3 protein-coding genes and 3 pseudogenes (1 of these 6 cut by a window edge) are annotated in these 57,671 nt (G+C 75.6%); all 6 read right to left on the bottom strand.

What is annotated here, in order from left to right:
• Positions 1–159: 159 nt before the first annotated feature.
• Positions 160–10,590, bottom strand: a pseudogene (locus tag NYF13_RS15625) (type I polyketide synthase); the annotation flags it as partial.
• A gap of 18 nt (positions 10,591–10,608) precedes the next feature.
• Entirely contained in the window at positions 10,609–23,754 is a 13,146-nt protein-coding gene (locus NYF13_RS15620; RefSeq protein ID WP_315657534.1) for a type I polyketide synthase, read from the bottom strand.
• Positions 23,755–23,870: 116 nt separating this feature from the next.
• Entirely contained in the window at positions 23,871–25,079 is a 1,209-nt protein-coding gene (locus NYF13_RS15615) for a cytochrome P450 (RefSeq protein WP_315657532.1), read from the bottom strand.
• A gap of 29 nt (positions 25,080–25,108) precedes the next feature.
• Positions 25,109–36,364: pseudogene (locus tag NYF13_RS15610) on the bottom strand (SDR family NAD(P)-dependent oxidoreductase); the annotation flags it as partial.
• Between the two features lie 78 nt (positions 36,365–36,442).
• Positions 36,443–48,748 (bottom strand): annotated as a pseudogene (locus tag NYF13_RS15605) (SDR family NAD(P)-dependent oxidoreductase); the annotation flags it as partial.
• Positions 48,741–57,671 carry the 3' portion of an SDR family NAD(P)-dependent oxidoreductase gene (locus NYF13_RS15600; RefSeq protein WP_315657526.1) on the bottom strand. 8,985 nt of this gene lie beyond the right edge of the window, so 8,931 of the gene's 17,916 nt are visible here — the last part of the coding sequence; its start codon lies beyond the right edge, outside the window — the gene reads right to left on this strand; its stop codon occupies positions 48,741–48,743. The gene NYF13_RS15600 and the pseudogene NYF13_RS15605, both read right to left, overlap by 8 nt.

Here is a 57,671-nt window from a genome sequence, read left to right as displayed (position 1 = left end):
GTGACCAGCGCCAGAACCGGTGGCACACCGTCTTCCACCGCCCATACCGTCTCGGCCAGTCCCTCCACGCGACACCGGTCGAGGACACGCCCTAGGGCCCTTCGTCCTGTGTAGCGGGAAATCGGTGTGGTCCCTCGCGAGGGACCACACCGATTTCGTTCACTGCCGCAGCAGCCACTCGTGGATCGCTGTCGCCGTGACGTCCGCGTGCTGCTCGATCATGCTGTAGTGGTGGCCGGGGACGTCCACCACGTCGAGCGGGATCGGCCACTGCGTCTGCCACTCCGCCGCCGGTGGCTCCTCCCCCGCCTCGCGCCCGAAGCACTCGCTCGCCCGGACCAGCAGCGTCGGCGCCTTCAGCGGTTCCGGCTGCCACGTCTCGAACATCGAGAAGTACGCCGCCATCGCCGTGAGCCGGACGCCGCTCATGCGGCCGAAGTCCTGTTCCAGCTCCAGGGACCGCTGCTCCATCACCGGCATGATGTACGCCGTCTGCGGGGCGCCGCTCAAGTACGTGTCCAGCAGGACCACCGCCGCCGGTCCGTGGCCGTCCGCCTCCAGGCGGCGCGCCACCGCGTGGGCCACCGAACCACCCGAGGACCGGCCCGCCAGCACGAACGGCCCGCCGCCCGCGTGCTCGGCGATCCGGGCCGCCAGGTAGCCGGTGAGCGCGTCGACGTCCGCGGCCACCCGCTCGCCGCCGACGAAGCCCGGGACCATCAGCGACCACACGTCGCGCTGCCCGCGCAGCGCGCCGACCAGGCTGACGAACTCCTGGTCGGTCGACCACACCGACGTCGACGGGATGCCGATGATCGGCGGGTGTCCCGACCCGGACACCAGCCGCACCGGGACCGGGCCCGGGACGTCCGCCTCGTCCGCGGTGAACACCGGGCGCAACGCCGCCGACATCGTGAGCAGCTTCGCCGCGACGTCGAACCGGCCCGTCTCGCACGCTTCGCGGTAGAGCACCTCGACGCTGTCGGCCACGGCGGTGTCGGGCACCGGTTGCGGGGTCTCGGGTTTCGCCTCACCGAGGTCCGCCTCCAGCGCCGCCACCAGGGCCGCGACGGTCGGGTGGTCGAACACCACCGTCGGCGCCGGCCGCAGGCCGGTGGCCTCGGCGAGCCGGTTGCGCAGCTCGACCGACGTCAGCGAGTCGAAGCCGAGCTCGGGGAACGTCCGGGCACCGATCCCCTCGGCGTCGTCGTGGCCGAGCACCCGCGCGACCTCCGTGCGCACCAGCACCGTCAGCGCGTCGTGGCGCTCCTCGGCCGGCAGGTCGCGCAGACCCGTGTGCGCCTTGGCGGGACGGGGTTTCGGCCGCGCCAGCGCCCGCAGCACCGGCGGCACCCGGTCGCCCGCCCCGGTAAGGTCCAGCCGGATCGGGACGGGTGCCGGCTCGGCGCCCGCGCACGCGCTGTCGAACGCCGCCAGGCCGCGCGCCGCGTCGAAGGGCAGCAGGCCGCCTTGGCGCATCCGGTCGCGGTCCTGCTCGCCGAGCCCGGCGGCCAGCCCGGTGTCCAGGTCCCACCAGCCCCACGCCAGGGACAGCGCCCGCCGTCCTTCGGCCCGCCGCCGGAACGCCAGCGCGTCCAGGAACGCGTTCGCGGCCGCGTAGTTGCCCTGCCCGGCGCTGCCGAGCACGCCCGCCGCCGAAGAGAACAGCACGAACGCCGAGAGGTCGAGGTCCGCGGTCAGCTCGTGCAGCGCCCACGCCGCGTCGACCTTCGGCCGCAGCACCTCGGCGAGCCGCTCGTCGGTCATCGTCGCGACCAGGCCGTCGCGCACCACGCCCGCGGTGTGCACGACCGCGCCCAGCGGCGCCGCCGGGTCGACCGAAGCGAGGAGGTCCGTCAGCGCCGCCCGGTCGGCGACGTCACAGGCCGCGACCCGCACCTGCGCGCCGAGGGCGGTCAACTCGGCGACGAGGTCTGCGGCGCCGGGGGCGGCCGGGCCGCGCCGGCCGGCCAGCAGCAGGTGCCGGACGCCGTGTCCGACGACCAGGTGCCGCGCGAGCAGGCCGGCCAGCGCGCCACCCGCACCGGTCACCAGGACCGTGCGGGCCGCGTCGAATTCCGCGGCCGGGCCGCCGGGGTCTTCGACGAGCCGGGTCAGCCGCGGCGCCTGGGCGACGCCGTCCCGTAGGGCGAGCTGCGCTTCGGCCGAGCCGAGCGCCGCGGGCAGCGCCGCGTACGACGCCTCGCTGCCGTCGACGTCCACAATGGATACCAGGTCGGGGTGCTCGTTCTGGGCCGACCGGACGAGCCCCCACACCGGCGCGGCCGCCAGGTCGGCGACGTCGCCGTCACCGGCCGCGACCGCCCCGGAGGTGACCACCACCAGCCGCTCGGTCCGGCCGGCGCCGAGGTGGTCCCGAAGGACGTCCAGCACGCGCCGGGTGGCCGCGTGCGCCGCCTCCGGACCGGCCCCGCCGAGGCAGCCGGCCACCACGACCTCCGCGGCGCCGGAGACCTCCACGCCACCGTCCCGCAGCCGGGCGGCCAGCTCGCCGAAGCCGTCACCGGTGATCGCCACCCGCGACGGTGCCGGACCGGCGATCCCGGCCACCGGCCAGTCCAGCCGGTACAGCGGCGGCGCGGCCTGGGTCGGGGCCGGCGCGCGCAGCACCAGCGAATCGACGGACAGGACGAGGTCGCCGTCGGCGTCGGTCAGCACGACCGACGCGCCGTCGTCACCGAACGGGCTGATCCGCGCACGCAGGTACGTCGCGCCGGTGCGGTGGAGGCGGACGCCGGTCCACACGAACGGCAGCCCGGCGGGCACCGCTTCGCGGCCGGGCTCGCCCGCGCCGAGCAGGCCGAGCCCGAGCGGCTGCAGCGCCGCGTCGAAAACGGCCGGGTGGAGGCCGAAGCCGTCGCCGCCGAGCCGGTCGCCGAGGTCGACCTCGGCGAAGAGGACCCCCTTGTGCCGCCACAGCCGGCGCAGGCCCCGGAAGCTGGGGCCGTAGTCGACGCCGTTCGCGGCGATGTCTTCGTAGAGCGTGCCGAGCGAAATCTCCTCGGCGTCGCGCGGCGGCCAGGCTTCGGCTCCCGCGCTTGGCGCGCCGTCCCGGTCGATGCCCAGGGTGGCGGACGCGTGGAGCGTCCACGGTTCCCCGGCCGACCGGCCGCGGACGGCGACCGCCCGCTGCCCGCGTTCGTCCGGCGCGTCCACGCTGACCTGCACGTCGACCGCCGACGCGAGCACCAGCGGGGTGGGCAGGGTCAGGTCGAGGACGGTGTCGCACCCGGTGTGCAGCGCGGCTTGCAGGGCCAGTTCGACGAAGGCGGTCCCGGGCAGCAGCGGGGTCTCCGCCAGCACGTGTTCGGCGAGCCACGGCTGGGCGGCCGGGTCGAGCCGGCCGGTGAGCACGACCGCGCCGGAGTCCGCGAGCGCCAGCGACGCCGAGAGCAGCGGGTGCGCCACGGCGGCCATGCCCGGCGGCGTGGCCGAAGCCATCGGGGCGTCGAGCCAGTAGTGCCGGTGCTGGAAGGCGTAGGTGGGCAGGTCCACCCGGCGACGTCCGGGCAGCACCGCCGCCCAGTCCACGTCGTGGCCGCGCAGCCACACCCGCCCAAGGGTCTCCGTCAGGTCGGCGACTTCGGACTGCGGGCCCTTGACCGCGGAGAGCCCGTCGACCATCGTGCTCAGCACCGGCGCCGGCCCGATCTCCAGCCACGTCCCCAGCTCGGGCACGGCGAACCGGACGGTGCCGGTCACCTGCGCCACCCAGTACTCCGGGTTCGTCACCTCCGCCCGGCCACCACCGGTGGCGATCAGCGGAACGGCCGGTTCCCGGAACTCCACCGACTCGACCACCGCCCGGAACTCGTCCAGCATCGGCGCCATCAACGGCGAGTGGAACGCATGCGACACCCGCAACTGCCGCACCCACACACCCCGCTGCTGCACCACTTCCACGGCCCGGCCGACCGATTCCGCGTCTCCGGACAACACGACCGAAGCGGGCCCGTTCACCGCCGCCAGCGACACACCATCACCGAGCACATCGGCCACCTCGGACTCGCCGGTGCCGACCGTCCACATGACACCACCGGACGGCAGCGCCTGCATCAGCCCGGCCCGAGCGACCACGACCCGGCAGGCGTCGGCGACCGACCAGATTCCCGCGACACACGCCGCCGCCAGCTCCCCGATCGAATGCCCGACCACGACCCCGGGCCGCACGCCCCACGACTCCAGCAACCGCGCGAGGGAGACCTCGAACGCGAACAACAGCAGCTGCGCCAACCCGGTCTGGTCGGTGTCCCCGGCGAGCGACGCCGGACCGCCTTCGATCCCCTGGGCGACTTCGGCCAGGCCCCAGGCGCCGAGCACCGGTGGGGGCCACTGCGCCACGACCTCGTCCCAGGCCTCGGCGAAGACGGGGAACTCGTCGTACAGCTCGGCGCCCATGCCGGGGCGCTGGGCGCCTTGGCCGGTGAACATCCAGCCCAGGTCGCCTTCGACCGCGCTCTCCACCGCGTACGGGCCATCGCCCGGGCGCAGGACGGCCCCGCACTCGAGCCGGGCCCGGGACGACACCAGCGACCAGGCGACGTCGGCCGGTGCCAGGCCGGGGTGGGCGTCGAGGAAGGCCGTGAGCCGCTCGGCCTGGGCCGCCACCGCCTCCGGGCCGCGGCCGGAGACCACCAGCGGCACCGGAGCCGCCATCCCGGCGGGTTCGAAGACCGGAGGCTCATCCGGGGCTTCGAGGATCACGTGCGCGTTGGTGCCGCTCATCCCGAACGACGACACGCCCGCACGGCGCACGCGTCCGGTCTCGGGCCAGGCCCGTTGCTCCGCGACGACTTCGAGGGCTCCGGCGGACCAGTCCACCTGCGAGGTCGGCTGCCCGGCGTGCAGCGTCGCCGGGACGACGCCCTCCCGCATCGCCAGCACCATCTTGATCACCCCGGCCACACCCGCGGCGTACTGCGTGTGGCCGATGTTCGACTTCACCGAGCCGAGGTACGCCGGGGTCTCGCGGTCCTGGCCGTAGGTAGCGAGCAGCGCCTGCGCCTCGATCGGGTCGCCCAGGGCGGTCCCGGTGCCGTGCCCTTCGACGACGTCCACATCGGACGGCGCCAGCCCGGCCGCGGCCAGCGCGGACCGGATGACCCGTTGCTGCGACGGTCCGTTGGGCGCGGTGAGGCCGTTGGACGCGCCGTCGGAGTTGATCGCCGAGCCCCGCACGACGGCGAGTACGTCGTGGCCGTGGCGGCGGGCGTCGGAAAGCCGCTCCACGACGACGATCCCGACGCCCTCACCCCAGCCGGTGCCGTCGGCGCCGTCGGCGTAGGACTTGCACCGGCCGTCCCCGGCGAGCCCGCCTTGGCGGGAGAACTCGGCGAAGACGCCGGGCGTCGACATGACCGTGACCCCGCCGGCCAGCGCGAGATCGCATTCGCCGGAGCGCAGCGACTGCACGGCCAGGTGCAGGGTCACCAGCGACGACGAGCACGCCGTGTCCACGGTGACCGCGGGCCCCTCCAGGCCGAGGACGTAGGAGACGCGGCCCGAGAGCACGCTGCCGGAGGTGCCGGTGAGCGCGTACCCGGCGCCGAGCGCGGCCGCCGAGTTCATCGTGAGCGCGCTGTACTCCTGGGTCGTGCCGCCGACGAAGACGCCGGTCCGGCTGCCGCGCAAGGACGTCGGGTCCACGCCGGCCCGTTCCAGCGCCTCCCACGACGACTCCAGCAGGACGCGCTGCTGCGGGTCCATCGCCATCGCCTCGCGGGGCGACAGCCCGAAGAAGCCCGCATCGAACAGCCCGGCGTCGTAGAGGAACGCGCCGCGTTCGGTGTAGGTGATCCCGGGCTGCGCGGTCATCGCCGCCCAGCCGCGGTCGGTCGGGAAGCCGGCCATCTCGTCGCGGCCTTCGGCGACCAGCCGCCACAGGTCGTCGGGCTCGGTGACCCCGCCGGGGAACCGGCAGGCCAGGCCGACGATGACGATCGGGTCGGTGGCGGTGGTATCGCTGGCGTCGGTGGCCGGCCCGGTGACCACGGCCGCTTCGGCGCGGGCGCCGCCGAGGCGCGTGTCCAGCTCGGCGGCCAGTTCCCGCACGGTCGGGTGATCGAAGAGCAGCGTCGCGGGCAAGCGCAGTCCGGAGGAGGTCTGGAGCCGGTTGCGCAGCTCCATCGCGGTCAGCGAGTCGACGCCCATCTCCTGGAACGCCTTGGTGAGCCCGACGTCCTGGGGTGAGCCGATCCGCAGCACGGCGGCGGCTTCGGCCCGGATGAGACCGATCAGGTGCTCGCGGCGCTTGGCCGCGTCGAGCCCGGCGAGCGCGTCCCGCAGCGACGTCTCCGTCTCGGCTTCCGCGCCGCCTTCCAGCGCCCGCACGGCTTCGGGGATGGCGTCGAGCAGCGGGCGGCGGCGGGACATCGCGTAGCTCGGCGCGAACCGCTCCCAGTCCAGCTCGGCGACGGCGAGCACGGTCTCGTCGCGCTCGACGGCCCGGCGCAGCACGGTGATCGCCGGTTCCGGCGCCATCATGCCGAAGCCGATGCGTCCCAGCACCTCCGCGGTGTCGCCGGTGGACATGCCGCCGCCTTGCCAGGCGCCCCAGGCGATCGCGGTCGCGGGCAGGCCCCGCGCGCGGCGGTCGGCGGCGAGCCCGTGCAGGAACCCGTTCGCCGCCGCGTAGGCCGCGCTCCCGGCGCTGCCCCACATCGCCGCACCGGAGGAGAACAGCACGAACGCGTCCAGCTCGAGCCCGGCGGTCAGCTCGTCGAGGTGCCGGGCGCCCTCGACCTTGCCCGCGGCGACCTCGGCGAGGTCGGCGACGGTGGTGTCGGCCAGCTCGCGGTAGCCCAGGGTGGCCCCGGCGGTGTGCAGGACGGCGGTGAGCGGCCGGTCGGCGGGGATACGGGCCAGCACGGCGGCGAGCGCGTCCCGGTCGGCGACGTCGCAGGCTTCGACGGTGACCGGCACGCCCAGCTCCGCCACCAGTTCGGCGGCGCCGGGGGCCTGCCCGCCGCGGCGGCTGGTGAGCACCAGGTGCTCGGCGCCTTCGGCGGCGGCCCAGCGGGCGAGGTGCGCGCCGATGCCGCCGGTCCCGCCGGTGATGAGCACCGTGCCGCGCGGCCGCCAGGTGCGGGCCGGCGGGGTGAGCGACAGCGGCGCGTGCACCAGCCGCCGGGCCGAGATCCCGCCGGGACGCAGCGCGAGCTGGTCCTCGTCCGAGGTGAGCGCCTCGACGAGCCCGCGGCCGTCCCAGTCGGCGGGCAGGTCGACGATGCCACCCCAGGCAGCCGCCCGTTCCAGGCCCGCGACCTGCGCGAGCGCCCAGGCCTGAGCCGGTTCGCCCGCTTCGGTGGCGCCGCGGGTGAGGAACCAGAGCGGGGCGTCGAGGCCCGCGTCGGCGAGGGCCTGCGCGGTCAGCAGGACACCGGTGGCCGAGCGCGGCACGTCGTGCTCACGGCCTTCGCGCAGCGCGAGCAGGGAGAGCACGCCGGCGACGTCCTCGAAGCGAGACAGCTCCTCCGCGAGCGACTCGCGGTCGGCGGCACCGGACACGCTCAGGGTCGTGACGTCCGCGTCGGCCAGCGCGTCGAGCACGGCTGTGCCGTCAACGTCTTCAGGGTCTTCGGGGTCTTGGGGGTCTTCGGGCAGCAGCACCAGCCAGTGGCCGTCGAGCACCGCGCCGGGCGCGACCGGGACCGGCCGCCATTCGGCGCGGTAGCTCCACCCGTCGATCTCCGCCAGGTCGCGGCCGCGCCGCCGCCACGCGGCCAGCGCCGGCACCAGTTCGTCGAGCGCGCCCTCGGCGGGCAGGCTCAGCTCGGCGGCGAGCCCGGTCACGTCGGCGTTCTCGACCTTCTCCCAGAACTCGCGGGAAAGCGGGTCCTCGGCGACCTGCAGCGGCTCGGGGGTCAGCCAGAAGTTCCGGTGGTCGAAGGCGTAGGTGGGCAACGGGACGCGGCGGGCGCCGGGGAACGCGCCGGCCCACCGCACGGGCACCCCGGCGGTGAACGCTTCGGCCAGCGAGCGGAAGTAGCGGTCGAGGCCGCCCTCGTCGCGTCGCAGCGAGCCGACCGCGACGACCGGGCGGTCGGCGGCGTCGCCGACGTCCCGCAACGGCATGGCCAGCACGGGGTGCGGGCTGACCTCGATGAACACGGAGAAGCCGCGCGTCATCATCAGCTCGGTGGTGGCCGCGAACTCGACCGGCTCGCGCAGGTTGCGGAACCAGTACCCGGCGTCCGCCCCGGCGGTGTCGAACCGGTCGGCGGTGACGGTGGAGTAGAACGCGATGTCCGAAGTGGACGGTTTGAGCTCGCGCAGTCCCTCGATCACGGGTTCGCGCATGACGTCGGCCTGCGCGCAGTGCGACGCGAAAGTGGCGGGGATCGTGCGGGCCCGGATGCCGTCGGCGACGCAGGCGGCCACGAACTCTTCGGCCGCCGCGGCCTCGCCGGCCACCACTGTCGCGGCCGGGCCATTGCTCGCGCCGACCGACAGGCGCCCGGCCCACGGCGACGCCCGGCGCTCGGCCTCTTCGCGGCCCACCGCCACCGCGGCCAGGGAACCGCGGCCGACCATGGTCTCGACGGCGATCGCGCTGCGCAGCGTCACGACGCGCGCGCCGTCCTCGAGAGACAGTGCCCCGGCGACGACGGCGGCGGCGATCTCGCCCTGCGAGTGCCCGACGACCGCGCCCGGCTCGACGCCGTAGGAGCGCCACAGCTGCGCGAGCGACACGACGATCGCCCACGACACCGGCTGCAGGACGTCGACGCCGTCGAATTCGCCGCGCTCGACGACCTCGCGCAGCGACCAGTCGACGTACGGCGCCAGCGCTTCTTCGCAACGGCCCATCCAGTCGGCGAAGACCGGCGAGCTGTCCCACAGCTCCCGGCCCATGCCGGCCCACTGCGCCCCTTGCCCGGGGAAGACGAAGGCGACCTTCGGCTTGCCCGCCGCGGCCGCGACGACGCGCGGGTCCGGCCGTCCGGCGGCCACCGCGTCGAGCCCGGCGAGCAGGTCGTCGCGACCGGAACCGACCACGACGGCGCGGTGTTCCAGCTCGGCCCGCGAAGTGGCCAGCGAAAACCCGACGTCGGCGAGGCCCGCGGCCGGCTCGGCGGCGAGGTGCGCGGCCAGCCGCCGCGCCTGCCCCGACAGCGCCTGCTCCGACGCGCCCGACAGCACGAACGGCACGACCGCGGGCTCCGGCCGCGCTTCCGGCGCCGGCTCGGCTTCGACCGGGGCCTGCTCGATGATCACGTGCGCGTTGGTGCCGCTGATGCCGAACGACGAGACGCCGGCCCGGCGCGGACGGCCGTGGCCGGGCCACGGCCGGGATTCGGTGAGCAGCCGCACGTTGCCCGCCGACCAGTCGACCTCCGGGGTCGGCTCGCTGACGTTCAGCGTCCGGGGCAACACGGCTTCGCGGATCGCGTGCACGACCTTGATCACCCCGGCGACCCCGGAGACGACCTGGGTGTGGCCGATGTTGGTCTTGAGCGAGCCCAGCCAGGCCGGCTCGGCACGGTCCTGGCCGTAGGTGGCCAGGACGGCCTGCGCCTCGATCGGGTCGCCGAGCGAGGTACCGGTGCCGTGCGCCTCGATCAGGTCCACATCGGACGGTCGCAGGCCCGCGTTGGCCAGCGCGGCGCGGATCACGGCTTCCTGGGCCGGGCCGTGCGGGGCGGACAGGCCGTTGGACGCGCCGTCCTGGTTGATCGCGCTGCCCCGCAGCACGGCCAGCACCGGGTGCCCGAGCCGCTGGGCGTCGGAAAGCCGTTCGACGAGCAGGACGCCGACGCCTTCGCCCCAGCCGGTGCCGTCCGCGTCGGCGGAGAACGCCTTGCAACGCCCGTCGGCGGCGAGGCCGTGCTGGCGGGAGACGGTGATGAACGCCGACGGCGTGGCGAGGATGCCGGTACCGGCGGCCAGGGCGAGGGTGCAGTCACCGTTGCGCAGGGTCTGGGCCGCCAGGTGCAGGGCCACCAGCGACGACGAGCACGCGGTGTCCACGGTGACCGCGGGCCCGGCCAGCCCGAGCGTGTAGGAGACCCGGCCGGACAGCACGCTGCTCGAACCGCCGGTGAGCGCGTAGCCCTGGTCGCGCGGGGAGTTCATCAGCAGGGTGGTGTGCTCGATGGCGTTGCCGCCGACGAACACGCCGGTGCCGGTGCCGCGCAGCGACAGCGGGTCGATACCGGCGTTTTCCACCGCCTCCCACGAGGTTTCGAGCAGCAGCCGTTGCTGCGGGTCCATCGATTCGGCTTCGCGCGGCGAAATGCCGAACGGCGCGGGGTCGAAGGCGCCGGCCTCGGGCAGGAACGCGCCCTGGTTCGTGTAGGTCTTGCCGGGCGCGTCCGGGTCGGGGTCGTAGATCGAGGCGAGGTCCCAGCCGCGGTCGAGGGGGAACCCGCCGACCGCGTCGACGCCGTCGGCGACCAGCTGCCACAGCTTCTCCGGGGTGTCCGCGCCGCCGGGGAACCGCGCGCCCATCCCGATGATCGCCAGCGGCTCGGTCGCGCGGGCCTTCTCCTCCTGCAACCGGGTGCGCGTCTGCTGGAGCTCCGCGGTGACCCGGCGCAGGTACGTGCGGATCTTGTCGTCCTCGGTCATGGTGTGGTCACTCCCGCCTCACGAGACGCCGAGGTCCCGGTCGATGATGTCGAAGAGCTCGTCGTCGGTGGTCGAGTCGAAGTCGGCCGCCGTTGTGCCGCGCGCCCGGTTGACCACGGCGAGCAGCTCGCGCAGCCGGTCGCCGATCGGGCCGCCGTCGGCCGCGGCGAGCAGCGGCAGCGCGCGTTCGATCCGGTCCAGCTCGCGGGCGACGTCCGCCGCATCGGTCAATTCCCCCTGATCGGCAACGGGTTCGGGCGCCAGCGCCGTCTCGATGTGGGTGGCCAGCTCGGCCAGGGTCGGGAAGTCGAACACGAGCGTCGCCCGCAGCCGCAGGCCCGTCGCCGCGGTGAGCCGGTTGCGCAGCTCCATCGCGGTCAGCGAGTCGAAGCCGAGCTCCCGGAACGGCCGGTCGTCGGTGACCGGGTCGGCGTTGCCGTGGCCGAGCACCGCCGCGACCTCGCCGCGCACGAGGTCGAGCACGGCCGCCGCGCGTTCGAACCCGGTGAGCCCGGACAGCTTTTCGCCCAAGTCGGAGGCGGGCTCGTCCTCCGTCTCGCCCTCCAGCGCCGCCCGCGCTTCGGGGATGTCCTCGATCAGCGGCCGGCGCCGCGCCATCGCGTAGCCGGGCGCGAAGCGGGCCCAGTCGATGTCGGCGACGGTGAGGGTCGTCTCCTCGCGTTCGACGGCCTGCCGCAGCACGGTCAGGGCCGGGCCGGGGTCCATCGGCCGCACGCCGAGCCGGGCCAGCCGCTCCCCCATCTCCGCGTGGTCGGCGAGCATCCCGCCCGAGCCCCAGGCCCCCCACGACACCGAGACCGCGGGCAGGCCACGCTCCCGGCGGTCGGCGGCGAGCGTGTCCAGCGCGGCGTTCGCGGCCGCGTAGGCGGCGTTGCCCGCGCTGCCCCAGACCGCGGCACCGGAGGAGAACAGGACGAACGCGTCCAGCTCCAGCCCGGCGGTCAGTGCGTCGAGGTGGCGGGCGCCGAGCACCTTGCCGCGGGCGGCGTGGGCGAGCTCGGCGACGTCCAGCTCCCGCACCTCGCGGTAGTCGCCGACGCCGGCGGCGTGCAGGACGGCCGTCAGCGGGTGCTCGGCGGGGATGCCGGCCAGCACGGCGGCGAGAGCGCCGCGGTCGGCGACGTCACAAGCGGCGAAGCCGACTTCGATCCCGGAGGCCGTCAGCTCGTCGCGCAAGGCTCCCGCGCCCGGGGCTTCCGCGCCGCGGCGGCTGAGCAACAGCACGTGGGACGCGCCCTGTTCGGCGGCCCAGCGGGCGAGGTGCCCGCCGATGCCGCCGGTCCCGCCGGTGATCAGGACCGTGCCGCGCGGCCGCCACGGCCGCGTGACCGGCCCGGCGGGTGCGCGGACCAGGCGGCGAGTGAGCAGTCCGGCTGGGGTGAGCCGCAGCTGGTCTTCACCGGAGGTCAGCGCGGCGACCAGGGCGTCGCCGGTCCAGCCGGGCGTGAGGTCGACCAGGCCGCCCCAGCTCGCGGGTTCTTCGAGCCCGGCGATCTGCGCCACCGCCCGGACCTGGGCCTGATCCGCGCGGACGTCGACCTCGGTGGTCAGCAGCCAGCGCGGCGCCGTCACGCCCGCTTCGGTCAAGGCCCGCAGCAGCCGCGCGGTACCGGCGAGTCCGGTGGTCAGCTCGGGGTGGTGCGGGTGCGGTGAACCGTCGAGGGCGAGCGAGGAGACGATGCCGTCGAGGTCGCCGACGGCGGCGAGTTCGTCGCGCAGCCACGCGGGATCGGCGTCGGCGGGCACGGTGAACGGCACCACCTCGGCCCCGGCTCCGGTGAGCGCGGCACGGATGTCATCGGCGCCGCTCGCCGGTTCGACGCTCAGCCAGCGGCCGGTGAGTGCGCCGGGTTCGGCGTCGAGCGGTTTCCACGCCAGCCGGTAGCGCCACGACCCGAGCCGGGACTCCTGGCGCCAGCGGGCGAGCGCGGGCACCACGTCGGTGAGCCGGGCGTCGGCGTCGATGTCCAGCAGGGCGGCCAAGCCGGCGTCCTCGACGGCCGACCAGAAGGCGTCGTCGCGAGGGTCGCCGCCGGTGCCGGGCGGGCGAGCCGGCAGCCAGTAACGCGTGTGCTGGAAGGCGTAGGTGGGCAACGGCGTGCGGCGGCCGGGAGGGAGGACTTCGGCCCAGTCGACCGGGACGCCGTGGACGTAGGCTTCAGCGAAGGACGTGAGGAGCCGGTCGAGGCCGCCGTCGTCGCGGCGCAGGGTGCCGATGGTGGCGACGTCCGCACCGGCCGCGTCGGCGGATTCCCGCACCGCCATCGCCAGCACGGGGTGGCTGCTCATCTCGGCGAACACGGTGAAGCCGTCGGCGAGCAGCCGCTCGGTCACGGCGGCGAAACGCACCGGCGAGCGGAGGTTGCGATACCAGTAGGCGGCGTCGAGTTCCGTGGTGTCGAGTGGTTCCCCGGTGAGGGTCGAGTGGAACGGCACGGTCGCGGCGGCGGGCCTGAGCCCGGCGAGCTGTTCGGCCAGGGGCTCGGCGAGCACTTCGACGTGGGCGGAGTGCGAGGCGTAGTCGACGGGGATGCGGCGCGCCCGGACTCCGTCGGCTTCACAGGCGCGCAGGAGCTGGTCGAGCTCGTCGGGCGGCCCGGCGACGACGCACAGCTCGGGGCTGTTCACCGCGGCGATCGAGAGGTTCGCGTTCAGGCGTGGTCCGAGGTCCGCTTCGCCGAGGGAGACCGAGGCGAGACCGCCGCGTCCGGAGAGGTGCGAGCCGATCAGCCGGCTGCGCAAGCTCACGACGCGAGCACCTTCGTCGAGCGAAAGGGCCCCGGCCACGACGGCGGCGGCGATCTCACCTTGCGAGTGCCCGACGACGGCATCGGGTTCGACCCCGGCGGCCCGCCAGAGCGCCGCGAGCGACACCATGACGGCCCACGAAACGGGCTGCACGACGTCGACCTCGGTCCAGTCGCCCCGGTCGACGACCTCTCTGAGCGACCAGTCCACGTGGGGAGCGAGGGCGGTTTCGCAGCGGTCCATCGACTCGGCGAAGACCGGCGAGCCGGCCCAGAGTTCGCGGCCCATGCCGGCCCACTGCGCGCCCTGGCCGGGGAAGACGAACGCCACCCGGCTCCGGCCGGCCTTTGCGCCGCGCACCACGCCGGTTCGCGGCTGCCCGCCGGCGAGCGCGCGCAGGCCGGTCTCCAGGGCGTGCCGATCGTGCGCGACGACGACGGCCCGGTGCGCGAGAGCGGCGCGGGTGGTGACGAGGGAGTGCGCGAGGCCGGCCAGGTCCGGGGCGGAGCCGAGGTGCTCGGCGAGCGCGGCGGCCTGCCCGGCCAATGCGGCCGGGGTGTGGCCGGAGAGGGTGAACGCCAAGGGTCCGAGGACCGTTTCGCCGTCCGTCGCAGTGACTGCGCCGGCCTCCGGCGCCTGCTCCAGGATCACGTGCGCATTGGTCCCGCTCATCCCGAACCCCGAGACCCCGGCCCGGCGCGGACGCCCGGTCTCCGGCCAGCGCCGGGTCGCGGTGAGCAGTTCCGCCGCGCCCGCCGACCAGTCCACTTCCGCGGTCGGCTCCTGCGCGTGCAGGGTCGCCGGGAGCTCGCCGTGGCGCAGGGCCTGGACCATCTTGATCACCGATGCCACGCCCGCCGCGTGCTGGGAGTGGCCGATGTTGGACTTGACCGAGCCCAGGTACACCGGCTCCGCGCGGTCCTGGCCGTAGGTCGCCAGCACCGCCTGCGCCTCGATCGGGTCGCCCAGGGCCGTGCCGGTGCCGTGCGCCTCCACCACGTCCACTTCGGACGGCCGCAGGCCCGCGTCGGCCAGGGCCGCGCCGATGACCCGCTGCTGGGCCGGGCCGCTGGGGGCGGTGAGGCCGTTGGACGCGCCGTCGGAGTTGATCGCCGAGCCGGTCAGCACCGCCAGCACCTCGTGGCCGTGGCGCCGCGCGTCGGACAGCCGTTCGACGACCAGCATGCCGACGCCCTCGGCCCAGCCGGTGCCGTCCGCGCCGGCCCCGAACGCCTTGCAGCGCCCGTCCGCCGCGACCGCGCCCTGGCGGCCGAACTCGGCGAACGTGCCCGGGGTGACCATCACCGTCACGCCGCCGGCCACCGCCAGATCGCACTCGCCGCCGCGCAGGGCCTTCGCCGCCAGGTGCAACGCCACCAGCGACGACGAACAGGCCGTGTCCACGGTGACCGTCGGACCCTCGACGCCCAGCACGTACGAGATGCGCCCGGACATCACGCTCGACGACGCGCCCGTCGCGGTGTACCCGCTCGCGGCCTCCGGCGAGTTCACCAGCAGCGTCGCGTACTCCTGCACCGAGCCGCCGACGAACACGCCGGTGCGGCTGCCCCGCAACGACGCCGGGTCGACGCCGGCGGACTCGAACGCCTCCCACGCCGACTCCAGCAGCAGCCGCTGCTGCGGGTCCATCGCCAGGGCCTCGCGCGGGGAGATGCCGAAGAACTCCGCGTCGAACCCGGCCGCGTCGGCGAGGAACCCGCCCACCGCGACGTCGGCGCCCGGCCATTCGTGCCAGCCGCGGTCGGCCGGCACCGGGCCGACCGCGTCGCGGCCTTCGCGCACGAGGTCCCACAGGTCGCCCGGCGAGGCGACCCCGCCGGGGTAGCGGCAGGCCATGCCGACGATCGCGATCGGGTCGGCCGCCGACGCCACCGCCGGCTCGGCGACCGACTCGGCGCGGCCGAAGAGCTCCGCGGCCAGATGGTCCGCGAGCGCCACCGGGGTCGGGTGGTCGAAGACGAGCGTGGCGGGCAGCGCGAGCCCGGTCCCACCGGCGAGCACGCCGCGCAGCTCGACGGCGGTGAGCGAGTCGAACCCGATGGACTGGAACGGCTTGTCCAGCGGGACCTCCCGCGCCGAGCCGAGCCGCAGCACCCCGGCGACGGCATCGAGCACCAGGTCGGTCAGCCGGTCCCGGCGCCGGGCCGGGGTCAGCGGGGCCAGTTCGCGGCGCAGCCCGTCCGCGGCACCGGCCTCCGCCGGGGCTTCGAGCGCGGCTTCGGGGATGTCCTCGATCAGCGGCCGCCGCCGCGCGACCGCGTAGTTGACGGCGAACTTCGCCCAGTCCAGGTCGGCGACGGTCAGGTTGGTCTCGTCGTCCGCGATCGCCTGGCGCATCGCCGAAAGCGCGAGCGCGGGGTCCATCAGGCGCAGTCCGCGACGGCCGAGCGCATCGACGTCGACGTCGGCGCTCATGCCCGCGTCCCAGCCGCCCCACGCGAGGGAGGTGGCGGGCAGGCCGCGCGTCCGGCGGTCCACCGCGAGGGCGTCGAGGAAGGTGTTGCCGACCGCGTACGCGCCCTGGGACGCCCCGCCCCAGGTGGCCGCGCCGGAGGAGAACAGCACGAACGCGTCGAGGTCCAGGCCGGCGGTCAGCTCGTCGAGCCAGCGGGCGCCCAGTTCCTTGGCCCGGACCACATCGGCGAGTTCGCCGGCGGTCAGCTCGGCGAGGGGCCGGTAGCTCGCGACCCCGGCCGCGTGCACCACGGCCCGCAGGTCGTCGCGGATCTCGGCGATGACTTCCGCCAGGGCGGCCCGATCGGCGACGTCGCACGCCACCACGGACACCGGCAGGTCCGCCAGCCCGTCGGCGGTCCCGCTGCGGCTGAGCAGCACCAGCCGCTCGGCGCCGTTCTCCACCAGCCACCGCGCGAGGTGTCGGCCGATCCCGCCGGTTCCGCCGGTGACCAGGACCGTGCCGCGCGGCGACCAGGTCCGGGCCGAAGGAGCGGACGCGCGCAGCAGCCGCCGGGTCAAGACGGCGCCATCGCGCAGCGCCAGCTGGTCGTCCCCGGAGTTCAAGGCGCCGAGGAAGGCCGCGACGTCCCAGCCGGGGCCGACGTCGATCAGCCCGCCCCAGCCCGCGGGCCACTCCAGGCCCGCGACCTGCCCGAGCCCCCACAGCCGGGCCTGATCGAGCGAGAGGCCCTCACCCGGGGTGGCGGCCACTGCTCCGGCGGTGACCACCCACAGCGGCGACCCGTCCGCCGCCATCGCCGCCTGCAGGGCGGTGAGCGTGTCCGGCGCGTCGGTCAGCAGGGACAGCACACCGGTGACGTCCGGCCGGCCGCGCAGGACCGCAGGATCCCCCGGCCACTCGACGACCTCGACCGAGCCGTGCTCGGCCAGCGCGTCGGCCAATCCGGGCACCGAGGGCGCGCCCTCGGCCGGGACGAGGCACAGCCAGGTGCCGTCGAGGGCCGCGCCGCGGCCGGTGCCGAGCGGTTTCCAGGACACGCGGTAGCGCCAGGAGTCCAGGCGACGGCGTTCCCCGCGCCCGCGCCACCAGCGGTGCAGGGCCGGGACCACGTCGGTGAGATCCCCGGCGTCGAGCGCCAGTTCGCCGGCGAGACCGTCCACATCGGACTGCTCGACCAGGGACCAGAACTCGTCGCCACCCGGGGCGTGCTCGACCGGGGTGAGCCAGTAGTCGTCGTGCTGGAAGGCGTAGGTCGGCAAGGCGACCCGGCGGCGTCCGGGCAGCACCGCGGCCCAGTCGACGTCGTGCCCGCGCAACCACAGCCGTCCGACGGCGTCCATCAGGTCGGCGGCCTCGGTCTGCGGGCCCTTCGCCGCCGGGATGCCGTCGGCCATCGTGGTCAGCACGGGGGCCGGGCCGATCTCCAGCCAGGATCCGAGGTCGGGCACGGTGAACCGGACGGTCGCGGTCACCTGCGCCACCCAGTAGTCCGGGTTCGTCACGTCGCTGCGCCCGCCGCCCGTGGCCACCAGCGGAATGGCCGGCTCGTGGAACTCGGCCGACTCCACCACGGCCCGGAACTCGTCCAGCATCGGCGCCATCGACGGCGAGTGGAAGGCGTGCGAGACCCGCAGCCGCCGCACCCAGACCCCGCGCCCGCGCAGCACTTCCACCGCACGACCGACCGGCTCCTCGCCGCCGGACAGCACCACCGAGGCCGGCCCGTTCACCGCGGCCAGCGACACCCCGTCACCGAGCAGATCGGCCACCCCGGCCTCACCGGTCCCGGCGGTCCACATGACCCCGCCGGACGGCAGCGCCTGCATCAAGGACGCCCGGGCCGCCACCACCCGGCAGGCGTCGGCAATCGACCAGACCCCGGCCACGCAGGCGGCGGCCAGCTCACCGATGGAGTGCCCGATCACCACCTCGGGCCGGATGCCCCACGACTGCAGCAGCCGCGCCAGGGAGACTTCGAACGCGAACAGCAGGAGCTGGGCGACACCGGTCTGATCGACCTCCCCGGCGGTGTCCGGGAAGTGCGCGGTGATCTCGTCCCACGCCCGCGCGAAAACCGGGTAGGTCTCACGAAGCTGCTCGCCCATCCCCGGACGCTGGGCCCCTTGGCCGGTGAACATCCAGCCCAGGCCACCCTCGACCAGGCTTTCGACCGCGAAGGATCCGTCCGGGGCGACCACGGCACCGTGCTCCAGGCGCGCACGGGTGGACACCAGCGACCAGGCCACGTCGGCCGGCGGCGGCTCCGCGGTCAGGAAGTCCGCGAGACGTTCCACCTGGGCTCGGACCGCGGCGGAGCTGCGACCGGAGACCACCAGCGGCACCGGCCCGGGGAAAGCGGCCGCGGGCACCTCGGGCTCATCGGGCCCCTCGGGGGCTTCGAGGATCACGTGCGCGTTGGTGCCGCTGATCCCGAACGACGACACCCCCGCCCGCCGCGCCCGGCCCGAAACCGGCCATTCCCGCTCTCCCGCCACGACTTCGACGGCACCGGCCGACCAGTCCACCTGCGTACTCGGCACCTCGGCGTGCAGCGAAGCGGGCACCACGCCCGCCCGCAACGCCAGCACCGTCTTGATCACCCCGGCCACGCCGGCCGCGGCCTGGGTGTGCCCGATGTTCGACTTCACCGACCCCAGCAGCAGCGGAACCTCGCGCTCCTGGCCGTAGGCGGCGAGCAAAGCCTGAGCCTCGATCGGATCACCCAGCGACGTCCCGGTGCCGTGACCTTCGACGGCGTCCACATCGGACGGCTTCAGTCCCGCGTCCGCCAGCGCGGCGCGGATGACGCGTTGCTGCGCCGGACCGTTCGGCGCGGTCAGCCCGTTGGACGCGCCGTCCTGGTTGACCGCCGATCCCCGCACCACCGCCAGGACGTCGTGGCCGTTCCGCCGCGCGTCGGACGACCGTTCCACGACCAGGACACCGACACCCTCACCCCAGCCCGTCCCGTCCGCGCCCTCGCCGTAGGACTTGCAGCGGCCGTCCCCGGCCAGACCGCCCTGGCGGGACATCTCGACGAACACCCCCGGCGTCGACATCACCGTCACGCCACCGGCCAGGGCCAGATCGCACTCGCCCGACCGCAAGGACTGCGCGGCCAGGTGCAGCGACACCAGCGACGACGAACACGCCGTGTCCACGGTGACCGCGGGACCTTCCAGCCCGAGCACATAGGACACCCGGCCCGAGAGCACGCTCCCGGACGCCCCGGTCAGGCCGTAGCCGCTGTCGCTTTCCCCGGAGCTGACCAGCAGGGTCGCGAACTCCTGCACCGATCCCCCGACGAACACCCCGGTCCGGCTGCCGCGCAGGGAAGCCGGGTCCACCCCGGCGCGTTCCAGGGCCTCCCAGGACGACTCCAGCAGCACCCGCTGCTGCGGGTCCATCGAGATGGCCTCGCGCGGCGACACCCCGAAGAACCCCGCGTCGAACCGCCCGGCTCCGGTGAGAAAACCGCCGTGGCCGGTGTGGGCCCAGCCGCGGTCGGCCGGAATCGGCGTGATCGCGTCCCGGCGCTCGGTGAGCAGCCGCCACAGATCGGCCGGCTGCTCGATGCCGCCCGGCAGGCGGCACGCCATGCCGACGATCACGATCGGGTCGTCCTCGGTACGGGCCACCGGAGCGAGGCCGGTGGGGGCCCGCTCACCGCCGAGGCGGGTGTCCAGCTCGGCGGCCAGGTCCCGGACCGTCGGGTGGTCGAACAGCAGCGACGCGGGCAGCGCGAGGCCGGTGTGCGCGGCGATCCGGTCCCGCAGCTCGACCGCGGTCAGCGAGTCGAACCCCTGCTCCTGGAACGGTTTCCCGACGGCGACCTGGCCGGGATCGGCGTGCCGCAGCACCGCGGCCGCCTCGGCCCGGACGAGCTGGACGAGGTGCGGGCGACGTCGGGCTTCGGGCAGCGACGCCAGCCGGGCGCGCAGCGCCGCGTCCCCGGCCCCCGCCGGGCGCACCGCGGCTTCCGGGATGCTTTCGATCAGCGGACGGCGCCGGGCGATCGTGTAGTTCGCGGCGAAGCGCGGCCAGTCGAGGTCGGCGACGGTCAGGGTGGGTTCAGCGCTGCCGACGGCCTCGGCGAGGGCGTCGATCGCGGCGGCCGGGTCCATCAGCCGCAGTCCGACGCGGGTGATCAGGCTCGCGGACTCCTCGTCGGCCATCCCGCTGTCCCGCCAGGCACCCCAGGCGACGGACGTCGCGGGCAGCCCTCGCTTCCGGCGGTCTACGGCGAGGGCGTCGAGGAACGCGTTGCCCGCCGCGTAGGCACCTTGGGACGCGCCGCCCCAGGTGGCCGCGCCGGAGGAGAACAGCACGAACGCGTCGAGGTCCAGATCCGCGGTCAGCTCGTCGAGCCACCGGGCGCCTTGGACCTTGCCGCGCACGACCTCGGCGAACTCGTCCGCCGTCAGCTCGGCGAGCGGCCGGTAGCCCGCGACTCCGGCCGCGTGCACCACGGCCCGCAGGTCGTCGCGCACCTCGGCGATGACCGCCGCCAGGGCGTCCCGATCCGAGACGTCGCACGCCACCACCGAGACCGGCAGGTCCGCCAGCCCGTCGACGGTCCCGCTCCGGCTCAGCAGCACCAGCCGCTCGGCGCCGTTGTCCACCAGCCACCGCGCAAGGTGGCGGCCGATGCCCCCGGTTCCGCCGGTGACCAGGACCGTGCCACGCGGCTGCCACGGCTCGGTCGGTTCCGCGGGCGCGCGCACCAGGCGCCGGGCCAGCACCCTGTCCCCGCGCAGCGCGAGCTGATCCTCGCCCGAGGCCAGCGCCGCGACGAGGGTCCGCGGGTCGAGGTCCGCGCCGAGGTCGATCAGGCCACCCCAGCCGCCGGGCCACTCCAGGCCGGCGACCTGGCCGAGTCCCCAGAGCTGGGCCAGCTCGGGCGAAGGTCCGTCGCCGGGCGTCGCGATCCACAACGGCGGACCGTCCACCGCCATCGCGGCTCGGATCAGCGCCAGGGTTTCCGGGACGCCGCCCAGCAGGGACAGCACCCCGGTCGCGTCGCGGTGGCGGGCCAGCAGCCCGGTGGGGTCGGCCGGGCTCTCGACCACCTCGAACGACTCGGGCAGCGCCACCGGGGAGCCGCCCGGCGGGACCAGGCACAGCCACGATCCGGGCTCGGTCTCGCGGTCGACGCCGACCGGCTGCCACGTCACCCGGTAGCGCCAGTCCTCGTGCGGCCGCCGCCCGCCGTGGCCGCGCCACCACCGGGTCAGGGCGGGCACGACCCCGGTGAGTTCCGCCGCGTCCACGGCGAGTTCCCGGGCGATTGCGTCCACATCGGACCGCTCGACCAGCGACCAGAACCCGTCGCCGGCCGGGGCGGGGGCGGACAGCCAGAACCGCTCCCGCTGGAACGCATACGTCGGCAGGTCCACCCGCCGGCGGCCGGGGAGCACGGCCGGCCAGTCGACGTCGTGCCCGCGCAGCCACAGGCGCCCGACGGCCTCGGGCACGTCGGCGGCTTCGGTCGCGGGTCCCCGCACGGCCGCGAGCCCGCCGTCGACCAGGGTGGTCAGGACACCGGCCGGGCCGAGCTCGAGCCACGTCCCGGCGGGACCGGCGGCGTCGGCGAACCGGACGGTACCGGCCACCTGGGCCACCCAGTAGTCCGGGTTCGTCACGTCCGTCCGGCCCCCGCCGGTGGCCACCAGCGGGATGGTGGGCTCGCGATACTCCACCGACGTCACGACCGACCGGAAGGCGTCCAGCATCGGGTTCGTCAACGGCGAGTGGAACGCATGCGACACGCGTAGCTGCCGCACGCGGATCCCGCGCTCTCGCAGAGCTTCAACCGCGCGTGAGACGGGTTCTTCCGCACCGGAGAGCACGGTGGACGTCGCCGAGTTGACCGCGGCGACCGCCACCCCGTCGCCGAGCAGATCCGCGACCTCGGCCTCGCCCGCCTCGACCGTCCACATGACACCGCCGGGCGGCAGCGCCTGCATCAGGCCCGCCCGGGCGACGACCACCCGGCACGCGTCGGCGACCGACCACAGCCCGGCCACGCACGCCGCGGCCAGCTCCCCGATCGAATGCCCGACCACCGCCTCGGGCCGCACACCCCACGACTCCAGCAGCCGCGCCAGCGACACCTCGAAGGCGAACAGCAGCAGTTGCGCGAGCCCGGTCTGCTCGACATCACCGGTCACCGAACCCGGCTTCGCCAGCCCGCGAGCGAGCCCGGCCAGCCGCCATTCGGCCAGGACGGCCTCCGGCCAGTGGGCCACGATCTCGTCCCACGCCGCGGCGAACGCCGGAAAGCTCTCGTACAGCCGCGCTCCCATGCCGGGCCGCTGCGCGCCCTGGCCGGTGAACATCCACTTCAGACCGCCGCCGGCCGCGCTCTCGGCCGTGGTGGACCGGTCGGCGCCGAGCACGGCACCGTGTGCGAGGCGCGCCCGCGCCGAAACCAGCGTCCACGCGACGTCGCCGCGCGGCACGTCCGGGTGCGCGTCGAGGAAGTCTTCGAGCCGCCCCAGCTGGGCACGCGTCGCGTCGGCGGCGCGTCCGGACACCACCAGCGGCACCGGCCACGCCGGGTCGGCGGCGGCGGGGACCACGGTCTCCTCGACGCCTTCGAGGATCACGTGGGCGTTCGTCCCGCTGATCCCGAACGACGACACGCCCGCCCGGCGCACCCGCCCAGTTTCCGGCCACGCCCGCCGTTCGGTCACCACCTCGACGGCGCCGGCCGACCACTCGACCTGCGAACTCGGCCGTCCGACGTGCAGGGACGCCGGGATCACACCGGCGCGCAGGGCGAGCACGGCCTTGATCACCCCGGCCACCCCCGCGGCGAACTGCGTGTGCCCGATGTTGGACTTGACCGAACCCAGGTACGCCGGGACCTCCCGGTCCTGGCCGTAGGTCGCGAGCAGCGCCTGCGCTTCGATCGGGTCGCCCAGCGCGGTGCCCGTGCCGTGCCCCTCGATGAGGTCCACATCGGACGGTTCCAGTCCCGCGTCGGCCAGCGCGGCCCGGATCACCCGCTGCTGCGACGGCCCGTTGGGCGCGGTCAGGCCGTTCGACGCGCCGTCTGAGTTGACCGCGGAACCCCGGACCACGGCGAGGACGTCGTGACCGTTGCGGCGCGCGTCCGAGAGCCGTTCCAGCACCAGGACGCCGACGCCTTCGCCCCAGCCGGTGCCGTCGGCGCCGTCGGCGTAGGACTTGCACCGGCCGTCCCCGGCCAGTCCGCCCTGGCGGGAGAACTCGGTGAAGATCGCCGGTGAGGTCATGACGAGCACGCCGCCGGCGAGGGCCAGGTCGCATTCGTCGTTGCGCAGCGACTGCACCGCCAGGTGCAGGGAGACCAGGGACGACGAGCAGGCCGTGTCGACCGTGACCGCCGGGCCTTCCAGGCCGAGGACGTAGGCGACCCGTCCGGACAGCACGCTGCCCGGCAGGCCGGTGAGGGCGTAGCCGTCGTCGGCTTCCGCGGAGTTCATCAGCAGCGCGCCGTACTCCTGCGGCGCCCCGCCGACGAAGACGCCGGTGCGGCTGCCCCGCAGCGACGTCGGAGCGATCCCGGCCCGTTCCAGGGCCTCCCACGACGACTCCAGCAGCACCCGCTGCTGCGGGTCCATCGACACCGCCTCACGCGGCGACACCCCGAAGAGCCCCGCGTCGAACAACGCGGCGTCGTCGCGGAACGCCCCGACGCTGCCCGCCGGCACCCGAGTGGTGTCCCAGCCGCGGTCGGCCGGCAGCGCGGACATCGGGTCGCGCTCGTCGACCAGGAGGTCCCACAGCTGTTCCGGCGTGTCCGCCCCGCCGGGCAGGCGGCACGCCATGCCGACGATCGCGACCGGTTCGCCGGCCGCGGCCAGCAGCGTGCTGTTCTGCTTGCGCAGCCGCTCGTTCTCCAGCAGCGACGACCGAAGCGCGTCGACCACGTCGGCGACGGAGACGTCCTGGTTTGCCGCGGAATCCATCACCAGCTCCTGAAGTTCGGTCACGCCGGGCAGCGGTCACGCTAGGTCGGCCGGGCCAGGCCGGTACCCCGGCTCGGCCCGGCCGGGCCCCTACTCTTCGCGGGCTCGCCCCCGCCTCAGGCGGGCTCGACGTCCAAGGGCAGCTTCTTGGCGCCCAGCACGACCTGGGGGTTGTGGAACTCGATCGGCTCGCCGGCCGGGACCGACATCCGGGCGTAGCGCTGCAGCATCAGCTCGAGCGCCACGCGGCCTTCCAGCCGGGCCAGGGGCGCGCCGAGGCAGAAGTGGATGCCGCTGCCGAAGGCGAGGTGGCGGTTGGGCTTGCGGTCGAGGTCGAACCGGTCGGGCTCGGCGAAGTGCTGCTCGTCGCGGTTGGCCGAGGCGGCCCAGACGCACAGCATCTGCCCGGCGGGCACCGTCCGGCCGCCGACCTCGACCTCCTCCTTGGTCAGCCGCATCTGGCGGACCAGGGTGGGGCGCAGCCGCAGCACCTCTTCGATCGCGGCCGGGATCAGGCTGGGGTCGGCGCGCAGGCGCTCGGCGACGCCGGGGTTCTCCTCCAGGCACATGATCGTGTTGCCCAGCAGCGCGGTGGTCGTCACGTGCCCGGCCATCAGCAGCAACGCGACGAACGAGACGATCTCCTCGTCCGACAGCCGCCGGCCGTCGTCCTCGGTCACCACCAGCCCGCTGATCAGGTCGTCACCGGGGTTCGCGCGGCACTTGGCCACGTGCTCCAGCAGGTAGGCGTTCATCGCCCGGCCGGTCGGCCGGAACGCCTCGATCTGCTCGGGCGTCGGCATCGCGCCCTCTTCGCCGTTGTTCTTGACGAACGCCTCGGCCCAGCCGCGGAACAGGTCCAGGTCGTCGCTCGGCACGCCGATCAGCTCGGCGATGATCACCACGGGCAGCGGATAGGCCAGGTCGGCGACGACGTCGATGCGGGACTGCCCGGCGACCTTCTCGAGCAGTCCGGCGGCGATCTCGCGGACCCGCGGCTCCAGCGAGGCCACGTACTTCGGGGTGAACGCCTTCGACACCAGCGACCGCAGCCGTCGGTGCACCGGCGGGTCCATCATCAGGAAGTTGCCGGTGGCGAACCAGTCCATGTCCGGGTTCGGCGGCAGCAGGGCGCTGAAGTCGCTGGAGAACTTCGAGTGGTCGCCGAAGATCTTCGCGATGTCGTCGTAGCCGAACACGTGCCACAGCCCCGGCAGCTCGCCCGGGATGATCCGGTCGGTCGAGCGGTGGGCCTCGAACCAGTCGTAGAGGCCGCTGATCGGCTCGGGCCAGGTCGGTGCGAGGGCGGCTTCACCAGTGGTCATCGGATTTCTTCGCCTTTCGGTGGTGGGGTTCAGCGGATGCCGAACTCGTCGTCGATCAGGGTGAGCAGCTCGGCGGTGCCCAGGTCGAGGTCGCCGTCTTCCGGGGCCTCCGGCTGGTCGATCCGGGTGAGCAGGACGCGCAGCCGCGACGCCAGGGCGCCGCGGTCGCCCGGGTGGTCCCGCACGGCGGTTTCGAGGACGTCGAGCGCGGTGAGCGCCGGGTCGGCGGCCGTGGCCTCCGGGGGCGCCAGCTCGCTCAGCAGGTGCGCGGCCAGCGCGTCCGGGGTCGGGTAGTCGAACACCAGCGTCGCGGGCAGCCGAACCCCGGTGACCGCGCCGAGCCGGTTGCGCAGGTCGACGGCCATCAGCGAGTCGAAGCCGACCGCGCTGAACGTCCTGGTGCGCGGGAAGGACCCGGCCGAGGGCAGCGCCGCGACCGTGGCGGCCTCGCTGCGGACCAGCTCGGCCAGCAGCGTGAGCCGCTCCTCCGGCGGCGTCGCGGCCAGCCGGTCCCGCACCGACGTCACGGGCGTGGTGACCGGACGCGGCCGGGCGGCCAGGGCCCGCAGCAGCGGGGGCACCGGCTCACCGAGCGCGCGCACGTCGACCCGCACGGGCACGACCACCGGCAGCCCGGTCCCGACCGCCCGGTCGAACGCCGCGCCGCCTTCGTCGAGGGTGTAGGCCAGCAGACCGGACCGGGCGAGGCGGCTGCGGTCGGTGTCCGACAGCGCCGCGGTCATGCCCGCGCCGTCCGCCCACGGTCCCCACGCCAGCGCCTGCGCGGGCCGCCCGGCCGCCCGCCGCCGCCGGCACAGCGCGTCGGCGTAGGCGTTGGCCGCGGCGTAGTTCGCCTGCCCGGCGCCGCCGAGCGTCCCGGCCAGCGAGGAGAACACCACGAACGCGCTCAGTTCGCGGCCGGCGGTCAGCTCGTGCAGGTGGTGGACGGCGTCGACCTTGACCCGCAGCACGCGCTCGACCTGCTCGGCGGTCAGGGTGGCGAGCACGCCGTCGTCGACGACCCCGGCGGTGTGCACCACGGCGGACACCGGGACGCCGTCGAGCACGCTTTCCAGGGCGGCCCGGTCGGTGACGTCGCACGCGGCGAACCGGAATCGGGCGCCGAGCGCGGTGAGGTCTTCGGCGAGGGCCGCGTCCGCGCCGCCGCGGCTGAGCAGCAGCAGGTCGCGGACGCCGTGCTCGGCGACCAGGTGCCGGGCGACGAGCCCGCCGAGCATGCCGGTGGCCCCGGTGACCAGCACGGTGCCCGACGTCGGCCAGGGCGCGTCGACCGGCTCGGCGGCGGGCACCCGCGTCAGGCGTGGCACGAAGGTCTGCCCGCCGCGCACCCGCGTCTGCGGTTCGCCGGTGAGCCGCGTTGCGTCCTTAATGGACTCAGTGGACTCGGTGTCCACCAGCATGATCCGGTCCGGGGCTTCGAGCTGGGCCGACCGCACCAGGCCCCAGACGGCGGCGTGCGCCGGGTCCGGTTCGTCGCCGGTCGCGGCGACGGTCCGCACGACCAGCGGCACCCCGGTGTCCGGGCCGTCGAGGAAGGCGCGGACCTCGGCCAGCACCCGCAGCACGAGGGCGTGGGTCGCCGCCGGCCCGTCGCCGACCGGGTCGAGCGCGAGCGTGACCGCGTCGGGCAGCGGCCCGGTCTCCGGCGCGGGCACCCACTCGACGTGCAGGAGGTCGTCGGCGCGGGGTCGGCCGGTCTCCCGCAACGCCAGGGCCCCGATCCGGGCGACCGGCCGGTTGTCTTCGTCCAGCAGGGAAACCGTCACCGAGTCGGGCCCGGTCTCGCGCAGGTGCACGCGGGCCGTCGCGCACCCCGGCCGGGTCACGCCGATGCCGCTCCAGCTGAACGGCAGCTTCGGCCGCGCGCTCGCCCGCGCACCCGGGCGGAACGCGAGGGCGTGCAACGCGGCGTCGAGCAACGCCGGGTGGACGGTGAAGGACCCGGCCGAGGCGGCGATGGAGTCGGGCAGCGCCACTTCCGCGAAGACCTCGTCCTCGCCTTGCCAAGCCGCGGTCAGGCCCTGGAAGGCGGGCCCGTACTCGAACCCGGCGGCCACGAGGTCGGCGTAGAGCGAGCCGACGTCGACCGCGCGGGCGTGCGCGGGCGGCCACTCGGCGAAGTCCGCCGGTGCCACGGGTTCCCCGGGAACGAGCCGGCCTTCGGCGTGCCGGGTCCAGTCCTGCCCCGGCGCGGCCGAGTACACGGCGACCGGCCGGCGGCCGTCCGGCCCGGCACCGACGACCACCTGGATGCGCACGCCCTCGGCCGTCAGCGGCAGCGGCTCGCTCAGGGTCAGGTCCTCCAGCACGGGCGTGCCGACGCGGGCACCGGCCCACAGGGCGAGTTCGACGAACCCGGCGCCGGGGAACAGGACCGTGCCGAGCACCGCGTGGTCGTTCAGCCACGGCTGCCGCACCGGCGACAGCCTCCCGGTGAACAGCACGTCCCCGGTGGCCGCCGACGTCTCTTCGACCCCCAGCAACGGGTGCCCGGACGCGGTCACCCCGGCCGGGACGGCGTCCGGCCAGTACCGGCGGCGCTGGAACGGGTAGGTCGGCAGGTCGACGCGCCGGGCGCCGGTGCCGGCGAACACCGCGGACCAGTCCGGACCGGCGCCGCGGACGTGCGCGGCCGCCACCGCGGCGAGCAGGGATCCGGTTTCGCGGTGGTCACGGCGAAGCGCGGCAACGCAGTCGACGTCCGTTTCGGCGTCGAGGCACTGCGCCGCCATCACGGTCAGCGCGCGGTCCGGGCCCAGTTCCAGGAACGTGCGGACGCCTTCCCCGGCGAGGAACGCGATCCCGTCGGCGAACCGGACGGCTTCGCGGGCGTGGCGCAGCCAGTACTCCGGCGTCGTGACTTCGTGCGCGGCCACCGGCTTGCCGCTCAGGTTGGAGACGATCGGCACGGTCGGCGGCGCGAAGCTCAGTTCGGCGAGGACGGCGGCGAACCCGTCGAGCGCCGGTTCCACCAGCGGCGAGTGGAAGGCGTGGCTGACCGGCAGGCGCCGGGTGCGCACCCCACCCGCCGACCCGTGCTCGGCGACTCGCTCGAGCGCCTCGACCGGGCCGGACAGCACGATCGAGGCGGGCGCGTTGACCGCGGCGATCCCGACCGTCCCGGCGGCTTCTCCCAGCGCCGCTTCGAGTTCGGCGCCGATCGACGTCTCCGGCAGCCCGACGGCCAGCATCCCGCCACCCGGCGGCAGGTCGCCCATCAGCGCGGCCCGGGCCGTCACCAGCCGGCTCGCGTCCGGCAGCGACAGCACCCCGGCGACGTGCGCCGCGCTGATCTCGCCGACGGAGTGTCCGATCAGGTAGTCCGGCCGCACGCCCCAGCTCTCCACCAGCCGGTGGAGCGCGACTTCGACGGCGAACAGCGCGGGCTGGGTGAACCGGGTGTCGTCGAGGCCCTCGCCGCCGAACACCACGTCCCGCAACGGAACCGGCAGGTGCGGGTCGCAGGCCGCGCACACGGCGTCGAACGCCGCCGCGTAGGCCGGGAAGGCGGCGTAGAGCTCGCGGCCCATGCCGGCGCGCTGGCTGCCCTGCCCGGAGAACAGCACGGCCAGGCCGCCGCCGGCCGCGGTTCCGTGCCGCAGCCCCGGTTCCGGCGTGCCGTCGCGCAGGGCGGCGAGCCCGGTGAGGGCCGACTCCGCCGGGATCGCGACCCGGTGCTCCAGCGCGGCGCGGCCGGTGGCCAGGGAGAACGCGACGTCGGCGAGGTCCGCCCCGCTGTCCAGCTGCGCGGACACCGCGGCGGCCTGCGCGCGCAGGGCCGGTTCGTTCGCCGCCGAGAGCACCAGCGGGACCGGCAACGCGGTGCCGCGCGGCGCTTCCGGCTCCGGCGCGGGCGCCTGTTCGAGGATCACGTGGGCGTTCGTGCCGCTGATGCCGAAGGACGACACGGCCGCGCGCCGCGGCCGGTCCAGCTCCGGCCACGGCGTGGTTTCCCTCAGCAGCCGCACCGCGCCGGCCGCCCAGTCCACGTGCGGGGTCGGCTCGGCCAGGTGCAGCGAGCGCGGCAGCACGCCGTGCCGCAGGGCCTGCACCATCTTGATCACGCCGCCGACGCCGGCCGCCGCCTGCGCGTGGCCGATGTTCGACTTCAGCGAGCCGAGCCGCAGCGGCTCGGGGCGCTCACCGCCGTAGACCGCGAGCACCGCGCGCGCCTCGATCGGGTCGCCGAGCGTGGTGCCGGTACCGTGCGCCTCGACGGCGTCCACTTCGGACGGGGCCAGTCCGGCCCGGTCGAGGGCGGCCCGCAGCACCCGCTGCTGGGCCGGGCCACTCGGCGCGGTCAGGCCGTTCGAGGCGCCGTCGGCGTTGATCGCGCTGCCGCGCAGGACGGCCAGCACCGGGTGCCCGTGCCGCCGGGCGTCCGACAGCCGTTCGAGGACGAGCACGCCCGCGCCTTCGGCCCACGACGTCCCGTCGGCGGCCGCGGAGAAGGGCTTGCACCGCCCGTCCGGGGCCAGGCCGCCCTGGCGGGCGAAGTCGTCGAACAGGAACGGGCTCGCCATGATCGACACGCCGCCGGCCAGCGCGAGGTCGCACTCCCCGTCGCGCAGGGCCGCGGCGGCGTTGTGCAGCGCCACCAGCGAAGACGAGCACGCGGTGTCCACGGTGACCGCCGGTCCTTCCAAGCCCAGCGCGTACGCGATGCGGCCGGACACGACACTCGCCGACGTCCCGGTCACGCCGTAGCCGGCCATGCTGTCCGAGCCCGCGGCGAACAGGCTCGCGTACCCCTGCGACGCGGCGCCGACGAAGACACCGGTCCGGCTGCCGCGCAACGCGTTCGCGTCGAGCCCGGCCCGTTCCACCGCCTCCCACGAGGTCTCCAGCAGGATCCGCTGCTGCGGGTCCATGGTCAGCGCCTCGCGGGGCGTGATGCCGAAGAACTCGGCGTCGAACCAGGTCGCGTCCTCGACGAACCCGCCGCGCACCGGGGTCTCCGGCGCCCAGCCGCGGTCGGCGGGCAGGCCGGAGATGACGTCGCGTTCGCCCAGGACGAGGTCCCACAGGTCCTCCGGCGAGGCGACGCCGCCCGGGTAGCGGCAGGCCATGCCGATGATGACCAGGGGGTCGTCGCCGGGGACCGGACGCGCGGCCGGGACCACGGGCGCCGGTTCGGCGAGCTCACCGACCAGCTCGCCCAGCAGGAGGGCGGTCAGCTCGCGCGGGGTCGGGTGGTCGAACACCAGGGTCACCGGCAGCCGCAGCCCGGTCGCGGCCGCGAGCCGGTTGCGGAACTCCACCCCGGTCAGCGAGTCGAAGCCGTGGTCCTTGAAGGTGCCGGCCGGCGGCACGGTTTCCGGGTCGGCGTGCCCGAGCACGGCGGCCGCGTGCTCGCGCACCAGGCGCAGCACGATCGTCGTGCGCTCGGTGCCGGTGAGCGCGGTGAGCCGGTCGCGCAGCGAGCCGTCGTCGGCGGCCTGCCCGGCCCGGCCGCGACGCCGGGCGGCCGGGCGGACCAGGTCGCGCAGGATCGGCAGGACGCGGGCGCCCTGCTCCGTCAGCGACGCCGGGTCGAGCCGGGCCGGGACCGCGGTGGGCAGACCGGCGCGCAACGCGGTGTCGAGCAGTCCGAACGCCTCCTCGGTGGACAGCGCGAGCACGCCGCCCCGGCTCATCCGGCGCACGTCGACGTCGCCGAGGTGCCCGGACATGCCGCTGCGCTCCTCCCAGAACCCCCACGCCAGCGACAGCGCGGGCAGTCCGCGGGCGACGCGGTGGCGGGCCAGCCCGTCGAGGCCCGCGTTCGCCGCCGCGTAGCTGCTCTGGCCGGGCCCGCCGAGCACGCCCGCCAGGGACGAGAACAGGACGAACCCGGCCAGGTCGGCGTCCTGGGTCAGCTCGTGCAGGTGCAGCGCGGCCTCGAACTTCGGCCGCAGCACGCGGTCCGCCTGCTCGGGCGTCAGCGTTTCCAGCAGGCCGTCGTCGAGGACACCGGCGGCGTGCACGACGAGGGTCAGCGGGTGCTCGGCCGGGACCCCGGCCAGCAGCCGCGCCACCTCGGCGCGCTCGCCGACGTCGCACGCGGCCACGGTGACCCGGGCGCCCAGCGCGGTCAGCCCCTCGACGACTTCGGCCGCGCCCGGCGTCTGAGCGCCGCGGCGGCCGGTGAGCAGCAGGTGCCGGACGCCGTGCCGCTCGACCAGGTGGCGGGCGGTCAGCGCGCCGAGGGTGCCGAGCCCGCCGGTGACGAGTGCGGTGCCGTCCGCGTCGACCGCGCGCGGCACGGTCAGCACGGCCTTGCCGACGATCGCGGCCTGGCTCAGCGCCCGGAACGCGTCCCGGCCGCGGCGCAGGTCCCACGTGGTCAGCCGCGGCGGGTGCAGCACGCCGCCGTCGATGAGCCGGGTGATCTCGGCGAGCATCTCGCCGATCCGGTCCGTGCCCGCTTCCAGCAGGTCGTAGACGCGGTACTCGACACCGGGGTGGGCGGCCGCGACCCGGGCCGGGTCGCGCTTGTCGGTCTTGCCCATCTCCAGGAACCGGCCGCCGCGCGGGAGCAGCCGCAGGCCGGCGTCGACGAACTCGCCGTTGAGGCAGTCGAGCACGACGTCGACGCCCGCGCCGCCGGTCGCGGTGCGGAAACGGGGTTCGAACTCGAGGGTGCGCGAGTTCGCCAGGTGGTCGTCGGGGATCCCCTGGGACCGCAGGAAGCCGTGCTTGGCCGGGCTGGCGGTCGCGTAGACCTCGAGCCCGAGGTGGCGGGCGAGCTGCAGGGCGGCGTTGCCGACGCCGCCGGCGGCCGCGTGCAGCAGCAGCTTCTCCCCCGCGCGCACGCCGGCGAGGTCCAAGAGCCCGTAGTAGGCGGTGAGGAACGTGATCGGCACGGCGGCGGCTTCGGCGAACGACATCCCGGCCGGGATCTTCGCCAGCAGCCGCTCGTCGGTGACGCCGATCGGGCCGAGCGTCTCGGTGGACAGCCCGTACACGCGGTCGCCGGCCGCGAGCCCGGGCACGCCGGGCCCGGTTTCCAGGACCACCCCGGCGACCTCGCCGCCGAGCCCGGACAGCCCCGGCACCAGGTCCAAGGCGACGACGACGTCCTTGAAGTTCAGCCCGGCCGCCCGGATCCCGAGCCGGACGTGGCCCGGCGCGAGCGGGGCGAGCGCGTCCGGGAACGGCACCAGGGCGAGCCCGTCGAGGGTGCCCGGCCGCGCGTTCTCCACGCGGTAGGCCGGTTCCCCGTCCGGCGGCAGCATCACCGCCGACGAGTCCCATGGGGACAGCCGGGGCACTCGCAGCCCGTCCCCGCGGACGGCGACCTGCGCTTCGCCGGATCCCAGCGCCCGCGCGACGGCGTCGGGCGCGCAGCCGGCCGGGTCGAGGTCGAGCAGCGTGAACCGGCCGGGGTGCTCGGACTGCGCCGACCGCACGAGCCCCCACACCCCCGCCCCGGCCACATCGGGCACGTCGGCGCCGGGGTCGGTGGCCACCGCGCCGGTCGTGACGAGCACCAGCCGGGTGTCTTCGCGAGCGGGGTCGGCGAGCCACTCCTGCAACAGGGCCAGGGTTTCCCGCACCGGACCGGCGCCTTCGCCGGCCGGGACCGGGTACAGGACGGCGTCCGGCCGCCCGGCGCTCACGAACGGGCTGTCGACGACACCGGCGTCCGGGAGCGCTTCGGCCAGGACCGGCGCACCCGGACACCGCGCCCAGCGGCCGTCGGGGCCGGTCCGGTGCTCGAACGCGGGCCAGCGCACCTCGTAGAGCGAGTCGTGGCGGACCGGCGCCGTGGTCATCGGACGGACCACCAGCGAACCCGCGGTCGCGACCGGCGCGCCGGCCACGTCGGTGACCAGCACCGACACGGCGTCGGTGCCGGTGCGGGTGAGCCGGACGCGCAGCGCGGTCGCGCCTTCGGCGTGCACGTCGACGTCCTGCCAGGAGAACGGCAGCCGGACCGCGTCCTGCCCGTCGCCGAGCAGGAACATCGCGTGCAGGGCCGCGTCGAACAGCGCGGGGTGCACGGCGAAGTCCGGGGCGTCGCGCACCGGCCCCTCGGGCAGCGCGACCTCGGCGAAGACCTCGTCGTCGCGCCGCCACGCGCGGCGCAGGCCACGGAAGGCCGGGCCGTAGCCGTAGCCGGTTTCGGCCATCCGGCGATAGATGTCGGCGCCGTCGACCTCGTCGGCGCCGGTGGGCGGCCACGCGTCCAAGCGCTCGGGCTCGGGGCCGGCCGCGGGGGTGAGTGCCCCCGACGCGTGCCGGGTCCACGGCTGGTCCGCCGCGGGGCGCGCGTAGACGCCGAAGTCGCGGACGCCGTCCTCGTCCGGGGTTCCGGCGCGGGCCTGCACGAGCACGCCGCCTTCGCGCGGCAGCACCAGCGGCGTTTCGAAGGTCAGCTCGGCGACCCGCGGGCAGCCGGCCCGGTCGCCGGTGAGCACGGCCAGCTCGACCAGCGCCGTGCCGGGCACGATCACCCGGTCGCCGACGGCGTGGTCGGCCAGCCAGCCGTGGGTGTCCAGGCCGAGCCGCCCGCTCAGCACGACGGCGTCGGCGTCGGCGTCCACGACCAGCGCGCCGAGCAGCGGGTGCGCGAGCGGTTCGACGCCGACGGCGGCGAGGTCACCGGCCCCGGCCCGCACGCGGGTCCAGTAGGTCCGGTGCTGGAAGGCGTACGTCGGCAGGTCGACGGCCGCCGCGCCGGGGAACACCCGGTCCCAGCCGACCGCCGCGCCGTGGGCGTGCGCCTGGCCGAGCGCGGTGCTCATCCGCCGCGGGCCGCCGTCGCCGCGCACCAGCGTGCCGGACACCGACGCGGCCGCCTCGGCGTGGTCGATGATCTGCTGCACCGGCACGGTCAGCACCGGGTGGGCCGAAACCTCCACGAACACCCGGTGCTCGTCGGCCAGCAGTGCGCGCACCGCGGGTTCGAACAGCACCGGACGGCGGACGTTGCGGAACCAGTACTCGGCGTCCAGCGTGGCGGGTTCGGCCCACGAGCCGGTGACCGTGGACAGCATCGGCAGGGCCTCGCCGCGCGGGGTGACGCCGGCGAGCGCGGCGAGCAGTTCTTCGCGCAGGGGTTCGAGCTGCGGCGAATGCCCGGCGACGTCGACCCCGCGCACGCGCCGGGCGCGGATCCCGTCGGTCTCGCAGGCGGCGGCGAATTCGTCGCAGGCGGCCGCGTCCCCGGCGACGGTCGCGGCGCCGGGGCCGTTGACCGCGGCCAGCGACAGCCGGTCCGACCACGGCCCGACGCGGCGTTCCACCTCGTCGGCGGGAGCCAGCACGGACACCATGCCGCCGTCGCCCGCCAGGGAGAGCAGCGCGATGCTGCGGTGCGCGACGATGGCGGCCGCGTCCCGCAGGGACAGCGCACCGGCCACGTACGCGGCGGCCACTTCACCTTGCGAGTGCCCGACGACGGCGTCCGGCTCCACACCGAGGCTCCGCCACTGCGCGGCGAGCGAGACCATCACGGTGAACAAAGCGGGTTGCAGCACGTCGATGCGCTCGGCCGGCGCCGCGTCCGGGTCGCCGCGCAGCACCGCGAGCACGTCCCAGTCGACGAACTCGCGCAGCGCCTCGGCGCATTCCGCGGCCTTCCCGGCGAACGCGCCCCCGGCGGCCAGCAGCTCGGCGCCCATGCCGGCCCACTGCGCGCCCTGGCCCGGGAAGACGAACACGACCTTGCCGGGGGTGGCGGTGCTCGCCGTGCCGCCCGCCGCGAACCCGGCCAGCTCGGTTTCCAGCTCGGTGCGGTCGGCACCGACCACCACCGCGCGCCGCGGCAGCGCGGTGCGCGTCGTCGCCAAGGACCGCCCGACGGCGGCGACGTCGAGGTCGGGGAGCCCGCGCACGTGGTCGAGCAGGCGCCGGGCCTGCGCGCGCAGGGCGTCGTCCGAGCGCGCGCTCAGCACCCACGGCAACGGTCCGGACGGGGGCGTGGCCGGTGCTTCCGGCTGCTCCGCGGCTTCTTCGAGGATGACGTGGGCGTTGGTCCCGCTGATGCCGAACGCCGAGACCGCCGCGCGGCGGGGCGCGTCCCCGGCCGGCCAGTCCCGCGGCTCGGTCAGCAGCCGGACCGCGCCGGAGGACCAGTCCACCAGCGGCGACGGCGTGCCGGCGTGCAGGGTCTTCGGCATGGTGGAGTGCCCGAGCGCGGCCACCACCTTCAGCACGCCCGCGGCGCCCGCCGCGGCCTGCGTGTGCCCGATGTTCGACTTCAGGGCCCCCAGCCACAGCGGCCGGTCCGCCACCCGGGTGCGGCCGTAGACCGCCAGCAGCGCGTCGGCCTCGATCGGGTCGCCGAGCTTCGTGCCGGTGCCGTGCGCTTCGACGAGGTCGATGTCGGCCGCCGACAGGCGCGCGTCGGCCAGCGCGGCGCGGATCACGCGCTGCTGCGAAGGACCGTTGGGCGCGGTCAGGCCGTTGGACGCGCCGTCGGAGTTGACCGCGGTGCCGCGCACCACGGCGAGCACGCGGTGGCCGTTGCGGCGGGCGTCGGAAAGCCGTTCGACGGCCAGGACCGCGGCGCCTTCGGCCCACGAGGTGCCGTCGGCGCCGGCCGCGAACGCCTTGGAACGGCCGTCCATCGCGAGCGCGCGCTGCCGCGACATCGCGACCAGCACCGCCGGGGTGGCCATCACGGTCACGCCGCCGGCCAGCGCGAGGTCGCACTCGCCCGCCCGCAGCGAGCGCACGGCCATGTGCAGCGCGACCAGCGAAGACGAGCACGCCGTGTCGATGGTCAGCGACGGCCCTTCCAGGCCGAGCACGTAGGACACCCGGCCGGACAGCACGCTGTTGGAGCTGCCGGTGGCGGCGTACCCGTCGATGCCCTCCGGCGACGCGGCGAGCAGCGTGCCGTAGTCCTGCTGGGACAGCCCGGCGAACACGCCGGTCCGGCTGCCGCGCAGGGTCGCCGTGTCGACGCCGGCCCGTTCCAGTGCCTCCCACGAGGTTTCCAGCAGCAGCCGCTGCTGCGGGTCCATCGCGGTCGCCTCGCGCGGTGAGATCCCGAAGAACTCCGCGTCGAAGCCGGCGACGTCGTCGAGGAAGCCGCCTTCGGTGAGGTAGCAGGTGCCGTGGTGGTCCGGGTCGGGGTGGAAGAGCCGGTCCAGCGGCCAGCCCCGGTCGCCGGGGAACGCGCCGATGGCGTCGGTCCCGTCGGCCAGCAGCCGCCACAGCTGCTCCGGCGAGCGCACGCCTCCGGGCAGCCGGCAGCCCGTGCCGACGATCGCGATCGGCTCGCTGCCGGCGCTCTCCAGCTCGGTCACGCGCGCGCGGGCCTTGTGCAGGTCGGCGGTGACCCACTTCAGCGCGTCGAGCAGGTCCGGTTCAGTAGCCATCGGAGTCTCTTCCGGTTGTCGGGCGGCCGCTCACGGGCGGCCGAACTCGGAGCGGATGAAGGCCAGGACGTCGTCCTCGGAGGCATCGGCGAGCTTCGTGCCGACGTCGGCCTCCGCGGTGAGCACCACGGCCGAGCCGGGGCCGTCCCAGGCCGTGACGAGGTCCCGCACGCGGGCTTCGGCCTGGGTGCGCACCGCGTCGCCCGCGGGCAGCTCGGCCAGCGCGGCCTCGAGGAGGTCGAGCTGGGCGAGCACGGGCAGCCGGGCGGGCGCGGCGGCCCGCCGGACGACGTCGTCGAGGTGCGCGGCCAGCGCGGCCGGCGTCGGGTGGTCGAACACCGCCCCGGCCGAGAGCGGCGTCCCGACCGCCTCGGCGAGGGCGTTGCGCAACTCCACCGCGGTCAGCGAGTCGAACCCGCTGTCGCGGAAGGAAAGCGTGGCGTCGACCGACGACGGCGAGTCGTGCCCGAGGACGGCGGCGACCCGCGCCCGGACGAGGTCCAGCAGCTCGCGCTCCCGCTGCCCGGCCGGCATCTCGCTCCACTGTGGACGTTGCGGCGCGACCGCCGCCGCGGCGGCCCGGCGGGGCCGGGCGCGGACCAGTCCGGTGTAGACGGGGTCGAGCTTCCCGGCCGCGGCGTGCGCGGTGAGCACCCCGCGGTCCAGCCGGATCGGCACCAGCGCCGGGTCGTCGGCGGCGAGCGCCCGGTCGAGCAGGGCCAGCCCGTCTCCGGCCGACAGCGGGAGCACGCCGCCCCGGGCCATCCGGCGCAGGTCGGCCTCGCGCAGGCCGCCGGACATCCCGCCGCCGACGCCCCACAGACCCCAGGCCAGCGCGGTCGCGGGCAGGCCCGCGGCGGCGCGCTGATGGGCCAGCGCGTCGAGGAACGCGTTGGCGGCGGTGTAGTTCGCCTGCCCGGCGCCGCCGAGCACGCCGACCGCGGAGGAGAACAGCACGAACTTCGCGACCGGGTGCGCCGCGGTCAGCTCGTGCAGCACCCGGGCGCCGTCGACCTTGGCGTGCAGGACCGGTCCGAGCCGTTCGGGGGTCAGTTCGGCGACCGCGGCGTCGTCGAGCACCCCGGCCGCGTGCACGACGGCGGTCAGCGGGTGCTCGGCGGGCACGGCGGCCAGCAGCGCGGCGACCGCGTCCCGGTCGGCGGCGTCCCCGGCGACGAGGGTGCCCCCGGTGCCGGTCGCCGCCAGGTCGGCGAGCAGCGCAGCCGCCTCCGGCGCGTCGTGTCCGCGGCGGCTGAGCAGGGCGAGGTGCCCGACCCCGTGGTGGGTGGCCAGGTGCCGGGCGACCAGGCCGCCGAGGGCGCCGGTCGCGCCGGTGAGCAGCACGGTGCCGTGCCGCGCGGGCTCCCGTTCGCCGGTGGCGGCGAGGACGAGCCTCGGCGCCAGGATCCCGCCGTCCCGCAGCACCACCTGCCGTTCGCCCGCGCCCAGCGCCGCCGTGAGCAGGTCCCGGCCGCGCTCGGTGTCGGTATCGGTGTTGCTGTCGCCGTCGACGAGCACGAACCGGTCCGGGTGCTCCGCCTGCGCGGCCAGCACGATCCCGCGCGCGGCGGCCCGCACCGGGTCGGCCGGGCGGCCGGCCACCGAGACGGCGTCGCGGGTCAGGACCGCGAACGTGCCCCGGGGCCGCGCGAGCAGCGACTGCACCAGGGCCAGCGCGCCCGTGGACGCTTCCAGTGCCGACTCCCCCGCCGGCAGCCGGACGACCGTGAGCGGTGCGTCGCCCTCGTCCAGGTAGTTCCACTGTGGACGTTCGCCCTGGTCGCGCACCGGGACCCAGTCCAGCCGGTGGAGGCCGCCTTCGGTCGTGGTGCGGGGGCGAGGTGTCCCCAGCCCGATCCGTTCGGCCGACAGCACCGGCGCCCCCGCGGGGTCGACGACCTCGACGCGGCCGCCGGCGGCCAGCCGCACGCGGATCGCGGCCGCGCCGGCCGCGTGCACCGAGACGCCGGACCAGCCGGTGACGGCGCCCCCGCCCGCGTACCGGGCCAGCAGCTCGATCCCGGCGAGCAGGTCCGGGTGCACGAGGTACGCGTCCGGCTCGACGTCCTCGGGCAGCACCAGCTCGGCGAACAGGTCGTCGCCGTCGCGCCAGGCCGCGGCCAGCACGTCGATCCCGTCGGCCCGGTCGAGAGCGAGGGCGATGTCGGCCGGGTCGACCGCGATCCCGGCGGGAGGCCAGGAGAACGGTTGCGGTGCGACGGACTCCGCGTGCACAACGGCTTCGGCCGCCAAAGTCCACGCCGCGGCGGGCTCGGCGGCCGGCCGCGTGTGCACGACGATCTTCCGCTCGTCGCCGGCCGCCGAGACGGTCAGCCGGGCGTGCCCCGGGCGGTCGGGCGGGGCGGCGAAGGTGACGTCCGCGCGGCCGGTCCCGGCCGCCCACAACACCGATTCCAGCCACGCGGCCGGCCGCCGCTGCGCACGGTCCCGGGTGGTGCCGAGGTACACCGCTCCCCCGGGCAGCTCGGCCGCCCCGGTGAACAGCGGGTGCCCGGTGCCGTCGAGCGCGGCGGCGGGCGTGGCGGGCTGGTCGAGCCAGTAGCGCCGCCGCTGGAACGCATACGTCGGCAGGTCCGTCGTCCGGGCGCCGCTACCGGCGTAATAGGCCGCCCAGTCGACCTCGCCGCCGTGCACCCACCAGGTGCCGAGGGCGCGGGCGAGCGTCGTCGCCTCGTCGCGGTCGCGGCGCTGGGTGGCGACGGCGGTCCGCGACCGGTGCGCGGCCAGGCCGGTGAGCACGCCGTCCGGGCCGATTTCGAGGAACGCGTCCGTATCGGACGCTTCGAGGGTGGTGAGGACGTCGGCGAACCGCACGGCGTCGCGGACCTGCCGCACCCAGTACTCCGGGGTGCGCACCTGAGCGCCGAGGGCTTGCCCGGTGACGCCGGAGACCAGCGGCAGCGCGGGTTCGGCGAAGGTGACCTTGCCGAGTTCACGCTCGTACTCCTCGAGCATCGGGTCCATCAGCGGCGAGTGGAACGCGTGGGACACCGTGAGCCGCTTGACCCGCACGCCGCGGCTTTCGAAGCCCGCGGCGATCCGCTCGACGTCGGCGGCCGCTCCGGAGACGACGACCGCGGCGGGCCCGTTGACCGCGGCGATGCTCACGGTCCCGGCCAGCGCCGCGACGACGTCGGCCTCGGGGGCCTCGACGGCGACCATCGCGCCGGGCTCGTCGAGAGCCTGCATCAGCCGGCCGCGCGCGGCGACGACGGCACAGGCGTCCGGCAGCGTCCACAAGCCCGCGCAGTAGGCCGCGGCCAGCTCACCGATGGAGTGCCCGGCGAGCACGCCGGGCCGGACGCCCCACGACGCCAGCAGCTCGACCAGCGCCACTTCGAACGCGAAGAGGGCGGGCTGGGTGTATTCGGTCCGGTCGAGCAGGGTGGCGTCCTCGGCGAAGACGACGTCCTTGAGCGAGAGCGGCTCGAACGCGGCGCACACTTCGTCGAAGGCGCGGGCGAAGACCGGGAAGGCCGCGTAGAGGCCGCGGCCCATCCCCGCTCTCTGGGCGCCCTGGCCGGTGAACAGGAACGCGGCCGTGGCGCCCGGGGCCGCGACCCCGTGCACGGTCGCGTCCCCGACGACCGCGGCCCGGTGGTCGAACGTCGTCCGCGTCACCGCGAGCGAGTAACCGAGGTCCCACGGGGAGGCGGCCGGCTCGCGCAGCCGCCCGAGCGCGGCGTCGAGGGCCTCGCGGCTGCGCGCCGACACCGGCAGCACCGCCGGGATCGACGGCGGCGCGAGCTCGGCCACCGGCTCGGCCGGGAACTCCTCCAGCACGACGTGGGCGTTGGTGCCGCTGATGCCGAACGCCGACACCCCGGCCCGGCGCGGACGATCCATCGCCGGCCACGGCTCGGCCTCGGTGAGCAGCCGGACCGCGCCCGCGGTCCAGTCGACGTGCTCGCTCGGGCGGTCGACGTGCAGCGTCCGCGGCAGGACGCCGTGGCGCATGGCCTGCGTCATCTTGATGATCCCGGCCAGCCCGGCGGCCGCCTGGGTGTGGCCGAGGTTGGACTTCACCGAGCCGAGCCGCACCGGCGTCGCGCGGTCCTGGCCGTAGGTCGCCAGGACCGCCTGGGCCTCGATCGGGTCGCCGAGCGTGGTGCCGGTGCCGTGCGCCTCGACGGCGTCCACATCGGACGGGGCCAAGCCCGCGTCGGCGAGCGCCGCGCGGATGACGCGTTGCTGCGACGGGCCGTTGGGCGCGGTCAGTCCGTTGGACGCGCCGTCGGAGTTGATCGCGCTGCCGGCCACCACCGCGAGCACCGGGTGGCCGTTCCGGCGGGCGTCGGACAGCCGTTCCGCCACCAGCGTGCCGACGCCTTCGGCCAGGGCGAACCCGTCGGCGGCGTCGGCGAACGACTTGCACCGGCCGTCTTCGGCGAGCGCGTGCTGGCGGCTGAACGCGACGAACGCGGTCGGGTCCGACATCGCCATCACGCCGCCGACGAGGGCGAGGTCGCATTCCCCGGCCCGCAGCGCCTTCGTCGCCAGGTGCAGGGCCACGAGCGCGGACGAGCACGCCGTGTCGACGGTGACGGCCGGGCCTTCCAGCCCGAACAGGTAGGAGATCCGGCCCGCGGCGACGCTGGCGGCCGCGCCGGTCACCAGATAGCCCTCGGCGCCGGAGCCCTCCGCGCGCAGCCGTTCGCCGTAGCCCTGGTCGGTCAGCCCGACGTACACGCCGGTGCGGCTGCCGCGCAGCGACGCCGGGTCGAGCCGCGCTCGCTCCAGCGCTTCCCACGCGCTTTCCAGCAGCAGCCGCTGCTGCGGGTCCATCGCCACCGCCTCACGGGGCGAGATGCCGAAGAACCCGGCGTCGAATCCGGCGATGTCGTCGAGGAACCCCCCGGAGCCGACGTAGCTGCCCGACGGCGAATCCGGGTCGCGCAGCCGCTCCAGCGGCCAGCCGCGGTCGGCGGGCCAGGGCCCGGTGCGGTCCTCGCCCGCCTCGACGGCCTGCCACAGCTGCTCCGGCGAGCCGATGCCGCCCGGGAAGCGGCAGCTCATGGCGACCAGCACGACCGGGTCGCCGGTGCGGGCGGCCGGGGCCGCCACGGGCTCGACGGCGGCCGTGCCCTCGAGGAACGCGGTGAGCGCCTCGACGGTCGGGTGGTCGTAGGCGAGCGTGGCCGGCAGCCGGGTACCGATCTCGGCGGCCAGCCGGCCGCGCAGGTCGACCGCGGCCAGCGAGTCGAGACCGAGCTCGGAGAAGGCGCGGTCCGGGGCGACCGCGGCCACGTCGTCGTGGCCGAGCACCGCGGCGACGGCCCGGTGCACGAGCTCCCGCAGCTCCCGGCCGCGCCTCGGCCCGGCAGGCGCCGGCTCCGGCTCGGCGGTGCGGGCTTCGGGCAGTTCGGCCAGCAGCGGACTGGGGCGACGGCCGGTGAACACCGGGGTGAACCGGGCCCAGTCGACGTCGGCGACGACGACCGCGCCCGGTCCGGCGGCGATCGCCGCTTCGAGCGCGGCGAGGGCGGGCTGTGGTTCGAGTGCGGGAACCCCGTTGCGCCGCAACGCCTCCCGGTTCTCGTCGGTGACCATCGCGCTGCCCGCCCAGGGGCCCCAGGCGACCGACAGCGTCGGGACGCCGTCGGCGGAGCGCCGCAGGGCGCGGGCGTCCAGGACGGCGTTGGCCGCGGAGTAGGCCCCGTGGTCGCCCGCGCCCCAGACGGCGCTGATCGAGGAGAAGTAGACGACCAGGTCCAGTTGCCCGGCGGGCAGGGCCGCTTCGACGTTCGCGATGCCGGTGACCTTCGCGGCCAACGCGGTGCACAGGTCGTCGGAGCCGATCCCGGTGACCGGCCCGCGCACGCCCGCACCGGCGGTGTGCACGACGGCGGTGATCGGCTCGCCGTCGGCCTGCACCTCCCGCAGCGCGGCGGCGACGGCGGCCGGGTCGGTGACGTCGCACGCCACGGCGGCCACTTCGGCGCCGTCCACGTCGGCCGCGGTGCCGCCACTGCGGCTGAGCAGGATCACCTTCCGGGCACCCTCGCGGGCGAGCCAGCGGGTGACGTGCCCGCCGAGCGAGCCGGTACCGCCGGTGACCAGCACCGTGGCTCCCCGCGGCCGCCAGCCGCCGGTGGCCGCGAAGGTGGCGCGGTGCAGGCGGTGGCCGAACACCCCGGCCGGGCGCACTGCGATCTGGTCCTCCGCCCCGGTGAGCAGCCGGGTGACGTCTTCATCCCTTGTGGACGGCAGGTCGACCAGGCCGCCCCAGGCGTCGGGGTGCTCCAGCGCCGCGACGCGGCCCAAGCCCCACACCGCGGCCTGGCCCGGCGCGGCGGGCGCGGCGTCGACCCCGGGCACGGCGACCGCGCCGCGCGTCGCGCACCACAGCCGGGCCCCGGAACCGGCCAGCTCCCGCAGCACCACCGGGATCGCGGCGAGGCCGAGCGGGACGTCCGGGTGCGCCGGGTTCGGGCGTTCGTCGAGCCCGAACCGGCACAGCACCCCCGTCACGCCGGGCCGGTCGTCGAGCGCGGCCCGCACCTGCGACACGATCCGATCGCCCGCGGTGAGGTCGATCCGGGCGGCGGACGCGTGCGGGAAGGCGGCTTCGTCGGTGTCGGAAGCCAGGATCAGCCAGGTCCCGGTGTCATCCCCGGGGTTCGTCAGTGGCGTCCAGCCGACGCGGTACGCGAGATCCGAACGGCCCGAGCCGCGCCGCGGCCGCCCGTCGGGCCAGTAGCGCCGCCGCTGGAAGGCGTACGTCGGCAGTTCGACGGGCCCGGGCGGGACGTCGCCGAACGCCGGGCCGAAGTCGACCGGGACCCCCGCCGCCCACACCTGCGCCAGCGACGTCAGCAACCGGCGCAGGCCGCCGTCGCCGCGGCGCACGCTGCCGGCCACGACCGCGTCCACGCCCGCCGCCTCCGCGGTGGCGGCGATCGCGCCGCCGAGCATCGGGTGCGCGCTGACCTCGACGAAGGCGTGGTGGTCCTGCGCGGTCAGCGCGGTGATCGCGTCGGCGAACCGCACCGGTTCGCGGACGTTGCGGTACCAGTACTCCGCGTCCAGGGCGGCGCCCTCGACCCACTCCGCGGTCACGGTCGAGAAGAACGGCACGTCGGCCGGCCCGGGCGTGATCCCGCTCAACGCGGCCATCAGCTCGTCGCGGACGCTCTCGATCTGCGTCGAGTGCGAGGCGTAGTCGATGCCGATCCACCGCGCGGTCACGCCGTCGCGTTCGGCTTCGGCCACCAGTTCGCGCAGGGCCGGCAGCTCGCCGGTGACCCCGACCGACGCGGGGCCGTTGACCACGGCGACCGCGATGTCGTTCGCCCAGCGGGCGATCCGCCGCCGCACCTCGGGCAGCGGCGCGACCAGCGACACCATCCCACCCCGGCCCGACAGCGCGCGCAACGCCCGGGCCCGCAGCACGGTGATCCGCGCGGCGTCCTCGACGCTCAGCGCGCCCGCGACGCAGGCTGCGGCGATCTCGCCCTGCGAATGCCCGACCACGGCCGACGGCTCGACCCCGTAGGACCGCCACAGCGCGGCCAGGCCGACCACGAACGAGAACAGCAGCGGCTGCACGACGTCCGGGTGCTCGGGCGAACCGGGCGCCTGCGCGCCACGGGCGACGGCCAGCACGGACCAGCCCAGGTGCGGCGTCAGCGCCCGGTCGCATTCCTCGAAGCGCGCGGCGAAAACCGGCGACTGGGTCAGCAGTTCGGCCGCCATGCCCGGCCACTGCGAGCCCTGGCCGGGGAACACCCACACCGGGCCGCGGCCCAGCACCCGGGCCACGCCGGTCGCCGCCTGGTCCCCGTGCTCGCCGGCCGCGATCGCCCGCAGCCCGCGGACGACCTCCGCACGGTCCTCCCCGACCACGACGGCCCGGTGCGAGAAGGCGGACCTGGTGTCCAGCAACGCTTTCCCGGCCCGGGCGAGCCCGAGGCCCAAGTGCGCGTCGAGGTGCGTGGCCAGCGCGTCGGCCTGCGCGCGCACCGCCTCGGGCGTGCGTCCGGAGACCACGATGGGCAGCGGGCCGGCCGCGGGCTCGCCGGTGGGCTCCACCGGAGCGTCACCCGCTTCGACGATCACGTGCGCGTTGGTGCCGGACATGCCGAACGACGACACCGCCGCCCGGCGCGGCCGTCCGGTGTCCGGCCAGGCGCGTTCCTCGGTGAGCAGCCGCACGGTGCCCGCCGACCAGTCGACGCGGCGGTTGGGCTCGGTCACGTGCAGGGTGCGCGGCAGCACGCCGTGGCGCAGCGCGAGCACGGTCTTGATCACGCCGCCGACGCCGGCCGCGGCCATGGTGTGGCCGATGTTCGCCTTCAGCGAGCCGACCCACAGCGGCTCCTCGCGCTCACGGCCGTACGTCGCGATCAGCGCCTGCGCCTCGATCGGGTCGCCGAGCGCGGTGCCGGTGCCGTGCGCCTCGACGAAGTCCACATCGGACGGTCGCAGGCCGGCGTCGGCGAGCGCGGCGCGGATCACGCGCTGCTGGGCCGGGCCGTTGGGGGCGGTGAGCCCGCTGGACGCGCCGTCGGAGTTGACCGCGCTGCCCGCCACGGTGGCCAGCACGCGGTGGCCGTGGCGGCGGGCGTCGGAGAGCCGTTCGACGACCAGGACGCCGACGCCTTCACCCCAGCCGGTGCCGTCCGCGCTGTCGGCGAAGGCCTTGCAGCGGCCGTCGCCGGCGAGGCCGCCCTGCCGGGCGAACTCGCTGAAACTGTCCACGGTGGACATGATGGTGGCGCCACCGGCCAGCGCGAGGTCGCACTCCCCCGATTGCAGCGCCCGCACGGCCAGGTGCAGCGCGACCAGCGACGACGAGCACGCCGTGTCCACGGTCAGCGACGGACCTTCCAGCCCGAGGGCGTAGGACACCCGGCCGGAGAAGACGCTCGCCGCGGTCCCGGTCATCACGTGGCCTTCGGCCTCGGCGAGCCCGGACAGGACCTGGCCGTAGTCGGAGCCGGCGAGCCCGGCGAACACGCCGGTCCGGCTGCCGCGCAGCGCGGACGCGTCGAGACCGGCGGTCTCCAGGGCCTCCCAGGACGTCTCCAGCAGCAGTCGCTGGGCGGGGTCCATGCTCGTCGCCTCGCGCGGCGAGATGCCGAAGAACTCGGCGTCGAACTCCGGGGCGTCGTGCAGGAAACCGCCTTCGCGGCGCACGTGCGGGGCCAGCGTGGAGGTGTCCCAGCCCCGGTCGGCGGGGAAGGCGGTGATCCCGTCGGTCCCGGCGCGCACGAGGTCCCAGAGCGCACCGGGGGACGACGCTCCCCCGGGATAGCGGCAGGCCATGCCGACGACGGCGATCGGGTCGCCGCCGGTGGCGCGACGCGCTACCGGCACGATCTCCGGCCCGCCGACCAGCTCGGCCCGCAGGAAGTCCGCGACCGCCTGCGGCGTCGGGTGGTCGAACACCAGCGTGGTGGGCAGGTCCAGCTCGGTCTCCTCCGCCAGCAGGTCGCGCAGCCGGACCGCGAGCATCGAGTCGAAGCCGAGCTCGCCGAACCGCTCGTCCGGTGCCACCGCGTCGGCCGAGCGGTGGCCGAGCGCCGTCGCGGCGGCCGAGCGCACGCGGGCGAGGAGGTGGTGGTCGAGCTCCGCGGGAGCCATCGCGGCCAGGGGGTGCCCGGGCCGGCGGGGCTCGGTGACCACCGGCTCGCTTTCGGGCCGCCGTCCGGCGGAAAGCCAGTAGTGCTCGCGCTGGAAGGGGTAGGTCGGCAGGTCCAGGTGCGGCGCGGCCGGGTCGGCGGTGATCTTCTCCCACGGCACGGCGAACCCGGTGACGTGCAGCCGGGCCAGCGCCATCAGCAGCGCTTCGGGCTCCTCACCCTGCTTGACCATGGTCGCTGTGACTTCGTGCGCACCGTCGAGGCACGCGCGCGCCATCGGGGTGAGACCGCCGGGACCGACTTCGAGGAACGCGGTGACGCCGTGCGCGGCGAGGTAATCGACCCCCGCGCGGAACCGGACTGTCGACCGGGCTTGGCGCACCCAGTAATCCGCCGTGGCGAGGACTTCGGCGGGCACGGGCTCGCCGGTGACGTTGGAGATGATCGGCACCGACGGCGCGTGGTAGGTCAGCGACGCGGCGACGGCGCGGAACCGGTCCAGCATCGGCTCCAGCCGGGCCGAGTGGAAGGCGTGCGAGGTGTCGAGCCGCCGGGCCCGCACGTCCCGTTCGCCGCAGGCGGTGACGATCGCCTCGACCGCACCGGCGTCCCCGGTCACCACGATCGAGCGGGGCGCGTTGACCGCGGCCAGCTCCACGTCGGCGCGGGTCTCGGCGAGCAGCGCGGGCAGTTCGTCCTCGCCGATCTCCAGGGCGGCCATCGCGCCCCCGGCGGGCAGTTCCTGCATCAGCGCGCCGCGGGCGGCGACCAGCGTGCAGGCGTCCGGCAGCGACAGCACCCCGGCGACGTGAGCCGCGGTCAGCTCGCCGAACGAGTGGCCGATCAGGTAGTCCGGGGTGATGCCCCACGCGGCGAGCTGGCGGTACAGCGCCACTTCCACGGCGAACAGCGCGGGCTGGGCGTATTCGGTGCGGTGGACCAGTTCTTCCGAGGCGAGCGCTTCGACCAGCGGCAGGGCGAAGTGGCGGCACACCTCGTCGTACGCCTCGGCGAACACCGGGAAGGCGGCGCGCAGCCCGGCGCCCATCCCGGCGCGCTGGCTGCCCTGGCCGCTGAACAGGAACGCGAGCGCCCCGGCCGGGCGGACCCGGCCGCGCACGGCGCCGACGGCGGTCTCGCCGCGGCTCAGGGCGTCCAGTCCGGCGAGCAGGTCGCCGCCGTCGCGGCCGACGACGACCGCGCGGTGCCCGAGCCGGGCGCGGCGGGTGGCCAGCACCGAGGCGAGGTCGGCCTCGGGGTGCTCGGCGGCGAAGCCGTGCAGGCGCGCGGCCTGTACCCGCAGCGCATCGGCGTCGCGGGCGGACAGCAGCCACGCCGACACCGGCGGCCGCGGCGCGGGTGGGGCGGTCTCGGCCTCGGGAGCCTGTTCCAGGACGACGTGCGCGTTGGTCCCGCTGATGCCGAACGCGGAAACCCCGGCGCGCAGCGGCCGTCCGGTGGCCGGCCACTCGCGGGCTTCGGTCAGCAGGTCGATCGAGCCCGCGGTCCAGTCGACGCGGGTGGTGGGCTCGTCGACGTGCAGCGTCTTCGGCAGCAGGCCGTGCCGCATCGCCAGCACCAGCTTGATCACCCCGGCCAGCCCGGCCGCGGCCTGGGTGTGACCGAGGTTCGACTTGACCGAGCCCAGCAGCAGCGGGTGCTCGCGGCCCTGGCCGTAGGTCGCCAGCAGCGCCTGCGCCTCGACCGGGTCGCCGAGGGAGGTACCGGTGCCGTGCGCCTCGACGACGTCGACCTGGCCGGCGCTGAGCCCGGCGTCGCGCAAAGCGCTCCGGATCACCCGCTGCTGCGACGGGCCGTTCGGGGCGGTAAGGCCGTTGGACGCGCCGTCGGAGTTGACCGCGCTGCCACGGACCACGGCGAGGATCGGGTCGCCGGCCGCGCGGGCGTCGGACAGCCGCCGCACGACGAGCATCGCGACGCCTTCGCCCCAGCCGGTTCCGTCGGCGGCCGCGGCGAAGGACTTGCAGCGGGCGTCGGCGGCGAGGCCGCCCTGCTGCTCGAACTCCACGTACAGGCTCAGGTCGGCCATCACCGCGGCGCCGCCGACGAACGCCGTCGAGCACTCGCCCGCCCGCAGCGCGCGGACCGCCAGGTGCAGGGCGACCAGCGACGAGGAGCAGGCGGTGTCCAGCGACAGCGCCGGGCCTTCGGTGCCGAGGGTGTAGGCGATCCGGCCGGAGGCGACGCTGCTGGTGGTGCCGGTCAGCAGGTGCCCGAGCACCTCCTGCTCGGCGGCGGTGTCGCGTGGGCCGTATTTCTGGTCGGCCAGGCCGACGAACACGCCCGCGTCGCTGCCGCGCAGGGTGGCCGGGTCGATGCCGGCGCGTTCGAGCGCTTCCCACGTCACTTCGAGCAGGAGCCGCTGCTGCGGGTCCATGGCCAGGGCCTCGCGGGGGCTGATCCCGAAGAACGGCGCGTCGAACCCGCCCGGCCCGGTCAGGAACCCGCCTTCGCGGCGCACGCCGGCACCGAGGCGGCCGGCGTCCCAGCCCCGGTCGGCCGGGAAAGCGCCGACGACGTCGCGGCCTTCCTCCAGAACCCGCCAGAACGCCTCGGGCGAGTCGATGCCGCCGGGGAACCGGCACGCCAGGCCGACGATCGCGAGGGGCTCGGTGCCGGCCGACTCGACCTCGCGCAGCCGCTCGCGGGTGCGCTTGAGGTCCGTGGTGACCTTCTTCAGGTACTGGACCAGCTTCTCATCGTCAGCCACGTCGGTCGGCTCCGTCCTGGTCTAGGTCCTGGTCGAGGTCACTGAACTCGGTGTCGATGAAGGCGAAGACCTCGTCGACCGAGGCGTCGTCGAGTCCTTCGCCGGGCCGGTCGCCCTGCAGGCGGTGCAGCATGCGGCTGAGCCGGTCGACGATCTCGGCGTGCGCGCCGTCGGTGCCGGACACGGTCTCCAGCACCGGTTCCAAGCCGTCCAGCTCGCGCAGCACCGCCTCGGCCGCGCCCAGCTCGGCCGGGGCGAGCAGGCCGACGACGTGCTCGGCCAGGGCGAGCGGGCTCGGGTGGTCGAACACCGCGGTCGAGGGCAGCGCCGCCCCGGTCGCCGTCTTGAGCCGGTTGCGCAGTTCGACCGCGGTGAGCGAGTCGAAGCCCAGCTCCTTGAACGCCTGCCCGGCGTCGACGTCGTCGGCCGAACCGTGTCCCAGTACCGCGGCGGCCTGCGCCCGGACGAGGTCCAGCACGGCCCGCAGCTGCTCGGGCCGGGTCAGGCCGGCCAGGTGCGTTCCGCCGGTGACGTCGGGTTCCGGCGTCGCGCTCGTGCTCCGTACCGGCGGGACCAGCGTGCGCAGCAGCGCCGGGGCCGGGTGGTCGCGGTGGGCGCGGCGCAGCGCGGGCAGGTCGAGACGGGCGGCGACGACGGCCGCCTCGGCGCTCCCGGTGCCCGCGTCGAACAGGGCGAGCCCCTGCTCGGTCCCGAGCGCGAGCACGCCGGAGCGGCCCATCCGGCGGATGTCCACTTCGGACAGTGCGGCGGTCATCGTGCTGCTCTCCGCCCACAGGCCCCAGGCCAGCGCGGTCGCGGGCAGGCGGCGGGCGCGGCGGTGCTCGGCGAGTGCGTCGAGGAAGGTGTTCGCGGCCGCGTAGTTGGCCTGCCCGGCGCTGCCGAAGGTGGCCGACGCGGACGAGAACACCGCGAACAACCGCAGGCCGAGGTGGGCGGTGTGGTGGTGCAGGTGCCAGGCGCCGTCGGCCTTCGGGCGCAGCACGGCCGCGAGCCCGGCCGCGTCGAGCGAGGTCAGCACACCGTCGGCCACCGCACCGGCCGCGTGCACGACTCCGGTGAGCCGATGCTCCTCGGTCACTTCGGCGATCAGCTCCCCGACCGCGTCCGCGTCCCCGACGTCGCACACCCGCACGTCGGCCCGGGCACCGGCTTCGGCCAGCTCGGCCACCACGGCGTCCGCCTCCGGCCGGTGGCTGCGGCCGACGAGGGTGACGTGCCGGACCCCGTGGTGCCGCACGAGGTGCCGCGCGACGAGCCGGCCCAGCGTGCCGGTGCCGCCGGTGATCAGCACGGTCTCGTCCGCTTCGAACCGTGGGCCGACCGACAGCACGGCCTTGCCGGTGAGCGTGGCCTGGCTGATCGCGCGGAACGCCTCGCGGGCGCTGCGCACGTCCCAGACGGTGGTCTCCGTCGGGGCCAGGGCGCCGGATTCGAACAGGCCGGCCAGCTCGGCGAGGATCTCGGCGATGCGCGCGGGACCGGCGTCGGCGAGGTCGAAGTGCCGGTAAGTGACGCCGTCGTGCTCGGCGGCGACGATCTCGGGCACCCGCAGGTCGGTCTTGCCGATCTCCACGAACCGCCCGCCCGGCGCGGTTACGCGCAGCGACGCGTCGGTGAACTCGCCGGCGAGGGAGTTGAGCACGACGTCGACACCGTGGCCGCCGGTGGCGTCGCGGATCGTCTGTTCGAACTCCAGCGTCCGCGAGGAGGCGATGTGCCTGTCGTCGAGCCCGGCGGCGCGCAGCCGTTCGTGCTTGGCGACGCTGGCCGTGCCGAAGACCTCGGCGCCGAGGTGCCGGGCCAGCTGCACGGCGGCGGTGCCGACGCCACCGGCGGCGGCGTGCACGAGGACCCGCTGCCCCGCCGCGAGCCCGGCGAGATCGACGAGGCCGTAGTAGGCGGTGAGGAAGGCGACCGGCACCGCGGCCGCGGTGGTGAAGGACCAGCCGGCCGGGATCCGCACCAGCGTCCGCGCGTCGGCGACGACGCCGGGGCCGAACGCGTCGGGCACCAGGCCCATCACGCGGTCCCCCACGGCGAAGCCGGTGCCCGGCCCGGTCTCGGCGACGAGCCCGGCCGCTTCGATGCCCGGCCGGGCGTCGCCCGGGTAGACGTCGAGCCCGATCAGGACGTCGCGGAAGTTCACGCCGGCGGCGCGCACTTCGAGCCGCACCTCCCCGGCGGCCAAGGGGCGGCCGGCCTCCGGCGCGGGCACGACGGCGAGGTCGCCGAGCGAGCCGCGGACCGGGAAGTCGAGCCGCCACGGTCCGGCCGGGACCTCGAGCAGGGGGTCGGCCGGGACCAGCCGCCGCTTGAGCAGCTGACCGCCGCGGACCGCGATCTCCGGCTCCTCGGTGGTGAGCGCGGCGGCCGGGACGGTTTCCCCGTGCACCAGCGAAATCCGGCCGGGGTGTTCGGTCTGCGCGGTACGCACGAGGCCGGTGACGGTCGACTGCGCGAGCCTGCCGTCGGCGACCACGACGAGCCGGCTGCTCGCCAGCCGCGGGTCCGCCAGCCAGGTCTGCACGAGCTCCAGCGCCCAGGCGGCGGCACGGTGGGCGGCGGCGAGGTCGCCGCCGCCGCGGCGCGGGCACCGGGCGACGACGGTGTCCGGTGCCGGGGAGCCGGCGTCGAGTGCGGTCACGAGCGCGGCGAGGTCGGCGTGTTCGGTCACCGGTCCGTGTTCACCGGCCGCGGCGGCGAGGTCGGGGCCGAGCACCGCGCACGAACCGAGCACGCGCGCCGGTGCGGGGTCGAGCGGCGACCACTCGGTGCGGAACCGGCTGTCGGCGAGCAGGTCCGCCGGAACCCGCAGCCGGTCGGCGTCGACTTCGCGCAGCACCAGCTCGCCGATGCGGGCCGCAGGCCGACCGGCGGCGTCGACGGCTTCGAGCACGACCGCACCGGCCTCGGTGTGGCCGAGCCGGATCCGCAACGACCGCGGCGCGTCCCCGGTGAGGGAGACATCCTGCCAGGAGAACGGGATTCGCGGAGTCTCTTGTGGACCGTCCCAGAGCAGCGCCATCGCGTGCAGCGCGGAGTCGAGCAGCCCGGGGTGGACGGCATACCCGTCGACGGGCGTTGCGCCCGGCAGGCCGATTTCGGCGAAGACTTCCCCGTCGCGGCGCCAAGCGGCGGTGAGGCCGCGGAAACTGGGGCCGTAGTCGAAGCCGGCGCCGACGAGGTCGTCGTAGAAGCCCTCCAGCGCAACCGGTTCGGCTCCGGCCGGGGGCCAGGATTCGGGCGGCCAGTCCCCGGCGGCAGCGGCGCCGAGGACACCCGAGCCGAGCACACCCGAGCCGTGCCGGGTCCAGTCGTCCTGGTCTTCCGGGCGCGAGTAGAGGGTGACCGGCCGGTCGCCCGCGTCGTTCGCGGCGCCGACGACGACCTGCACGAGGTGACCGGCATCGCCGGTGACCACGAGCGGAGCGCCGAGCGTCAGCTCGACCAGCCGGGGACGGCCGAGCGCCCGCCCCGCGGTGACCGCGAGGTCGGCGAAGCCGGTGCCGGGGAACAGCACGGACCCGAGGACGCGGTGGTCGTCGAGCCACGGCTGCGCGGCGAGCGACAGCCGCCCGCTGAAGACGGTCTGGTCCCCACCCGCGGCGGTGACCGCGGTGAGCAGGATCGGGTGCCCGGTGGCCGTCAGCCCCGCAGCCGAGAACCCCGCGCGCTGCGGAGCGGGCGTGAGCCAGTAGTCCTGGTGCTGGAAGGCGTAGGTGGGCAGGTCGACCCGGCGACGTCCGGGCAGCACGGCCGCCCAGTCCACGTCGTGCCCGCGTAGCCACAGCCGCCCGACCGCTTCCATCAGGTCGGCCGCCTCGGTCTGCGGACCCTTCACCGCCGGAACGCCGTCGACCATCGTCGTCAGCACCGGCGCCGGACCGACCTCCAGCCACGTCCCGACATCCGGCACGCTGAACCGCACGGTCCCGGTCACCTGCGCCACCCAGTACTCCGGGCTCGACACATCGGTCCGGCCACCGCCCGTGGGCAGCATGGGGACGGCCGGCTCCCGAAAGTCCACCGACTCCACCACGGCCCGGAACTCGTCCAGCATCGGCGCCATCAACGGGGAATGAAACGCGTGCGACACCCGTAGCTGCCGCACCCACACACCCCGCTGCTGCACCACCTCCACCGCCCGACCGACCGATTCCGCATCTCCGGACAGCACGACCGAAGCAGGCCCGTTCACCGCCGCCAGCGAGACGCCGTCACCGAGCAGTTCGGCCACCTCGGACTCGCCGGTGCCGACCGTCCACATGACACCACCGGACGGCAGCGCCTGCATCAACGACGCCCGAGCAGCCACCACCCGGCAGGCATCGGCGACCGACCAGATTCCCGCGACGCACGCCGCCGCCAGCTCCCCGATCGAATGCCCGACCACGACTTCCGGCCGGATCCCCCACGATTCCAGCAACCGCGCCAGCGACACCTCGAACGCGAACAGCAGCACCTGCGCCACACCGGTCTGGTCGATGTCTCCAGCCGGATCGGGCAGATGGCCCATGATCTCGTCCCACGCGGCGGCGAACACCGGGTACGCCTCACGCAGGTGGGCACCCATGCCGAGGCGTTGCGCGCCCTGGCCGGTGAACATCCACCCCAGACCACCCTCGACCAGGCTCTCGGCCGTGAAGGATCCGTCCGGGCTCACCACGGCACCGTGCTCCAGCCGAGCCCGCGAAGACACCAGCGACCACGCCACATCGGCCAGATCCGGTTTCGTGACGAGAAAATCGGCGAGCCGGTCGGCCTGAGCCCGCACGGCCGCCGGTCCCCGTCCGGAGACGACCAGCGACACCGGGCCCGCCGAGTCCGCAACCGGCGTCGGCGGCTCGTCGACGGCTTCGAGGATCACGTGCGCGTTGGTGCCGCTGATCCCGAACGCGGACACCCCGGCCCGCCGGGCCCGTCCCGCGTCCGGCCAGTTCTTCCGCGCGGCAACGACTTCCACGGCACCCGACGACCACTCGACCTCGGAGCTGGCCCGCTCGGCGTGCAGCGAAGCGGGCACCACCCCCGCCCGCAGCGCCAGGACCATCTTGATCACCCCGGCCACCCCCGCGGCGGCCTGGGTGTGCCCGATGTTCGACTTGACCGACCCCAGCAGCAACGGGGTTTCCCGCTCCTGCCCGTACGTGGCGAGCAGCGCCTGCGCCTCGATGGGGTCACCGAGCGCGGTGCCGGTCCCGTGTCCTTCGACGACGTCCACATCGGACGGTGCCAGCCCGGCGGCCGTCAGCGCGGAGCGGATCACCCGCTGCTGCGCCGGGCCGTTCGGGGCCGACAGCCCGTTCGACGCGCCGTCCTGGTTGACCGCCGAGCCCCGCACCACGGCGAGCACCTCGTGCCCCAGGCGCCGGGCGTCCGACAGCCGCTCCACCACGAGGACCCCGACGCCCTCGCCCCAGCCGGTGCCGTCGGCACCCTCGGCGTAGGACTTGCAGCGGCCGTCGGCGGCCAGGCCGCCTTGCCGGGCGAAGGCTTCGAACGCGTTCGGGGTGGCCATCGTCGCGACGCCGCCGACCAGCGCGAGGGTCGACTCGCCGCTGCGCAGCGACTGCGTGGCCAGGTGCAACGCCACCAGCGACGACGAACACGCCGTGTCGACGGTCACCGCCGGGCCTTCGAGTCCGAGCGAGTACGCGATCCGTCCGGAAAGGACACTCGCCGCGCCACCGGTGAGGGCGTACTCGCGGCCGCGGCCGGCGGCGGTGACCAGCTCCGCGTAGTCGTGCGCGCCCGCGCCGACGAACACGCCCGCCGCGGTGCCCCGCAGCGACGTCGGGTCGACGCCCGCGCGCTCCAGCGCTTCCCAGCCGACCTCCAGCAGCAGCCGCTGCTGCGGGTCCGTCGCCTCGGCTTCGCGGGGCGAGATGCCGAAGAACCCGGCGTCGAACCCCTTGACGTCGAGGAACCCGCCGCTGAGGCCGGTCAGCCCGGCCAGGTCCCAGCCACGGTCGCCGGGGAGGTCGCCGATCGCGTCACCTTCGGCCAGCAGCAGGTCCCACAGCTGTTCGGGCGAGCCGACGCCGCCGGGGAACCGGCAGGCCAGGCCGATGATCGCGACCGGCTCGTCGGCCGTCACCGCGGCCGGGGCGGCGGCCGCCGGGGCCGGGGCGTCGACGAGCCGCGTCAGCAGGTGCCGGGCCACCTCGGCCGGGGTCGGGTGGTCGAAGACGAGCGTCGCGGGCAGGGTCAGCCCGGTCGCCGCGGCGACGCGGTTGCGCACCTCGACCGCGGTCAGCGAGTCGATCCCGAGGTCCTTGAACGGTTTCGCCGCCGGGACGGCCGTCTCGGCGTCGTGGCCGAGGACCAGCGCGGTCGCCCTGCGGACGAGCCCGAGCACGATCCGGTCGCGGTCCGCGTCACCGGTGGCCAGCAATTGCTGCCGCAGCGCCGAATCCGGCCCGGCGGGCTCGGCTTCGGGGGTGTCGGCTTCGGGGGTGCCGGTCAGGCGGTCGATGAGCGGACGGCGGCGGGCGGCGGTGTAGCTGTCGGCGAAGGCGGCCCAGTCGACGTCGGCGACGGCGACCGTGGTGTCGTCGTGCTCGATCGCGGTGACCAGCGCGGCGAGCGCGGTCTCCGGCGCCATCGACCGGAAGCCGACGTGGGTCAGCTCGCGTTCGATCCGGGCGTCGACCATGCCGCCACCGGCCCAGCTGCCCCAGGCGACCGACGTCGCCGCACGCCCCTGCCTGCGGCGGCGTTCGGCCAGGGCGTCGAGGTAGGCGTTCCCCGCCGCGTAGGCGGCCGAGCCCGCGCTGCCCCAGACCGCGGCACCGGAGGAGAACAGCACGAAGAAGTCGAGGGGCCGGTTGCCGAGCAGTGCGTCGAGGTGCCGGGCGCCGTCGGCCTTGGCGGTCGCGACGGCGAGGATTTCCGCGTCGGTGTCCTCGATCGCGGCCCGCGGGCTCGCCCCGGCTGCGTGCACCACGCCGGTGATCTCACGGCCCGCGGCGTCGAGGTCGGCGATCAGCGTGGCGACGGCGTCGCGGTCGGCGACGTCCGCGGCGACGACCGTGACCTCGGCGCCCCGGCCGCGCAGCTCGGCGACGAGGTCCGCGACGCCGTCGGCGTCCGGGCCGCGCCGGCTCACCAGCACGAGGTCGTGGGCGCCGCGGTCGGCCAGCAGGCGGCTGACGTGCCCGCCGAGCGCGCCGGTGCCGCCGGTGACGACGACGGTGCCGCGCACCCGCCACGGCGTCGCCGCACCGGTCACCGGCGCCGGGACGAGCCGCCGCACCAGGGCGCGGCCGTCGCGGACGGAGAACTCCTGCTCGTCGCCGGGCGCGGCCAGCACCGCGGCGAGCACGTCGAGGTCGCGCGGGGTCGCGTCGGCGGGCAGGTCGATCAGGCCACCCCAGCCGTCCGGCCATTCCAGGCCCGCGACCCGGCCGAAGCCCCACAACGCGGCCTGGTCCGGGTCGCCGTCGAGGGCGCCGCGCGTGACGCACCACAGCGGCGCGCTCGGGCCCGACTCCCGGACGGTCCGGACGAGCGCGAACACCTCGGCGAGGGACGCGCCGTCCACCAGGGCGACGATGCCGTCCGCCTCGCCGAGGTCGGTCACTGGCCGGACGGTGGCGCCGAGAGCGGTACACAGGTCGTCGGCCGGGTGCTCCCGCTCGGGTTCGGCGAGGACGACCCAGCGTCGGATGGGCGCCGCGCCGCGGGTGAGCGTGGTGGCTTGCCAGGTCGTGCGGTAGCGCAGCGCGTCGGCCGTCGACCGGCGCCGCCAGCCCGCCAGCAGGTCGAGGGCGGCCTGGACATCGCCGGTCACGCCGAGTTCGCCCGCGAGCGCTTCGGCGTCGCCGTCGTCGACCGCGCGCCACAGGTCACCGTCCGGCTCGGGGGCCGCGACTGGGGCCGGCGTCGGCCAGAAGCGCCGGTGCTGGAACGGGTAGGTGGGCAGGTCGACGTGCTCGCCCGGGTCGGCGGGGCGCGCGGCGGCCCAGTCGACGGTGACGCCGTGGGTGAACGCCTCGGCGAGCGCGGTGAGGAACTGGCGCGGGCCCTCGTGGTCGCGCCGGAGGGTGCCCGAGACGTGCGCGCCGACGGCTTCGGCCTCTTCGCGCACTGCGGGCACCAGGACCGGGTGCGGGCTGATCTCGGTGAAGACGCTGGATCCGGCGTCCAGCAGCGCGCGCACGACCGGGCCGAAGGAGACCTTCTCGCGCAGGTTGGTGTACCAGTACTCGGCCGTCATCGCGGTGGTGTCGAACGGGCCGGGCACGGTCGTGGAGTGCAGCGGGATCTGCGCGGCGCGCGGGGTGACCGGGGCGAGGTCGCGGAGCAGGTCGTCCCGGATCCGTTCGACCTGCGTGGAGTGCGACGCGTAGTCGACGGCGATCCGCCGTGCCCGGACCCCGGTCCGCTCGCACTCGGCGAGCAGTTCGTCGAGCGCGTCCGAGTCCCCGGAGACGACGGTCGCCGAAGCGCTGTTGACGGCGGCCACCGACACCCGATCGGCCCAGGGCGCGATCAGCTCGACGACGCGCGCCTCGGGCAGCGACACCGAGGCCATCCCACCGGGCCCGGACAGCCGGGCGCCGATCAGCTTGCTGCGCAACGCAACCACGCGCGCACCGTCCTCAAGGGACAGTGCCCCGGCGACGACGGCGGCGGCGATCTCCCCCTGGCTGTGCCCGACGACGGCGGCCGGGACGACCCCGCACTCCTGCCAGAGCCGGGCCAGCGACACCATGACGGCCCAGGTCACGGGCTGCACGACGTCGACGCGATCGAGCGGGCCCCGCAGTTCGGCGGTGAGGTCCCAGTCGGTGAAGGGAGCCAGCGCGGCGGCGCAGTCCCGCATGCGCGCGGCGAAGACGGGCGAGGCGTCCAGCAGGTCGGCGGCCATGCCGGTCCACTGCGAGCCCTGGCCGGGGAA

Origin of the sequence: Amycolatopsis sp. PS_44_ISF1 (assembly GCF_032335455.1) — a bacterium.
In the GTDB taxonomy this organism is placed as follows: domain Bacteria; phylum Actinomycetota; class Actinomycetes; order Mycobacteriales; family Pseudonocardiaceae; genus Amycolatopsis.
This window is presented reverse-complemented; position numbering and strand designations above follow the sequence as displayed.

Coding starts and splice junctions, on each gene's coding strand:
- NYF13_RS15620 (WP_315657534.1), bottom strand. CDS start 23,754: ATGGATTCCGCGGCAAACCAGGACGTCTCCGTCGCCGACGTGGTCGAC.
- NYF13_RS15615 (WP_315657532.1), bottom strand. CDS start 25,079: ATGACCACTGGTGAAGCCGCCCTCGCACCGACCTGGCCCGAGCCGATC.